Source organism: Pseudomonas sp. RA_15y_Pfl2_54 (assembly GCF_963971015.1).
Lineage (GTDB): Bacteria > Pseudomonadota > Gammaproteobacteria > Pseudomonadales > Pseudomonadaceae > Aquipseudomonas > Aquipseudomonas baetica_A.
The window spans coordinates 113632-171302 of sequence record NZ_CAXAPN010000008.1; the positions used below are offsets into that span (position 1 = coordinate 113632).

Annotated in this window: 50 protein-coding genes and 1 pseudogene (1 of these 51 running past the window's edge); 1 reads left to right on the plus strand and 50 read right to left on the minus strand. The window is 59.5% G+C overall.

Annotated features, from left to right (window positions below; genetic code table 11):
• Positions 1 to 21 precede the first annotated feature (21 nt).
• Both flhF and flhA read right to left on the minus strand, forming a co-directional pair.
• Positions 22 to 1362, minus strand: coding sequence for a flagellar biosynthesis protein FlhF (gene flhF / locus AACY50_RS08350; protein ID WP_339433590.1), 1341 nt, complete (start codon positions 1360 to 1362; stop codon positions 22 to 24).
• 11 nt (positions 1363 to 1373) lie between these two features.
• Positions 1374 to 3503 carry a flagellar biosynthesis protein FlhA gene (gene flhA, locus AACY50_RS08355; protein ID WP_339433589.1) on the minus strand — a complete coding sequence of 710 codons (2130 nt, stop codon included), beginning with the start codon at positions 3501 to 3503 and terminating at the stop codon, positions 1374 to 1376.
• A 380-nt stretch (positions 3504 to 3883) separates the two neighbouring features.
• On the opposite strand from flhA, the gene AACY50_RS08360 reads away from it, so the two are divergent.
• Entirely contained in the window at positions 3884 to 6193 is a 2310-nt protein-coding gene (locus tag AACY50_RS08360) for a hypothetical protein (RefSeq protein ID WP_339538437.1), read from the plus strand.
• A 197-nt stretch (positions 6194 to 6390) separates the two neighbouring features.
• Here AACY50_RS08360 and flhB read toward each other — a convergent pair whose 3' ends face one another.
• The 48 genes and pseudogenes from flhB to flgK form a co-directional block, all read right to left on the minus strand.
• Complete coding sequence (flhB, locus tag AACY50_RS08365) at positions 6391 to 7530, minus strand: flagellar biosynthesis protein FlhB (protein ID WP_339538438.1); 1140 nt, start codon at positions 7528 to 7530, stop codon at positions 6391 to 6393.
• Between the two features lie 3 nt (positions 7531 to 7533).
• On the minus strand, positions 7534 to 8319 hold the full coding sequence (fliR, locus tag AACY50_RS08370) for a flagellar biosynthetic protein FliR (protein WP_122593412.1): 786 nt from the start codon (positions 8317 to 8319) through the stop codon (positions 7534 to 7536).
• Between the two features lie 3 nt (positions 8320 to 8322).
• Positions 8323 to 8592, minus strand: a complete 270-nt coding sequence (gene fliQ, locus AACY50_RS08375) for a flagellar biosynthesis protein FliQ (protein WP_339432599.1) — start codon at positions 8590 to 8592, stop codon at positions 8323 to 8325.
• Positions 8589 to 9347 (minus strand): flagellar type III secretion system pore protein FliP, encoded by a 759-nt coding sequence (gene fliP, locus AACY50_RS08380; protein ID WP_339432600.1) that lies wholly within the window; start codon positions 9345 to 9347, stop codon positions 8589 to 8591. Before fliP ends, fliQ begins: the two co-directional genes overlap by 4 nt.
• Positions 9347 to 9799, minus strand: a complete 453-nt coding sequence (fliO, locus tag AACY50_RS08385; RefSeq protein WP_339538439.1) for a flagellar biosynthetic protein FliO — start codon at positions 9797 to 9799, stop codon at positions 9347 to 9349. The genes fliP and fliO overlap by 1 nt, the downstream gene beginning before the upstream one ends.
• Positions 9800 to 10255 (minus strand): flagellar motor switch protein FliN, encoded by a 456-nt coding sequence (gene fliN / locus AACY50_RS08390; protein WP_401138226.1) that lies wholly within the window; start codon positions 10253 to 10255, stop codon positions 9800 to 9802.
• A 56-nt stretch (positions 10256 to 10311) separates the two neighbouring features.
• Positions 10312 to 11280, minus strand: a complete 969-nt coding sequence (gene fliM / locus AACY50_RS08395) for a flagellar motor switch protein FliM (protein ID WP_003222890.1) — start codon at positions 11278 to 11280, stop codon at positions 10312 to 10314.
• A 9-nt stretch (positions 11281 to 11289) separates the two neighbouring features.
• Positions 11290 to 11793: a flagellar basal body-associated protein FliL gene (gene fliL, locus AACY50_RS08400; RefSeq protein ID WP_221731974.1), complete on the minus strand. Its 504-nt coding sequence runs from the start codon at positions 11791 to 11793 to the stop codon at positions 11290 to 11292.
• A 211-nt stretch (positions 11794 to 12004) separates the two neighbouring features.
• A complete protein-coding gene (locus tag AACY50_RS08405) occupies positions 12005 to 13363 on the minus strand; it encodes a flagellar hook-length control protein FliK (protein ID WP_339432602.1) in 1359 nt (452 codons plus the stop codon).
• Between the two features lie 106 nt (positions 13364 to 13469).
• Positions 13470 to 13817 (minus strand): Hpt domain-containing protein, encoded by a 348-nt coding sequence (locus tag AACY50_RS08410; protein WP_339432603.1) that lies wholly within the window; start codon positions 13815 to 13817, stop codon positions 13470 to 13472.
• Between the two features lie 31 nt (positions 13818 to 13848).
• Positions 13849 to 15552: an ATP-binding SpoIIE family protein phosphatase gene (locus tag AACY50_RS08415; protein WP_339432604.1), complete on the minus strand. Its 1704-nt coding sequence runs from the start codon at positions 15550 to 15552 to the stop codon at positions 13849 to 13851.
• Positions 15553 to 15557: 5 nt separating this feature from the next.
• Positions 15558 to 15863, minus strand: a complete 306-nt coding sequence (locus AACY50_RS08420) for an STAS domain-containing protein (protein WP_339432605.1) — start codon at positions 15861 to 15863, stop codon at positions 15558 to 15560.
• A gap of 110 nt (positions 15864 to 15973) precedes the next feature.
• On the minus strand, positions 15974 to 16423 hold the full coding sequence (fliJ, locus tag AACY50_RS08425; RefSeq protein ID WP_339432606.1) for a flagellar export protein FliJ: 450 nt from the start codon (positions 16421 to 16423) through the stop codon (positions 15974 to 15976).
• Between the two features lie 6 nt (positions 16424 to 16429).
• A complete protein-coding gene (gene fliI / locus AACY50_RS08430) occupies positions 16430 to 17788 on the minus strand; it encodes a flagellar protein export ATPase FliI (RefSeq protein ID WP_339432607.1) in 1359 nt (452 codons plus the stop codon).
• Complete coding sequence (gene fliH, locus AACY50_RS08435; protein WP_339432608.1) at positions 17778 to 18581, minus strand: flagellar assembly protein FliH; 804 nt, start codon at positions 18579 to 18581, stop codon at positions 17778 to 17780. Before fliH ends, fliI begins: the two co-directional genes overlap by 11 nt.
• Positions 18582 to 18585: 4 nt before the next feature.
• Positions 18586 to 19605, minus strand: coding sequence for a flagellar motor switch protein FliG (fliG, locus tag AACY50_RS08440; RefSeq protein WP_007920042.1), 1020 nt, complete (start codon positions 19603 to 19605; stop codon positions 18586 to 18588).
• A complete protein-coding gene (gene fliF, locus AACY50_RS08445; protein WP_339432609.1) occupies positions 19598 to 21385 on the minus strand; it encodes a flagellar basal-body MS-ring/collar protein FliF in 1788 nt (595 codons plus the stop codon). The genes fliG and fliF overlap by 8 nt, the downstream gene beginning before the upstream one ends.
• A 15-nt stretch (positions 21386 to 21400) precedes the next feature.
• The gene (gene fliE / locus AACY50_RS08450) at positions 21401 to 21730 is read right to left on the minus strand and encodes a flagellar hook-basal body complex protein FliE (protein ID WP_221731982.1); all 330 of its coding nucleotides are present in this window, start codon (positions 21728 to 21730) and stop codon (positions 21401 to 21403) included.
• Positions 21731 to 21858: 128 nt separating this feature from the next.
• Entirely contained in the window at positions 21859 to 23250 is a 1392-nt protein-coding gene (locus AACY50_RS08455) for a sigma-54-dependent transcriptional regulator (protein ID WP_339432670.1), read from the minus strand.
• Between the two features lie 5 nt (positions 23251 to 23255).
• Positions 23256 to 24467: a sensor histidine kinase gene (locus AACY50_RS08460; RefSeq protein WP_401136345.1), complete on the minus strand. Its 1212-nt coding sequence runs from the start codon at positions 24465 to 24467 to the stop codon at positions 23256 to 23258.
• 110 nt (positions 24468 to 24577) lie between these two features.
• A complete protein-coding gene (locus AACY50_RS08465; protein ID WP_221731983.1) occupies positions 24578 to 26053 on the minus strand; it encodes a sigma-54 dependent transcriptional regulator in 1476 nt (491 codons plus the stop codon).
• 172 nt (positions 26054 to 26225) lie between these two features.
• Entirely contained in the window at positions 26226 to 26522 is a 297-nt protein-coding gene (locus AACY50_RS08470; protein ID WP_339432610.1) for a flagellar protein FliT, read from the minus strand.
• A gap of 11 nt (positions 26523 to 26533) precedes the next feature.
• Positions 26534 to 26932, minus strand: a complete 399-nt coding sequence (gene fliS / locus AACY50_RS08475; protein WP_141128979.1) for a flagellar export chaperone FliS — start codon at positions 26930 to 26932, stop codon at positions 26534 to 26536.
• Positions 26933 to 27061: 129 nt separating this feature from the next.
• A complete protein-coding gene (gene fliD, locus AACY50_RS08480; protein ID WP_339432611.1) occupies positions 27062 to 28510 on the minus strand; it encodes a flagellar filament capping protein FliD in 1449 nt (482 codons plus the stop codon).
• An 82-nt stretch (positions 28511 to 28592) separates the two neighbouring features.
• On the minus strand, positions 28593 to 28949 hold the full coding sequence (locus AACY50_RS08485) for a flagellar protein FlaG (protein WP_339432612.1): 357 nt from the start codon (positions 28947 to 28949) through the stop codon (positions 28593 to 28595).
• 73 nt (positions 28950 to 29022) lie between these two features.
• Positions 29023 to 29883: a flagellin domain-containing protein gene (locus AACY50_RS08490; RefSeq protein ID WP_339432613.1), complete on the minus strand. Its 861-nt coding sequence runs from the start codon at positions 29881 to 29883 to the stop codon at positions 29023 to 29025.
• Between the two features lie 242 nt (positions 29884 to 30125).
• Entirely contained in the window at positions 30126 to 30392 is a 267-nt protein-coding gene (locus tag AACY50_RS08495) for a hypothetical protein (protein WP_339432614.1), read from the minus strand.
• Complete coding sequence (locus tag AACY50_RS08500; protein ID WP_339432615.1) at positions 30389 to 31678, minus strand: motility associated factor glycosyltransferase family protein; 1290 nt, start codon at positions 31676 to 31678, stop codon at positions 30389 to 30391. Before AACY50_RS08500 ends, AACY50_RS08495 begins: the two co-directional genes overlap by 4 nt.
• Positions 31679 to 31765: 87 nt before the next feature.
• Positions 31766 to 32692 carry a ketoacyl-ACP synthase III gene (locus tag AACY50_RS08505; protein ID WP_339432616.1) on the minus strand — a complete coding sequence of 309 codons (927 nt, stop codon included), beginning with the start codon at positions 32690 to 32692 and terminating at the stop codon, positions 31766 to 31768.
• 231 nt (positions 32693 to 32923) lie between these two features.
• Positions 32924 to 33976 (minus strand): pseudaminic acid synthase, encoded by a 1053-nt coding sequence (pseI, locus tag AACY50_RS08510; protein ID WP_339538440.1) that lies wholly within the window; start codon positions 33974 to 33976, stop codon positions 32924 to 32926.
• The gene (gene pseG, locus AACY50_RS08515) at positions 33969 to 35474 is read right to left on the minus strand and encodes a UDP-2,4-diacetamido-2,4,6-trideoxy-beta-L-altropyranose hydrolase (RefSeq protein ID WP_339538441.1); all 1506 of its coding nucleotides are present in this window, start codon (positions 35472 to 35474) and stop codon (positions 33969 to 33971) included. The genes pseI and pseG overlap by 8 nt, the downstream gene beginning before the upstream one ends.
• Complete coding sequence (gene pseF, locus AACY50_RS08520; protein WP_339432619.1) at positions 35471 to 36166, minus strand: pseudaminic acid cytidylyltransferase; 696 nt, start codon at positions 36164 to 36166, stop codon at positions 35471 to 35473. Before pseF ends, pseG begins: the two co-directional genes overlap by 4 nt.
• Entirely contained in the window at positions 36163 to 36783 is a 621-nt protein-coding gene (locus AACY50_RS08525; protein ID WP_339432620.1) for a pseudaminic acid biosynthesis-associated methylase, read from the minus strand. Before AACY50_RS08525 ends, pseF begins: the two co-directional genes overlap by 4 nt.
• 31 nt (positions 36784 to 36814) lie before the next feature.
• Positions 36815 to 37972 carry a UDP-4-amino-4,6-dideoxy-N-acetyl-beta-L-altrosamine transaminase gene (pseC, locus tag AACY50_RS08530; RefSeq protein ID WP_339432621.1) on the minus strand — a complete coding sequence of 386 codons (1158 nt, stop codon included), beginning with the start codon at positions 37970 to 37972 and terminating at the stop codon, positions 36815 to 36817.
• Positions 37969 to 38970 (minus strand): UDP-N-acetylglucosamine 4,6-dehydratase (inverting), encoded by a 1002-nt coding sequence (pseB, locus tag AACY50_RS08535; RefSeq protein ID WP_339432622.1) that lies wholly within the window; start codon positions 38968 to 38970, stop codon positions 37969 to 37971. The genes pseC and pseB overlap by 4 nt, the downstream gene beginning before the upstream one ends.
• A gap of 30 nt (positions 38971 to 39000) precedes the next feature.
• The gene (locus tag AACY50_RS08540; protein ID WP_339432623.1) at positions 39001 to 41916 is read right to left on the minus strand and encodes a TIGR00180 family glycosyltransferase; all 2916 of its coding nucleotides are present in this window, start codon (positions 41914 to 41916) and stop codon (positions 39001 to 39003) included.
• Positions 41917 to 41971: 55 nt separating this feature from the next.
• Complete coding sequence (locus AACY50_RS08545) at positions 41972 to 42709, minus strand: cephalosporin hydroxylase family protein (RefSeq protein ID WP_339432624.1); 738 nt, start codon at positions 42707 to 42709, stop codon at positions 41972 to 41974.
• Positions 42710 to 42726: 17 nt separating this feature from the next.
• Complete coding sequence (locus tag AACY50_RS08550) at positions 42727 to 43797, minus strand: class I SAM-dependent methyltransferase (RefSeq protein ID WP_339538442.1); 1071 nt, start codon at positions 43795 to 43797, stop codon at positions 42727 to 42729.
• Positions 43794 to 44645: an NAD-dependent epimerase/dehydratase family protein gene (locus tag AACY50_RS08555; RefSeq protein ID WP_339538443.1), complete on the minus strand. Its 852-nt coding sequence runs from the start codon at positions 44643 to 44645 to the stop codon at positions 43794 to 43796. Before AACY50_RS08555 ends, AACY50_RS08550 begins: the two co-directional genes overlap by 4 nt.
• Positions 44642 to 45868 (minus strand): class I SAM-dependent methyltransferase, encoded by a 1227-nt coding sequence (locus AACY50_RS08560; RefSeq protein ID WP_339538444.1) that lies wholly within the window; start codon positions 45866 to 45868, stop codon positions 44642 to 44644. Before AACY50_RS08560 ends, AACY50_RS08555 begins: the two co-directional genes overlap by 4 nt.
• Positions 45865 to 46425: a dTDP-4-dehydrorhamnose 3,5-epimerase gene (gene rfbC / locus AACY50_RS08565; RefSeq protein WP_339465193.1), complete on the minus strand. Its 561-nt coding sequence runs from the start codon at positions 46423 to 46425 to the stop codon at positions 45865 to 45867. The genes AACY50_RS08560 and rfbC overlap by 4 nt, the downstream gene beginning before the upstream one ends.
• Positions 46422 to 47504 carry a CDP-glucose 4,6-dehydratase gene (gene rfbG / locus AACY50_RS08570; RefSeq protein ID WP_339538445.1) on the minus strand — a complete coding sequence of 361 codons (1083 nt, stop codon included), beginning with the start codon at positions 47502 to 47504 and terminating at the stop codon, positions 46422 to 46424. The genes rfbC and rfbG overlap by 4 nt, the downstream gene beginning before the upstream one ends.
• On the minus strand, positions 47486 to 48259 hold the full coding sequence (rfbF, locus tag AACY50_RS08575; RefSeq protein ID WP_339432630.1) for a glucose-1-phosphate cytidylyltransferase: 774 nt from the start codon (positions 48257 to 48259) through the stop codon (positions 47486 to 47488). The genes rfbG and rfbF overlap by 19 nt, the downstream gene beginning before the upstream one ends.
• A 249-nt stretch (positions 48260 to 48508) precedes the next feature.
• Positions 48509 to 50497: a calcium-binding protein gene (locus tag AACY50_RS08580; RefSeq protein ID WP_339538446.1), complete on the minus strand. Its 1989-nt coding sequence runs from the start codon at positions 50495 to 50497 to the stop codon at positions 48509 to 48511.
• Between the two features lie 236 nt (positions 50498 to 50733).
• Complete coding sequence (locus AACY50_RS08585; RefSeq protein ID WP_445261475.1) at positions 50734 to 53301, minus strand: glycosyltransferase; 2568 nt, start codon at positions 53299 to 53301, stop codon at positions 50734 to 50736.
• A gap of 504 nt (positions 53302 to 53805) precedes the next feature.
• Positions 53806 to 54327 (minus strand): annotated as a pseudogene (locus AACY50_RS28720) (glycosyltransferase family 2 protein); the annotation flags it as partial.
• A 107-nt stretch (positions 54328 to 54434) separates the two neighbouring features.
• Positions 54435 to 56003, minus strand: a complete 1569-nt coding sequence (locus AACY50_RS08590) for a flagellar hook-associated protein 3 (protein WP_339432633.1) — start codon at positions 56001 to 56003, stop codon at positions 54435 to 54437.
• A 13-nt stretch (positions 56004 to 56016) separates the two neighbouring features.
• Positions 56017 to 57671, minus strand: the 3' portion of a protein-coding gene (flgK, locus tag AACY50_RS08595) for a flagellar hook-associated protein FlgK (protein ID WP_339432634.1). The gene runs 391 nt beyond the window's last position; only the last 1655 of its 2046 coding nucleotides appear in the window; the start codon falls outside the window, past its right edge; its stop codon occupies positions 56017 to 56019.

The following is a 57671-nucleotide window of genomic DNA, read 5'->3' on the forward strand; positions in this document are numbered from 1 at the left end:
CAAAAACTGTTCATGAATACCTCAGCCTACCTGCTTGGTCGGGCTGTGATAGATATCAGCGAACATGTCAGCCATGGCTTCTTCGCTGGGTTCTTCCTGCATTTGCACGCTGACGGCGCGGCTGACCAGTTGATGACGGCGCGGCAGATGCAGATCATCCGGAATCCGTGGGCCATCGGTCAGGTACGCGACCGGCAATTCATGACTGATCGCCAGGCTCAACACTTCGCCAAGGCTGGCCGTTTCATCCAGTTTAGTCAGGATGCACCCGGCAAGCCCGCAACGCTTGTAACTATGATAAGCGGCGGTTAGAACCTGTTTCTGGCTGGTGGTTGCCAAGACCAGATAATTTTTTGAACGGATGCCTCGCCCGGCCAGACTTTCGAGCTGCATGCGCAGTGCCGGATCGCTGGCTTGCAGGCCCGCGGTATCGATCAGCACCACGCGCTTGCGCAGCAATGGATCCAGCGCCTGCACCAGCGATTGGCCCGGGTCGACGTGCGTCACCGGCACATTGAGGATACGACCCAGGGTCTTCAATTGTTCCTGAGCGCCGATACGGAAACTGTCCATGCTCACCAGCGCAACGTTCTGCGCGCCGTACTTAAGCACATAACGGGCAGCGAGTTTAGCCAGCGTGGTGGTCTTGCCCATACCTGCCGGACCGACCATGGCGATCACCCCGCCTTCTTCCAGCGGCTCGACTTCCGGTACGGCGATCATCCGCGCCAGGTGCGCCAGCAGCATGCGCCAGGCCTGACGAGGTTCTTCGATATCGGTGATCATCGCCAGCAGATCGCGCGACAACGGACCGGAGAGACCGATACGTTGCAGACGACGATACAGGTTGGCTTGCGCCGGACGCTTGCCTTGCAACTGATTCCAGGCCAGCGTGCCAAGCTGCACTTCCATCAGTTCGCGCAGGCTGTTCAATTCAAAACGCATCGAATCCAGTGCACGCGGATCAACACCACCGGAAGACTGCGCAGGCGCCGGGGCCGGACGCGCTGGTGCGGCGTAAGTCGGCTCGCTCAGCGGTTCAGCAGCGGTCAGCGGCAGGCCAGCGGTCAACGGCAGGCCGGCGAAGATCTGGCGATTGCTATTGCCATCGGCTTCGCCACGCAGGCTCAACTCGGCCTGAGCGGTGACGATGCGCGACTGGGTCTTGCGCAGCTCATCTTCGAGTTCAATGTTCGGAACCCGCGGCGCCAGCGCCGACAATTTGTAATCCAGCGCCGCCGTCAGCTCGACGCCGCCGGCAATGCGGCGGTTGCCAATGATGGCGGCATCAGCGCCCAGCTCATCACGAACCAGCTTCATGGCCTGACGCATATCGGCGGCGAAAAAACGCTTAACTTGCATAAACCACTACCTCAGCCGTTGGGCCCTACTGTCGCAACGATCGTCACTTGCTTGTTGTCCGGAATTTCCTGGTAGGCCAGCACATGCAGCCCTGGGACGGCGAGGCGACCAAAACGCGAGAGCATCGCGCGGATCGGACCTGCTACCAACAGAATCACCGGTTGACCTTGCATTTCCTGACGCTGCGCCGCTTCGATGAGCGAACGCTGCAGCTTCTCGGCCATGCTTGGTTCCAGCAGAACGCCCTCTTCCGAGCCTTGTCCTGCCTTCTGCAGACTATTGAGCAATATTTGTTCCAACCTTGGTTCCAAGGTGATCACAGGCAGCTCGGACTCAGTGCCTACAATGCTTTGGACGATGGCGCGCGATACGCCGACCCGCACAGCAGCCACCAACGCGGCGGTATCTTGACTCTTCGCGGCGTTGTTGGCGATAGCTTCGGCAATGCTGCGGATGTCGCGCACCGGCACGTGTTCGGCCAACAGCGCCTGCAATACTTTGAGCAGTTGCGACAGCGAAAGCACACCCGGCACCAGCTCTTCAGCCAGTTTCGGCGAACTTTTGGCCAGCAACTGCATGAGTTGCTGCACTTCTTCGTGGCCGATCAACTCGCTGGAATGCTTGTACAGAATCTGGTTCAGGTGAGTGGCGACCACGGTGCTCGCATCGACCACCGTGTAACCCAGCGATTGCGCCTGCGCCCGCTGGCTGATTTCGATCCACACCGCTTCCAGTCCGAAAGCCGGATCTTTGGCGTTGATACCGTTGAGCGCGCCGTAGACCTGCCCCGGATTGATTGCCAACTCGCGATCCGGGTAGATCTCCGCCTCGGCGAGGATCACACCCATCAGGGTCAGGCGATAGGCGCTCGGCGCCAGATCGAGGTTGTCGCGGATATGCACGGTCGGCATCAGGAAGCCCAGATCCTGCGAGAGCTTTTTGCGCACGCCCTTGATTCGCGCCAGCAATTGTCCACCCTGATTGCGATCCACCAGCGGGATCAGGCGATAGCCCACTTCCAGGCCGATCATGTCGATCGGGGTCACGTCGTCCCAACCCAGCTCTTTGGTTTCCATGGCGCGGGCCGGCGATGGCAGCAACTCTTGCTGACGCTTGACCTCTTGCAGCGCTTGAACCTTGGCGACACTTTGTTTTTTCCAGAACAGATAGGCGCCACCGGCGGCCAGCGCGGCCATGCTCAGGAACGAGAAGTGCGGCATGCCCGGCACCAGGCCCATGACCGCCATCAGCCCCGCTGCAACCGCCAGCGCTTTGGGCGAGGCGAACATCTGACGGCTGATCTGTTTGCCCATGTCTTCCGAACCGGAAGCACGCGTCACCATGATCGCTGCCGCTGTCGATAACAACAGTGATGGCAATTGCGCCACCAAACCGTCACCGATGGTCAACAAGGCGTAAACCTTGCCCGCTTCGGCGAAACTCATGTGGTGCTGGAAGATACCGACGGCCACGCCGCCAATGAGGTTGATGAACAGAATCAGCAGACCGGCGATGGCGTCACCGCGCACGAACTTGCTCGCACCGTCCATCGAACCGTAGAACTCGGCCTCTTGGGCGACTTCCGAACGGCGAGCCTTGGCCTGGTTCTGATCGATCAGACCGGCGTTGAGGTCGGCGTCAATCGCCATTTGCTTGCCAGGCATCGCATCGAGGGTGAAGCGCGCGCTCACCTCGGAAATCCGCCCGGCGCCTTTGGTCACCACGACGAAGTTGATGATCATCAGGATCGCGAAGACCACGATACCCACCACGTAGTTACCGCCGATCACCACCTCACCGAAGGCCTGGATCACCTTACCGGCAGCCGCGTGACCATCCTGACCGTTGAGCATCACCACCCGCGTCGACGCCACGTTGAGCGCCAGCCGCAGCAGGGTCGCGACCAGCAGAATCGTCGGGAACACCGCGAAATCCAGCGGCCGCAGGGCGTAAACGCAAACCAGCAGGACGACGATTGACAGGGCTATGTTGAAGGTGAAAAACACGTCCAGCAGGAACGGCGGCACCGGCAACATCATCATGGCCAGCATGACCAGCAGCAACAGCGGCACGCCCAGATTGCCTCGACTGAGATCGGCAACGTTCGAGCGAGCACTGTTGAGTAACTGAGAGCGATCCACCGGTTTTCCTCGTTCCTTTAAAGCAAACTTTTGACGCCCAGAGCGGGCTCACGGCGGGTACTGCAAGAAGCTTTCCAACTTTTGCCGGGGAACGAAATAGCGAGGGAATAAACTCACTCCTACAGGGGACCGCATTCCAAATGTCAGATTGAAATGCATTCCAAACTGGGGAGCGAGCCTGCTCGCGAAAGCTGACTCCCAGGCAATATCTTCCCCCAAAAAAACCGCCGTTCCGAATCAACCGGGACGACGGTTTTTTTATCCATTCAATGACCACTCGTCTGAGACATGTCGACACCTGTCAGATCTGACAGGTGCGCAATCTCCAATTAAGCGCTCTGATAACCCCTGCCCGTTCCCACCGCGCAGGAGCCTCATCCATGACCACCTCAACCCCACCGGACAACACCGTCCTCGTCCTTCGCCCGCCAATAGTCACCGGCCACACCACCCCCGTGGTAGGTGCACATATCGGCGTGTCTTTGTTGAACTATGATCTGGTCGCCGACGGTGAAGGCGCCTTTGTCCTCGTCGATCCACCGGAGCAGGGCACCATGGATCCCGGCGATGTCATGGAGCTTTGGCTTGAGAATGAATCGGAAGCACTGGACAGCGAAACCATTGTCGATCCGGACGTGCGCACCACGTTGCGCATTCCCAGGGGTCGCCTGCATCCGGACAAGGTCAACAAGATGCACTACACCGTCAAGCGTGGCAGCGCCAATCGAGGCACTTCCACACCACCGCTGGAAATCCTCTACAACCTCATCCGCCCCGGCCTGAAGGATCGGTATGACAGCTCTGGTGGCCACTCCGAACTCAAGTTGCTGCTGCCCGATGTGATCAAGAACGGCGTCGGCCCGGACTTCGTCAGCGCCGAAGTGTGCGTGGCCTACCCGTATTGCCGGGCGTATGACCTCATCACCCTCAAGTGCAACGGCGAACTGCTGGAACCCAAGCCCAAGGTCAATCAGAATCAGGCGCCGCAACCGCCGAACCCCGGTGACGAAACCCCCATCACCATTTGCTTCACCGTCACCCGCGCCTTTCTGGACCAGGCGAAACGGCTGGATAAAAAACTGCATTTCTCCTACACCGTCACCGACCAGCTCGGCAACGGCCCGGACACGCCGTGGTCGCCGGTGCATAGCGTGGATGAGGATCTGGATGGCGTCCTGCTGCCGATGCCAATTCTGCTGGAGCGCAAAGAAGACTATCCCGGTGATGACGCGAGCATCATTGACCTGGAAAAACTGGCGGGCGGGCCATTGCTGCTGGTCGTGATGACCAAAGACAACCGCTTTGTGGTGGGAGACGAGATTGTGGCGACCTATACCACTACCGGGCAAACCGCCCCCGTGGTCGTCAGGGGTAAAGTCGAAGAGGATCCGTTCCTTGGGAAATTGCCCAGTTTTCTTGAAGTGTCCAATGACAAGGTCTTCGCTGGCAGCAAGGTGACTGCGATTTATGAATTGCACAGGCCCAATGTGGGGTTGGTGGGGAGTTCCAATACGGCCACCGCAACGGTGACGGGCACAATCCCGGTCGATCTGAAGCCGCCAACCTTGGTGGCACCGGCGACCAACCCGGTTGATGTGTTGGCCTACGAAGAAGGTGTCACTGTGCGCGTCGAACACCTCTTGGCCTTGCCGGGGGACCAGGCTCGGTTGCTGGAAGTTGACCCCAAGCCCGACGCAAAGCCCTTTCCGTTACTGACGCTCAACCAGAATAAACGCGCCAACTTCAAACTTGATCCCGCGTTTCTCGTCGAACGGCGCGGAACAACCATCAAATTGCGCTGGGAATTGATTCGCGGAGGAAAATCCGAAGGTGAGTCCCCGGATCTGGTGCTGACTATCCAACCTATCGCCGAGAATGACCGGCGGTTACCGACACCGAACATCGCAGGCAACACCAGTGATGTGCTGGAAGTTAAAGAACTCATGCCAGACGCGCGGATTCTTGCGCAGAAATGGTTGTTGTTCGAACCAGGTCAACCGCTCTGGGTGACTTGCTCAGGCTTTGACAAGAATGATAACCCTGTCAGCACGGACGTCCGGTCGGGAGAACCTAATGATTCGGCAGATCAATTGTCGGTGGAGGTGCCTGTTGAATTTATCAAAGAACTCAAGGACGGAAGTGTGCTTAAGATTGCATGCGCGATCAATCTGGACGGTTCCACCGATAAAGCTGGAGCAGTGATTTTTCCGCTACGCTCTTACATAATAAAAAGTGCCCTTTCAATATATGAAAATTTTGATAGCACTCCGGTCCAGACCTTTTTTACAAATACACCTGTAAGACTTACGAGTGGCTTGATTATAAATGCATTGAAAAATGTACAAGATACAATGATTACGGGCGTATATGATTACCCATACCAGGGTCGGATGATTGTTATTTCTAGCGGTTCGATAGTCAATTTTAGCTGGGAGGGTCCTGCGACGAGAATAAAATTCGAACTCCGATATATCCATAGACCAAACACCATTACATTTTTTGACACCAGTGTTAACTACATAGAAACAAGACAACTCCCTTATTTTTCCGACAGCACCCCAGTCCCACGGCCTTTTGAATATAAAGCACCTCCAGGACGATACATTTCTTCCTTTCAAATAGATGCAACGGCAGAACTTTCCAGCGACGGCGGCTTCTACCTGGATAATATTACGATAGTCCATGACTAAGGAGAGGGACCACGGGCCCAGACCACGTTTTCCGCTTTTCCGGCTCAAAGGATCGCGGCTGCAACAGATACGCCTCAGGGACAGACGCGCTCCCACAGGGGATGCGCGCCGCTCACAAATCGCTGATCCACCACCGAGAGCGAGCTTGCTCGCGAAGGGGGCCTCACTGCCTACACAAGTTTTTCATCACAGCAACATCAGGAATCGCGGCGTAGATCCGGCGGAATCGGCAAATCATCCTTGAGCGGATCCGGGCGTTTGCCCTTGCCGGCGCGGTATTGGCGAATCTGGTAGACGTAGGCCAACACCTGAGCAACCGCCAGGTAGAGGCCACCAGGAATTTCCTGCTCAAGTTCGGTGGAGTAGTAGATCGAGCGCGCCAGCCCCGGCGATTCGAGGAGCAAAACGTTGTTGGCCACGGCGATTTCGCGAATCTTCAAGGCGAGGAAGTCGCTGCCCTTGGCCAGCAGTATCGGCGCGCCGCCCTTCTCCGAATCGTACTTGAGGGCGACGGCGTAGTGGGTCGGGTTGGTGATGACCACGTCGGCGTCGGGAATCGCCGCCATCATCCGCCGCTGGGACATTTCGCGCTGGGTCTGGCGAATGCGCTGCTTGACCTCCGGCCGCCCTTCCTGGTCCTTGTGCTCGTCGCGCACTTCCTGCTTGGTCATCAGCAGTTTCTTGTGGGCTTCCCAGAGCTGCACCGGCACGTCGACGGCGGCGATGATGATCAGGCCACAGGCCAGCCACAACGCACTCCAGCCGACCAGCGTGACGCTGTGAATGATGGCCATTTCAAGCGGCTCGTGGGCGATCCGCAAAAAGTCGTCGACGTCCGCCGACAACACCGCCAACGCCACGCCCAAGGTAATCAGAAACTTGGCCAGCGCCTTGAGCAGTTCGACCACCGCCTTGAACGAAAACATCCGCTTCAGGCCCGACGCCGGGTTCATCCGACTGAACTTGGGCGCCATGGAGCCCGCCGCAAACAGCCAGCCCCCGAGGGAAATCGGCCCGATCAGCGCCGCCAGCAGCAGGGTGATCATGATCGGCTGGATCGCCAACAGCGCCATCTGGCCCGACTGCAACAGAAACGCGCCCATGGAGCCCTGATCCATGATTACCTCACGGGACAGCGTGAAGTTCAGGCGCATCAGCTCCATCAAGTCTTCAGCCAACATGCCGCCGAACACCAGCAGCGCGCCGGCACCGGCCATCATCACGGCAAGGGTGTTGAGTTCTTTGGAACGAGCGATCTCACCCTTCTCGCGGGAGTCCTTTTTACGTTTTTCCGTGGGGTCTTCTGTTTTGTCCTGACCACTTTCGCTCTCCGCCATGACTCAGCGCGCCCGTGCCAGTTCGCGTAACAACTGCAAGGCCTCGGTGGCCAGCGGTTGATACTGATTGAGAATATCCGCCAGACCAACCCAGACGATGAACAGCCCGAGCACCAGAGTCAGCGGGAAACCGATGGAGAAAATGTTCAATTGAGGCGCCGCACGGGTCATCACGCCAAACGCGATGTTGACCACCAGCAGCGCAGTGACCGCCGGCAATACCAGCAATAATGCAGCCCCCAGCACCCAGCCGAGTTTGCCGGCCAGCTCCCAGTACTGCGCGGTCATCAAACCGCCGCCGACGGGCAGCGTGGTGAAGCTTTCGGTGAGGACTTCGAACACTACCAAATGGCCGTTCATCGACAGGAACAACAGGGTCACGAGCATGGTAAAGAACTGCCCGATCACCGCCACCGAGACGCCGTTGGCCGGGTCGACCATCGAGGCGAAGCCCATACCCATCTGTATCGCGACGATCTGTCCGGCCACGGCAAACGCCTGAAAGAACAACTGCAGGGAAAACCCCAGAACGGCGCCGACCAGGATCTGCTCGGCAATCAGCAGCAAACCGCTGAGATCCAATGGGCTGACCGCCGGCATCGGCGGCAGGCTCGGCGCAATGCACACGGTGATGGCCACGGCGAAATACAAGCGTATCCGGCGCGACACCAGGGTCGTGCCGAACACTGGCATCACCATGAGCATTGAGGCGACGCGAAACAGCGGCAACATGAACGAGGCCACCCAGGTACTGATCTGGGTATCGGTCAGCTGAAGCAGCGATTGCATGGCTTAGCCGATGACCATCGGTATGTTTTTGTACAACTGGATGATGTATTCCATGAACGTCTGCACGATCCAGGGGCCTGCGACGATCAGGGTCACCAGCATCACCAGCAGACGCGGCAGGAAGCTCAGGGTCTGTTCGTTGATCTGGGTCGCGGCCTGGAACATCGCCACCATCAAACCGACCAACAGGCTCGGCACCACCAGAATCGCAACCATCAATGTAGTCAGCCACAGTGCTTCACGAAAGATATCGACGGCGACTTCTGGCGTCATGGCGAGACACCTCCGAAACTGCTGGCCAGGGTGCCGATGATCAGCGCCCAGCCATCGACCAGTACGAACAGCATGATCTTGAACGGCAGCGAAATGATCAGCGGCGAGAGCATCATCATACCCATCGCCATCAGCACACTGGCCACGACCAGGTCGATGATCAGGAACGGGATGAAGATCATGAAACCGATCTGGAACGCGGTTTTAAGCTCCGAAGTGACAAACGCCGGTACCAGAATCGTCAGCGGCGCCTGATCAGGCGTGGCGATGTCGGTACGTTTGGACAGACGCATGAACAGCTCAAGGTCGCTGGAACGAGTCTGCGCGAGCATGAAGTCCTTGATCGGCACCTGCGCCTTTTCCACCGCTTGCTGAGCGGTGAGTTTTTCCGCCAGATAGGGTTGCAAGGCATCGTTGTTCACCCGGTCGAACACTGGCGCCATGATGAACATCGTCAAAAACAGCGCCATACCTGTGAGGATCTGGTTCGACGGTGTCTGTTGCAGGCCAAGGGCCTGACGCAGAATCGAGAAGACGATGATGATCCGGGTGAAACTGGTCATCAGGATGACCGCCGCCGGGATAAAGCTCAGCGCGGTCATGATCAGCAGAATCTGCAGACTGACCGAATACTCCTGCGCGCCGTCGGCGTTGGTGCCCAGCGTGATTGCCGGGATCGACAACGGATCGGCGGCGAACGCCAGTGGCGCGGCCAGCAACAGGGCCAGCGTCAAGACGATGCGTAGCGCACCCATTACTTCGTATCCTTCTGATCCTTGCCGAGAATCTTCAGCAGATGCTGAGCAAATTCAGGGGTCGCTTTTTCACGGGTCGCAGGCACTTCGACCGGTTCCTTGAGCACATGCAGCGCGGTGATGGTGCCGGGGCTGAGCCCAAGCAAAATCTGCTCGTTGCCGACCTGCACCAGCAGCAAGCGGTCACGCGGACCGAGTGCGCGTGAACCGATCAGTTCGATCACTTGCCCCTTGCCGGCAGGTCCGGCCTGCTGGACCCGGCGCAACAGCCAGGCAAGGAAGAAGATCACCCCCAGCACCAGCAACAGGCCAAACACCAACTGCGTCAATTGCCCGGCCACACCGCTGCTCACCATTGGCGCGGTCGCAGCAGGCACACTGGTGGCGGTCGACGGTTCGGCGGCCAGCACGCTCAGCGGCAATGCCAGCAAAGCCCAGAGAAACCGTTTCACTCAGCGCAGCTTCTTGATGCGTTCGCTTGGGCTGATCACGTCGGTCAGGCGGATGCCGAACTTCTCGTTGACCACGACCACTTCACCGTGAGCGATCAGGGTGCCGTTGACCAGCACATCCAGCGGCTCACCCGCCAGACGATCGAGCTCGATCACTGACCCCTGGTTCAGTTGCAGCAGATTGCGAATGTTGATGTCGGTACTGCCCACTTCCATCGAGATGGACACCGGGATATCCAGGATCACGTCCAGGTTCGGACCGTCCAGTGTGACCGGGTCGTTATTCTTCGGCACGCTGCCAAACTCTTCCATCGTCAGACGGTCGGAGCTCGATGCGCCGGCATCAGCGGCCAGCAAGGCGTCGATGTCAGCCTGGCCGTCGCCAGTCTCTTCCAGGGCAGCAGCCCATTCATCGGCCAGTGCCTGATCGTCCTGGGCGTTCATATCGTCGTTCATCATTTGTCCTCGGCGGGCAAAAATTCAGCTAAATGTGTGGGGGTGAGAGCGCCGCTTCAGCGACGCTCGATGGGCTCGATTACCTGCAACGCGAGGTTGCCTTTGTGCGAACCCATCTTGACCTTGAAGGCTGGCACGCCGTTGGCGCGCATGATCATGTCTTCCGGCATTTCAACCGGGATCACATCGCCCGGCTGCATGTGCAGGATGTCGCGCAGCTTCAACTGACGGCGAGCAACGGTGGCGCCGATCGGTACGTCGACATCGAGCACGTCCTGGCGCAGGGCGTTGACCCAGCGTTCGTCCTGATCGTCGAGATCGGACTGGAAACCGGCGTCGAGCATTTCGCGCACCGGCTCGATCATCGAGTACGGCATGGTCACGTGCAGATCGCCGCCACCGCCATCGAGTTCGATGTGGAACGTGGAGACCACAATCGCTTCGCTCGGGCCGACGATGTTGGCCATGGCCGGGTTCACTTCCGAGTTGATGTACTCGAAATTGACTTCCATGATCGCCTGCCAGGCTTCTTTCAGATCGACGAACGCCTGCTCCAGCACCATGCGCACCACGCGCAGTTCGGTCGGGGTGAACTCACGCCCTTCGATCTTGGCGTGACGGCCGTCGCCGCCGAAGAAGTTGTCCACCAGTTTGAACACCAGTTTGGCGTCGAGGATGAACAGCGCGGTGCCGCGCAAAGGTTTGATCTTGACCAGGTTGAGACTGGTCGGCACGTACAGCGAGTGCACGTATTCGCCGAACTTCATCACCTGCACGCCACCGACGGCAACGTCCGCCGAGCGGCGCAGCATGTTGAACATGCTGATACGTGTGTAGCGGGCAAAACGCTCGTTGATCATTTCCAGGGTCGGCATACGCCCGCGGACGATGCGATCCTGACTGGTCAGGTCGTAGCTTTTGACACTGCCGGGTTCGGCAGCGTTATCGGTCTGTACCAGACCATCGTCGACGCCATGCAACAACGCGTCGATTTCATCCTGGGACAGCAGATCCTGCACGGCCATGTCGTGTTCCTACTGCAGTACGAAATTAGTGAAAAGCAACTGTTCGATCACCACTTTGCCCAGCTCTTTCTGCGCCACTTCCTGGACGCTGGCTGTGGCCTTCTGGCGCAACATCTCTTGCCCGACCGGGGTCGCCAGAGTGGCAAAATCCTGACCGGAGAAGAGCATCACCAGGTTATTGCGGATCACCGGCATGTGCACTTTGAGCGCTTCCAGATCGGCCTGATTACGCGCCAGCATGGTGATACTCACCTGCATGTAGCGCTGACGGCCGTTCTGGTTGTAGTTGGCGACGAATGCCGGCGCCATCGGCTCGAAAATCGCCGGTTGCTTACCAACCGGAACAGTCTCGGCCGCCTCGGCAGATTTGCTCTGGGCACTGTGCATGAAGAACCAGGTCGCCCCCACAGACGCGCCGATGGCCAGCAGCAATGCCAGCACGATCACAATGATCAGCTTGAGTTTGCCTTTGGTTGCAGGGTCTTTTACTGCTGCTGTTTCGCTCTTCGCCATGCCAATAATCCGTCACTATTCGGGTTTTCACAGTCGCACGGCAAGGCAAGAGCAAGTGTTATGCCAGAAGTGTCGGAGCAAATTGGGAGAACACACAAAACCAATGTGGGAGCGGGCTTGCTCGCGAATGCAGTGTGTCAGCCAACATTAATGTTGAATGTCATTGCGCATTCGCGAGCAAGCCCGCTCCCACAGGGGGTACTGGGTTGTGTCAGGCGTAGTAGTCGACGGCGCTGGAGCCAATCACGCTGGTGGTCTGCGCGACAGCTTCGGCCACGCTGACAGGCGCCAATTCTTCATCCGCCGAATCCAGTCGGCCACCGGCAGCACTGGTGCGACCGCTTTGGCCCTGCTGCGCCTGATCCTGACCTTGCTGCCCCTGCCAGCCACGGTTCTGGTCAGACACATTGACGTCGACCTGCCCCATACCCTGCTGGGCGAACATCTCGCGCAGACGATGCATCTGCCCGTCCAGCGCCTCACGCACACTCGGGTGTGCACTCATGAACGTCACCTGAGTCTGCTGGTCCGGAACCATATTGACCCGGATATCCAGACGCCCCAGTTCAGCCGGCTGCAACTGAATATCCGCCGCCTTCAGATTGGCGCTCGACAGATACATGACGCGGTTGACCACTTCTTCAGTCCAGCCGCTTTGATGCATGGCGATTGGCTGGCTTACCGGTACGACGTTGGCGGTCTTAGGCGTGGCTGCCTGGGTCAGTGCCGCCAGACGGTTGGCGAAGTCGTCGACCCGAGTGTCACTGGTGGCGGATTTGAGGTCTTTGAGCCCGTCATCGATCAGGCCGCTGAAAGCCTTCTCCCCACCCTGACTGGTACTGTCCTTGTCGGCCTGCACATCGAGCATGCTGGCCATGCCCGCGGCGAAGTTCTGCGCCGAGGTCAATTCACCGTCGGCCTGAGCCTGTGCGGGAGCAGCTTTGGGTTGCGCCTGACTGGCAGAGGAAATGTGTCCGCCCTGCTCCATCGCCATGCGCACCACCGGGAGCGAGTCGAGGGGATCGGCTGCCGGGTCGAAATCACTGTCGGCGGTGGCCGAAGGGTCCTTGACCGCACTGGGCTGCAAGGCTACTGCCGGGGTATCGGTTTTGGTGGAAGGTGTCGCTTCGACAACCGGGGCCGGCCCCACAGGAGCCGTGACGACCGGTTGCACGCTTTCTGCCAGTGCCGGATCGACCGGTGTAGCGTCCGCCACTGGGGCCTGAGCGGTGTCCGGGCTGTCGTCGCTGTTGTTTGTCTTGTCGTCGGCTGCCGGTGTTTTGTCGGCAGGCAAGTCATTGCCGCTATCGGCAACCGTCGGTTGTGCGGCGGCAGCCGAATCCTTGCCAACGTCCGTTTTACCGCTGTTGTCAGCAACCTTGTCACGCGCCGGTTTAATCGCCATGTCGGGGGTTGCGGCAGATTTTCTCGGGCCTTGATCGGCAAACACTTCAGCGAAGCTTGAGGCCTTGCCCCCGGCGTCCAGGGCCATTGCCGACGACTTGGCAGAGGCAGCTTGAGCCTTCGCCTGAGCGGCGCTCTGAAGAAGAATGTTGGGGGTCGCAGGCATAAAACGGTCTCCGCTGCACTGGGATCGTAGGTACAGTTGACCGAGATAGCTGCAAGTGCCGGGCCAGTTTTGTCCGGCGCCGAAGAAAAGCGCCGGACGGTGGGAGTCAGTGAGTCAGCGCTTGCTGTCGCTCTTTTTCGTAGACAGCGCTTATAAACTCAAACTCGCCAATGATATCGGCGATCAGTTGGGCAATTTGCGTCGCACTCTTGTCCTTGGCTTCGGCTTCCAGTTCACGACACAGTTCAGCCAATCGAATGGCTCCCATGTTACTGGCACTGCCCTTGAAACTATGGGCAACGTCCGACAGCGCTTTGGCGTCGACGGTGACTTGAAGATCGTCCAGACGCAGCCTGGAGTCGGCCAGAAAGGTATCCAGCAGTTCCGGGTAACCTTCCTCCATGACTTCGCGCAGGACGCTCAGCGTTTCGTGATCCACATGTTCGTCAGTCACTTGCTCACTCCTTGATCAAGAATTGCGCGGATTATGCACCAACCCCCCAGGAAAATTCCACGCGGGCACTACGGCCCTGGTCCGACCAGCTCGCGTTGCGCCCCAATTGGCGGATCAAGCTGACACCACGCCCCGACAGACGGACATCTTCGATTGGCCGATCCATCACCCGGGCAACATCAAAGCCCTTGCCACTGTCTTCAACCCGAATGACCAGACAGCCACCTGAACCTTGCGGCTGCACCTGTAGATGTACGCGGACATAACCGTCCTGCAATGCTTCCAGACGCGCATTGCGCTGTTCATAGTAGCGGGCGAATCCGGCAGCATCGCGTTTGAGACTGGAATCCAGCCCCAACACTCCGTGCTCCAGTGCATTGGAATACAACTCGGCGAGCACGCTGTACAACGCGCCGCTTTGCGCTCGCAACCCATGCACTTCGAGCAGCAACTGCAACAGGTATGGCAATGGATTGAAACGCTTGAGCGTAGCGCCGCGAAACTCGAAGCTCACCGACCAGTCCAGCGGGCACGACTGGCCGCTGTCCGAATACATCGGCTGCGAAGGATTGGCCTGCACTGGCTCCAGCAGGCTGATCTCGACCATGCTCACGTCATCACGCGCCTCACCACGAAAATCGCACAGCGCCCGCTCGATATCCTCGAACAACCGATCAGGCTCGCGATTGGCAGCAAACACCTGCTGCAAACGCTCGACACCGAACAGTTGATCATGGGCATTGCTGGTGTCGATCACCCCGTCGGACAACAGGAAAACCCGATCACCGACAGCCATCGGATAGACTTGCGTACTGTCATCGAACGCTTGCGGACTCAGAACGCCCAGCGGCAGATGCTGCGCGGCCAACGGAATACGCTCGCCGCTGGCAATCCGGTGCAGATAGCCGTCAGGCATGCCGCCGTTCCAGACCTCCACCGAACGCCTCTGGAAACTCAGGCACAGCAGCGTTGCGCAGCAAAACATGTCCACCGGCAAAATACGCTTGAGCTTGGCATTCATCTCTCGCAGGGTTTCGGCCAGGCCGTAGCCCTTGGCCGTCATGCCGTAAAACACTTCGGCCAACGGCATGGCACCCACCGCGGCCGGCAAACCGTGGCCGGTAAAATCGCCTAACAGCAAATACATGTCGCCCGCGGGGGTGTGCGCCGCCAGCAGCAGGTCACCATTGAACAGCGCATAGGGCGATTGCAAATAGCGGATATTCGGCGCACTCAGACAACCGGAATGCGCGACCTTATCAAACACCGCTTTGGCGACACGTTGCTCATTGAGCAAATAATGGTGATGTTTGGCAATCAGGTCGCGCTGTTGCAGCACAGTGGCCTGCAAACGGCGCAACCGATCCATCGCCTTGATTTTGGCGGCGAGGATGACCTGGTTGTAGGGCTTCGCCAGAAAGTCGTCACCTCCTGCCTCAAGGCAACGCGCCAGGGCTTCACTTTCGGTCAGCGACGTGAGGAAGATGATCGGCACCAGGGTTTCCCCTGCCAGCGCCTTGATCTGTCGCGCGGCCTCGAAACCGTCCATCACCGGCATCATCGCGTCCATCAGGACAAGACTGGGTTGCTGACGGCGGAAAATATCGACGGCTTCGGCACCGTTGGCCGCCGTGAGCACTTCATGGCCCTGACGACGAACGATGGTCGACAGCAGCAAACGGTCAGCGGCGCTGTCTTCGGCGATCAGGATCGTCAGCGGCTCTTGCGCCTGCATGGTCGTCAACTGATGTGGAAGAGCTTGTCGAAGTTGGAAATGGCGAGAATTTTGCGTACGTCGGAGCTGCTGTTGACCACCCGTACGTCCGATTCATCACCGCCAGCATGATCGCGCAGCAGGAGCAGCATGCCCAGCGCAGAGCTGTCGAGATAGGTCGCGTCTTTAAGGTCGACCACGATGGACTCAGGCTTACGGCTGAGCCCCTCATAAGACTCGCGAAACTCCTGATGGCGACCGAAATCGAAACGCCCCTTGACCGAGATCGTCAGTTTTTGACCATCCGGAGATACTTCTCTAACGACTGACATTGACTGGCTTCCTTGTCATTGCGAACGTGTACAAGGTTTAGCACTTGGCATGCGCAGGAGCAAGGCGCAATACACGATCAAATACATGTACGAGCTTGAGGTACTTATTTTTAGTAAGGATCATGTCGGGGTAGACGTTGGGACAACTCGTCGAGCAACTTCTGCTCGCGTTTGTCTTCAAGGCGCTGCGCCTCCTCGCGATAGCGCTGCACCAGTTTGCGCAGGCCTTCAACTTTGGCGAAGGCCTGCTGCCAAGCCTCACGCGCCTTGTCCAAATTATTCTGATGCCAGACCAGGCTCTGGCGCTGCTGATCAACGGCGGTGTCGAGTTGCGCCAGAAACCCCTGAAACCCTAGCAGCCATTGCCCGCTAACACCGGTGCTGCCGCGCACAATCCATTGCTGCGAGTAATCCAGGCGAAAGGCATGCAGGTCGGCGAGCTTGCTTTCGGCTACCTTCACTTGCCCCTGGAAATAGCCCAAACGCTGCACGGCGGTTTTCTCGGCTTGCTCGGCCATGTCCACTACCGGCGCCAGGCGCGCTGCTCGGCTGACAGCCATGGCCGGTTATCCGCCCGCCGCTGGCGCGAAGAGGGTTTCAAGATAGGCTTGGCTCTCCCCCATGTTGATGCTGTCGTTCAGCCCCTGACGCTGATACCTGACCAATTGTGGTTGCAGGGAAATCGCCAGATCGGTCTCGCGGTCACCACCTGCAACATAAGCGCCGACGCTGATCAGATCGCGACTCTGCTGATAACGCGACCATAGCTGTTTGAAATACTGCGCGCGCTGCATGTGTTCCGACGACACCACCGCTGGCATTACCCGACTGATCGACGCTTCGATATCGATGGCCGGGTAGTGCCCTTCCTCGGCCAGGCGCCGGGACAGCACGATGTGGCCGTCAAGTACGCCTCGGGCCGAGTCGGCAATCGGGTCCTGCTGGTCATCGCCTTCGGACAACACGGTATAGAACGCGGTAATCGATCCCCCGCCCTTCTCCGCATTACCGGCGCGCTCCACCAACTTGGGCAACTTGGCAAACACCGACGGCGGATACCCCTTGGTCGCGGGCGGCTCGCCGATGGCCAGGGCGATTTCCCGCTGGGCCTGGGCAAAACGGGTCAACGAATCCATCAGCAACAGAACGTTCTTGCCCTTGTCGCGAAAATACTCGGCGATCCGCGTGCAGTACATGGCTGCGCGCAGACGCATCAACGGCGCATCGTCCGCTGGCGAGGCCACCACCACCGAACGCTTGAGGCCTTCTTCACCGAGAATGTGCTCGATGAACTCCTTGACTTCACGACCCCGCTCACCGATCAGACCCACGACGATAATGTCGGCCTCAGTGAAGCGAGTCATCATGCCCAGCAATACGGATTTACCGACACCGGTACCGGCGAACAGGCCCAGTCGCTGCCCCCGGCCGACCGTCAACAAACCGTTGATGCAACGAATGCCCACATCCAGTGGAACACTGATCGGGTCACGGTTGAGCGGGTTGATCGTCGGGCCGTCCATCGGCACCCAGTCTTCGGCTTTCATGCCGCCCTTGCCGTCCAGCGCGCGACCGGCGCCGTCGAGCACACGACCGAGCATGCTCATGCCCATCGGCAAGCGACCGGTATCGGCCAGCGGCACCACACGGGCGCCCGGGGCGATACCGGCGACGCTGCCGACCGGCATCAAAAAGACTTTGCTACCGGAGAAGCCCATGACTTCCGCTTCAACCTGCGAAGGGTGATAGCTGTCGTCGTTGATCACCAGACAGCGCGTGCCCATGGCTGCGCGCAGGCCTTCGGCTTCCAGCGTGAGGCCGACCATCCGCAGCAGGCGACCTTCGAGAATGGGCGCACCGGCCATTTCAGTGGCCTCGGCATAAGTGCTCAGGCGCTTGGCGAAACTGGTGCGTTCAAGGCGCATCGGTGGCGTCCGCGAGCGGCTCGTCTGGGGCCGCCACCGGTTTGGCGTCCTCAGGGATATCCAGACTCAAGTCCGGCGCGGCCGGGTGCAGAGCCTGTTCGTGCAACTGATCGAACAGCTTGTCCATGATCTGAGTGACGCGGGTTTCAATGCTCGCGTCGATTCGGCTTTGCTCGGTTTCAACGCGGCACCCACCCGGCATCAAGGATTCGTCCTCGACGATGCGCCAGGTTTCCTCATGACGCTCGCGCAGGGCTTTGGCCTGTTCGAAGTCCTGAGGGTTGATGTACAAGCGCACATTATCGACGCCCAGCGGCAGCAGCTTGAGGGCGTCGCGCATGACGTGTTCGATCTGGCTCGAGTCGATGGCCAACTCGCGCTTGATCACCTGTTTGGTGATGTGCTGTACGAGGTCGACCAACGACTTTTCGATCTGCGTGTCTTGTTCGGCGATGGGCTCGAACAGATGCCCCATCAATTGCTCAAGGCTGACAAGTTTAGCCTCCAAGGCCACTTCGGCCTCTTGACGCACCTTGAGCGTGGCACTGTGAAAACCCTCTTTTTCGCCGATGGCGAAACCCTCGTTGTAGGCCTCCTGACGGATGCTTTCGAGTTCTTCCAGGGTCAGTGGCTGGACTTCTTCCAGCGGCACTTCTTCCATTTCCGGCGGTTCGGGCTCCGGCTCCGGCTCGGGTTCCGGTTTCGGCGGATCGAAACTGGGCAGTGCCCAGGACTCGAAACTGCGAACATCCCGGGCACGGATCAGATCCGTCACATCGTCATGCTTGTCCATGGGCTTAGATCATTTCCTCGCCGCCCTTGCCACCGAGCACAATCTCGCCGGCTTCGGCCATACGACGGGCAATGGTGAGGATTTCTTTCTGTGCCGTTTCCACGTCGCTGACACGCACCGGACCTTTGGCCTCGAGGTCGTCGCGCAACAGTTCGGCCGCACGTTTGGACATGTTCTTGAAGATCTTCTCTTTGACGCCTTCGTCCGAACCCTTGAGGGCCAGCACCAGCACGTCGGAAGACACTTCGCGCAGCAGCGCCTGAATGCCGCGGTCGTCGACATCGGCCAGGTTGTTGAACACGAACATGAGGTCTTCGATCTGACCGGACAGGTCTTCGTCGACTTCGCGGATCGAGTCCATGAGCTGCCCTTCGATCGAGCTGTCGAGGAAGTTCATGATGTCCGCCGCACGCTTGATGCCACCCAGGGTGGTGCGCGAGGCGTTCGAGTTGCCGGAGAACTGCTTCTCGAGAATCTGGTTCAGTTCTTTCAGTGCCGCTGGCTGCACGGTGTTCAACGACGAGACGCGCAGGATGATGTCCAGACGCACCTTGTGGTCGAAGTTGCCAAGCACCTCACCGGCCTGATCCGGATCGAGGTACGCGACCACGATGGCCTGGATCTGCGGGTGCTCGTAACGAATGACGTCGGCAACGGCACGCGGCTCCATCCATTTCAGGCTGTCCAGGCCGCTGGTGTTGCCACCGAGCAGGATGCGGTCGATCAGGCCGTTGGCCTTGTCTTCACCCAGGGCCTGGGTGAGCATTTTGCGCACATAGTCGTCGGAACCGACGCCCAGGCTGGTCTGGTCGCCGACGATGTCGACGAACTCGCTCATGACCTGCTCGACCTGCTCGCGATGGACGTTGCCCATCTGCGCCATGGCCACACCCACACGCTGAACCTCTTTGGGCCCCATGTGGCGCAGCACTTGCGCAGCATCGGTCGAACCCAGGGACAGCAGCAGAATCGCGGCTTTGTCGACCTTGTTCAGTTTGACGGTAGCGGCTCGGTTATCACTCATCTGCGTTAATCCACTCTTTCACGACCTGAGCCACGCGACCCGGGTCTTCAGCCACCAGACTCTTGATTGCATTTAGCTGCGCGTCATAACCCTCGCTCGGGCTCGGCAACAGAATGCTCTGCGGACCACCGAGGCTTACGCGGTCGTTGGAAAGTTCGCCGTCCAGGCCGCCCATGCCACCGAGTTCCACGTCGCTGCCCAAACCGGCCAGCTCCTTGCCTTTGCCGCCGCCGGTGATGTTGTTGAGCACCGGACGCAGCACACCAAACACCAGCACCAGGATGAACAACACACCCAGCACCTGTTTGACGATGTCCCAGAACCATGGCTGGGAGTAGAACGGAATATCGGCAATCACTTCGCCGCGCTCGGCGGAGAACGGCATGTTGATCACGCTGACGCTGTCGCCACGGCTGGCGTCGAAACCGACGGCGTCCTGCACCAGACGGGTGAAGCGCGCCAATTCATCGGCGCTCCACGGCGCGCGGGTGATTTCCCCGTTGGCCGCATTGACCTTGACCTGATCGTCGACCACCACCGACACCGACAGCCGATTCAGGCGACCCTGCTGCTGCTTGGTGTGGCTGATGGAGCGATCGAGTTCGAAGTTCTTGGTGGATTGTTGACGCTTGTCAGCCGGGTACGGCGCGAGCATCGGCTGGCCGGTGGCCGGGTCCATGATCTGCTGACCGTTGGCATCAACCAATGGTTGACCTGGCTGGATCATGCCAGCCGCAGTGGCAGCACCACCGGTGGTTTGCGGCGCCGAAGCTGGCGACGGCGGCTGGTTGCTCAGCGCCCCTGGCACACCTTGCGGGCCGTTGCTGGCGGTACGCTGCTCGTTGACCGACTGCTCGCTGCGCAACGCCGGTTGATCCGGGTTGAACTGTTCGGCAGTGGATTCGACGGCGTTGAAATCGATATCGGCCGAGACTTCGGCCTTGTAGCGGTCGTTGCCCAGTACCGGTTGCAGAATGTTGTGCACGCGCTGGGTGAGCATGCTTTCCATGCGGCGGCTGTAATCGAACTGCTTGCCGGCCATGGTCATTTCGGAGTTTTCCGCCTGATCAGAGAGCAGGTTGCCCTTCTGGTCAACGACAGTGATCTGCGATTTGCTCAGCTCGGGAACGGAAGTCGCCACCAGGTTGATGATCGCCACCACCTGACCTGGCTCCAGCGAACGACCGGAGTACAGTTCAACCAGAACCGAGGCACTCGGCTTGCGCTCATCACGCACGAATACCGAACTCTTCGGAATCGCCAGGTGCACACGAGCACCCTTGACGTTGTTCAGGCTGGAAATGGTGCGCGCCAGTTCACCTTCCAGGCCACGACGATAACGGGTCGCTTCCATGAACTGGCTGGTGCCCAGCCCCTGTTCCTTGTCGAGGATCTCGAAACCGATATTGCCGTCGCTGGGAGTGACACCAGCGGCAGCGAGTTTCATCCGCGCACGGGACAGGTCATCGGCCTTGACCAGCAAGGCGCCGGAATTCGGCTCGACGGTATAAGGGATGTCGGCGGAGGCCAGGGTGTCCATGACCTGTTTGGCGTCCATGCCGGCAAGGCTGCCGTACAACGGACGGTAATCCGGCTGCTGCGACCACAACACCACGGCAAAGCCAATCGCCACACTCGCAGCCAGGCCGACCAACAGGCCTACCTGACGCAGCATGGTCATCTCGGAGAGGTTTTCCAGGAAGGACAGACCGAACAGCGGCGGTTTGCCGTCTATCGGGGTGGCCTTGGCCGGAACATTATCGGCGACTGCTTCTGCCATGACTCAATCTCGTCCTTAAACCGGCATCTGCATGATGTCTTGATATGCCTGAACCAGTTTGTTGCGTACCTGGGTCAGAGCCTGGAACGACACGCTGGCTTTTTGCGAAGCGATCATCACGTCCGTCAGATCGACGCCGCTTTTACCGATTTCAAAAGCGTTAGCCAACTGATTCGACGCCTGCTGGGTATCGCTGACTTTGTTGATCGCCTGACCGAGCATGTCGGAAAAGCTGCTGCCAGCCAGTTCAGGGACAGCGGCTGTCGATTTCGGCGCAGACATGGCATCCATTTTCATGGCCTTCATGTCCATCATCAACCGATTAAATTCAATACCTTGGCTCATGGTCTACTCTCTTTGGCGGCCCGCAATTTTTTGACACTCACTCGGCGGGTACACAGGTGTTAGCAACAAGGGTGCCAGCTCAGGGGCAGCCTTTTGAGAAAAGCGTTTTCAAAGCGTTGCGGTTCAGATCAAGTGGCGAACAGATAGCCTTCGACATCCATCCCCGCATCGCGCATTTGCGCCAGCTTGTAACGCAAGGTGCGCGGACTGATGCCGAGTTTTTCCGCCGCTTCCTTGCGTCGCCCACGCTCAGTGCGCAGGGTATCGATGATCATCTGAAACTCCCGGCGACGCAGGTCATCGCCCAAGGCGCCGGCCGAATCCGCGTCGATTTCAACTTCACGAATCATTTGTGGCGCTGGCGCTGCCACCGGCAAAGCGGCGAACGTCACGGCACCGGCCAGGCAGAAATCCTGCGGTTGAATCAAACCGCCCTGCTGCAAAATAAGTGCACGCTGAATGGCGTTATCCAGTTCACGCACGTTGCCCGGCCATGGATATCCGGTCAGGCATGCTTGCGCCTCGGGCGAGAGTTTCGCCGCGGCATGCTTCATTTTATTGACGTGCTTGGCCAGCAACCGCTCAGCCAGCGGCAAGATATCGGCAGTGCGCTCGCGAAGTGGACGCCAGGCCAGGGGGAAAACCGACAGGCGGTAGAAAAGATCCTCACGGAATCGCCCCGCCGCCACCTCACCTGCCAGATCGCGGTTAGTGGTGGCCACCACCCGGATATCCAGGCTGATCGGCTTGCGCGCACCGACTCGCTCGACTTCGCGCTCTTGCAGCACACGCAACAGCTTGGCCTGCAGACCGAGGGGCATCTCGGAGATTTCGTCGAGCAGGATCGTGCCGCCGTCGGCCTGTTCGAATTTGCCAGCCTGCGCCGCAATTGCCCCCGTGAATGAGCCCTTCTCGTGACCGAACAACGTTGCTTCAAGCATGTTGTCGGGAATCGCGGCGCAATTGATCGCAATAAACGGTTGATTGGCGCGGTGGGATTGCTGATGAATGTAGCGTGCCAGCACCTCTTTGCCAGTGCCGGACTCGCCGGAGATCAACACGGTTGAATCGCTGCGCGCGACCCGCGCGGCCAGTTCGAGCAACTGCGCGCTGGCCGGTTCGACAGCAATCGGGCCTTCGACGTCGCCGGTAACGAGGCTGCCCAGCGCATGGCGCGACACCAGATCGAGTAACGCTTTAGGCTCAAACGGCTTGACCAGATAATCCGCGGCGCCTTGGCGCATCGCATCGACGGCACGCTCCACGGCGCCATGCGCCGTCATCAGCAACACCGGCAATTGCGGCTGGCGGGCGCGCAGCAGCGAAAGCAATTGATGACCGTCCATGCCTGGCATGTTGACGTCACTGACCACCAGACTGAACGCTTCGCGCGCCACCGCCGTCAACGCCTCTTCAGCACTGCCGACTGCGTGGTAATCATGACCGGCCAACAGCAGTGTATCGGCCAGCGCCTCACGCAACGAACGGTCATCCTCGACCAGCAGAACCTTGATACCCATGATGCTCACTCAGCTCCCTGTACAGCGGAAAACAGCGGCAGGATCACCTGCGCGCACGTGCCGCGCCCGACACGCGAACGCAGCTGCAATTCTCCCTGATGCGCCCGGGCCACAGCCTTGACCACGGTCAGACCGAGGCCTGTGCCGGTGACTTTGGTGGTAAAAAACGGTTCACCGAGGCGTTCCAGCACCGACGGTTCGATGCCGCTGCCGCTGTCGCTGATGCACAACCGCAGCGTGTTGTCGCGGGTGTAGCAATGCACTTTCAAGCGCACAACGGCGGCGCTGGCCTGAATCGCGTTTTCGATCAGATTCAAAAGGGCCCCGACCAGCGTGTCGCGATTGCACAGCAACTCGCCGACATGACTGTCGCACTGCCAGCGAATGGGCAAATCCTGCACATGGGTCAACGCGGCCGCTTGCAACGATTGCATCAAGGCATTGGGCGTAAGGCGATCAGTCAGCGGCAATTCACCACGAGCGAACACCAGCATGTCGCGCACCTGATGCTCCAGCTCATGCAGACGCTCTTTCAGGCGCCCGGCAAAACGCTGCTGGGTGGCGACCGGCAGCTCCTGCTCGGTCAAATGACTGGCATAGAGCAATGCAGCCGACAGCGGCGTGCGGATCTGGTGAGCCAGCGAGGCCACCATGCGCCCCAGCGAAGACAAGCGCTCATGGCGCGCCAGTTGATCCTGCAGGTGACGGGTTTCGGTCAGGTCGTTGAGCAGCACCAATTGCCCCGGCTCGGCATCCAGCGAGCGCGTGGCAATCGACAGGCGCCGACCGTTTTTCAGAGAGATTTCGTGACCGTCGTCTTCACGCGGGGCGAAGCAACGCGCGATGACATGGCGCCACAGTTCGCCCTCCAGTGGCAAACCGAGCAACTCGATGGCCGCCGGGTTGGCTTCGACCACAATGCCGTGGCCATCGATCACGATGACGCCGCCGGGCAACAGATCCAGGAGGTTTTGCAGACGATTGGCCAGACGCTCTTTTTCCGCCAGCTCCTGCATGCGCTGAGCGCTGACCACGGCCAGCTCACCCTTGAGCTCGGTAACCCGCGCTTCAAGCATGCTGTAGGAGTCAGTCAACTGACTGGACATCTGACTGAACAGCGCGAAGGCCTGCTCAAGACCCTGTCGGCTTGCCTGCTCTACGGAGGGCGGTTGCCCCTCGGGACTGGAGGCAGAAGACATCTGGGCGGCTTGGGGCATTGTGATCTCTCGCTTTGCTGACCGTCAGTGAAACGGAACGTTGCGAGGGATGTAGCAATACCCGTGCCTAAAAAAAACTGCTTATAAATGAAGAGGTTGAAAAACAGGCGTCAATCATCCGCCTGTTCGTCTCCATCGCGCCGGCTCATACCGTATTTGCGCATCTTTTCCACCAGCGTGGTACGCCGAATGCGCAGGCGCTCGGCAGCCCGCGCCACGATGCCGTTGGCGTCGTCGAGCGCCTGCTGGATCAGGCCCTGCTCGAGACCACCAAGGTAGTCCTTCAGGTCCAGGCCTTCTGGCGGCAGCATGGCGTTCGCGGTGAAGTCTGGCGTATGGCCGTTGATTGCCACGCGCTCTTCGAGATCGCTGCGCAAGCTGTCGACCATTTGCTCGTCTTCATCATCGACGTAGCGGAACTTCTTCGGCAATTCGACCACACCAATCACCCCGTACGGATGCATGATCGCCATGCGCTCCACCAGGTTGGCCAGCTCACGGACGTTGCCCGGCCAGGCGTGACGGCACAGCGACATGATCGCCGCCGAGTTGAAACGGATCGAACCGCGTTTTTCGTGCTCCATGCGCGAAATCAGTTCGTTCATCAGCAGCGGAATGTCTTCGACGCGCTCGCGCAACGGCGCCATCTCGATCGGGAACACGTTCAGGCGATAGTAGAGGTCTTCGCGGAAAGTACCGATCTCGATCATGCTTTCGAGGTTCTTGTGGGTCGCGGCGATGATGCGCACGTCAACGCTCTGGGTCTTGTTGCTGCCCACGCGCTCAAACGTACGCTCTTGCAACACGCGCAGCAGCTTGACCTGCATCGGCAGCGGCATGTCGCCGATTTCGTCGAGGAAGAGCGTGCCGCCATTGGCCAGTTCGAAACGGCCGGCTCGGCTGGTGATGGCACCTGTGAAGGCGCCCTTCTCGTGACCGAACAGTTCGCTTTCCAGCAACTCTGCCGGGATCGCCCCGCAGTTGACCGGTACGAACGGCGCGTCACGACGTTTGGAATGGTAATGCAGGTTACGCGCGACCACTTCCTTGCCGGTGCCGGACTCGCCGAGGATCAGCACGCTGGCGTCGGTGTCGGCCACTTGCTGCATCATCTGACGCACGTGCTGGATCGCACGGCTGGTGCCGACGAGACTGCGGAACAGATTGGGTTCTCGATGACGACCGCGCTCGCGGGCCTGGTCATACATTTCGCGATAGACCTGGGCGCGGTGCAGCGAGTCAAGCAACTTGCTGTAGCTCGGCGGCATTTCGAGGGTCGAAAGCACGCGGCGACGCTGGTCTTCAGGCAAGTCGACGGAAGAATTATCGCCCATCAGCAAAACCGGAAGGAACTCATCCCAGGTTGCGAGTGTCTTTAGCAAGCCAAAAAGCGCACCAGGAGCATTGACCGTCCCGATCAGTACGCAAATGACCTCACGACTAGACGACAAAGAGCCGACCGCCTGCTGCCAGTCATGGCTGCCGCAGGGTAAATTTTCTTCGCCGAGAAAATTCAAGATCACCGCCAGGTCGCGGCGGCGGACGCTATCGTCATCGATCAGCAGAATTTTGGTTTCACGCCACATGCAATAGCAACTTCCCTAGTCAACTCAATGCCCAAAATAAGGGGCAAGCGAGACGCTTGCAGGACACCATGTGCCTGTAGACGCCTGAAATCTGAAAACAGCCACTAGTTAAGTCAAAAAACCGTGCACAGTCAAATTTATGGCGCACATGCCTGGATTAACTGGGGGTCAATTAACCAAACAGATGGTAAACCTTTGCCGCCTTTTGCGCTTGGGTGATCTGCGACATTTCGCTGGCTATCGCCTGCCGCTCACCCATCGCCGCCTCAAGAAGCGCCTTGTAGACATGGAGCAACTCCTCAAGATTGTTGCGCAACGCGTCTTCATCCAGAGCAGCTTCAGCCATGACGTCTTCCATGCAGGAACGGCACGCCAGATCCAGCTCGCCAATGGCTTCCCAGTTGCGTTCGGCCAGCGCAGTGACCAACGCTTCACGGGTATCGGCGATTCGCTGCAATACTAGACTCATGACGATCTCCTTCAGAACTGCGGTGCCGGCACAGGAGCAATGGCATCCCAGCCTTCTTTCACCGTACCCAGCAAGCCTGCAACCTCATCGAGAATGCGCGGATCGCTGCTGATGTTCGCCTCGGCGAGGCGCTTCATCATGTAGATATACAGCCCATCCAGATCAGCCAGGGTGTCTGCGCTATTCTCCAGATCGAGGCCTTCGCGCAGGCCGCTGACAATGCCAATCGCCTTGCTGATCGAAGTGCACTTGCCAGGAATGTCCTTGCGCTCGATGGCGCCTTTGGCCTGAGCGATACGGGCCAGTCCACCTTCCATCAACATTTGCACCAGACGGTGCGGGCTCGCTTCGGATGTCTGAGCGTGTGCGCCGACTTTCTGGTACTGCCGAAGGGCTAACATCGGATTCATGTTCTACCTCATTGCCACAATGACTCGTATAACCAGTTTATCGCCAACGAATCACAGAACTTTAGATCAAAAGACAAAAACCCGGCGCACGCCGATAAAGCGTAGCCGGGTTTTTGTCGTTACCGCCTGTTACTTCGCGGACTGCTGAGCGTTCAGGGAGCTGAAGAACGACGTGATATTACTTGCCGTTGCTTTCATCTGCCCGACCAGCAGGTCCATTGCGTTGTACTTGGCCGTCAACGTCTTCGTCAGGTTATCGACGCGCAAGTCCAGGGCCGTCTGCTGCTTTTGCAGGGCAGTGGTGAGGTTCGTCAGGTTGGAACTGCGCTGATCGAGCAGGCCACCGGTCTTGACGTACGGATCAACCGCCGCGTTCATGCGTGCCAACAGACCGTTTTTGGCGTCGGTACCACTGAACAGCTGTTGAACCTGACCGGCCATGCCCGGGAGTTCCATACGCTTGTTGAACACCGCCGTGTCGAGCGCCAGCAAACCGGTTTTGCTGTCAGTCAGAACACCCATCTGCGACAGTACGGACAATTGCCCCTGACCACCAGCCCCCGGATCAGTCAGTTGAGCACGCACATCTGCCATCAACGAGCGCGGCAACGCGTCACCGGTGAAAGCCGATGAAACGGTCAGCTTGCCATCGGCGTCCGGCGTCGCCTTGGACAGCGTGTCGACGGTTTTCCTCAGGGTGTTATAGGCATCGATGAACGTCTGCAGCGACGCCTGGATACCGGCGGTATTGGTCGCAACCGAAACCGTCGCCGGGGTTGCCGTGCCGTTGACGACAGGGCTCGCAGCAACCAGATTCAGCGTCATACCGCTGATTGCGCCCGTCACCGTGTTGGTCTTGCTGCTGACCGCCAGCCCGTCAATGGTGAGGTTGGCATCTTTGGCCACCTTACCAACCGCCCCGGAAGCGCCTGCCGCCGGATTGTCACCCATTTCCTGGGTGCCATCGATCTCAAGACCAGCGATACCGCTGACCTGCAGGTCCATGCCGGCGCCAGTCTTGTTCGAGCTCAGCACCAGGCGCGAAGAACCGCTACTGTCGGTCACTATGTTGGCGGAAATACCGTTGCTGGCCTGCGCCGTGTTGATCGCGTCCCGCGTGGACTGCAAGGTGGCATTGGCCGGAACCGCAACATTGTAATCAATGCCATTCTGACTGATTTTCAGAGTACCACTCGGAATGGCACTGGCGGCACCGCCGGCAAATGCGGCACTGGCCACTTTCGAGCCGGTGGCCAGGTTCTTCACAACAACGCTGTAAGTACCCGGTACAGCCGTTTTGTCCGATGTCGCACCAACAATCGTTGGTGTGTCCGACGTTGCGGTAAAACCGGCAAATGCCGGGCTCGACGCTTTATTAAGGTCGGTCATCGCCTTTTGATACGCCGCCAGTGCGCTTTTCAGCGAACCGACACCGGAAATCTTCAGCGAGTTAGTTTTCGTCTGAGTGTCGATCTGCGTCTGCTTGGCAGACTTGTCGGCGTTGACCAGCGCGGTCACGATCGCGCCGATGTCCAGGCCGGAACCCAGTCCGGAACCCGGTAGAATTGGACTTGCCATGTGCATCTCCCTTCAGATTGTTGCCATTCTTTTGACCGTTACACGCGTCCTGAGAACGTACAAACATTATTCATGCCAGCTATCAGACTTTGGCATCGAACAGAACGTGGCTCGCATTGGCAAGACTGTCTGCCAGCTTGAGGGCTTCTGCGGAGGGAATCTGTCGAACGACCTCACCCGTCTCGCTTGCGATCACCTTGACGATGACCTTTCCGGAGTGTTCATCGATGGAAAACTCCAGATTGCGCTTGATCGACTGTACAAACTTTTCGATCTCCTGCACCGCCAGTTTCAACTTGGCGTCGTCCGAACCCTGACTCTTCGCAACGACCGGCGCTTCAGTCTTGGCAACTTCAGGCGTCTCTGACGGTTTGTCAGCGACCGGCGTTACTGGCTTGGGAACCGGATAAGACACGTTAAGCTTTAAGCTCATGTCCATACCCATCACCTCTTGACGTAAAAAGGCGAGAGAGCACGACCAGCGCACCCCCCCGCCCAAACTCTATCCGAAATTACTGAAGCAGCTTCAGTACAGCGGAAGGCAGTTGGTTGGCTTGAGCCAGAACAGAGGTCGAAGCCTGTTGCAGGGTTTGCTGCTTGGTCAGGTTAGCAGTCTCTGCGGCGAAGTCGGTATCTTGTACGCGACCTTGTGCAGCAGTGGTGTTCTCGGTGATGTTCTGCAAGTTCTGGATGGTGCTGGTCAGACGGTTTTGCGAAGCACCCAGGCTGGCACGAGTTGCACCGATTGCAGCGATAGCGGCGTCGATTGCAGTGATCGCGTTATCGATGTTGTCCGAAGCAGAACCAGCACCAGTACCCGAAGTACCGGTCAGAACTACAGTACCGCTACCTACGGACAGGCTGACGGCGTCGAACTTGGAGCTCAGTACCAGGTCGATGTGGTTAGCCGAACCGGTGTTTGCACCCACTTGCAGGGTCACAGTACCAGCCGAACCGTCCAGCAGGTTTTTGCCGTTCAGGTTGGTAGCAGCGGAGATACGGGTGATTTCGTCAGACATCTGAGCGAATTCAGCGTTGGTAGCGGTCTGGTCAGCAGTGCCGTTGGTACCGTTACGTGCTTTAACAGCCAGTTCACGCATACGCTGCAGAATGTCGGTCGAAGCTTGCAGAGCGCCTTCAGCGGTCTGAGCAACGGAGATACCGTCGTTGGCGTTCTGGATAGCTTGGGTGTTACCACGGATCTGCGAAGACATACGGTTCGAGATCTGCAGGCCAGCAGCGTCGTCTTTAGCGCTGTTGATTTTCAGGCCGGAAGACAGGCGCTGCATCGAAGTCGACAGAGCGTCGGAAGCGCGGTTCAGGTTTTTCTGAACGTTCAACGATGTGGTGTTGGTGTTTACTGTTAAAGCCATGACGAATTCCTCGTTGGTTGGGTACTGCGGCTTCCGGCCCTGGCAACCGCCGGGTATGGCCTAGAGAACCTTCGTAATAGTTATCGTCGGGATTGCAGGTTGCTTGAGGGCTTTTTGAAAAAAATTTGCCATCACCCTGCCACCCCCGAGAAAACAAAGACTTAGCAGTAATTGAGCCGCGAAAAAATGACGTCATAAAACCGACTTCGGCGCAAACCTGCGGGCCAGCGCAGTCGCCGGGCTCAGACCAAGACACTTTCCAGCAAGTCGAGCAGTTCGTACTCCATATAGTCGGCCAGTCCCAACCAGTCCTGGCGCTCCTGACAATCGAGCATTTGCGTGAGCACCTGCGCCCACATTTGCTGGACATCGGCAGGCGCCGAGAGCAGCAACTGCTGCGCACCTTCGAAGACATCGACCATGCTCAACCCCGCCTCGACATCCCGCCCCAGCCGAAACAGACCAGCACACTGACGGCATTCGCCGATACACTTTTGCATCGCCGTCATTGCACGAACTCCTGATTGAATTGCGTTCCGGCGATCAGCGCACCCGCCCTGCTGCTATTGAAAAACTCAACGTGCGGATGCGCAGCGATGTAACGCTCCAGCACGCACAGGTAACCGCGGAAGTTGAGCTGGGTGCTGACTCGCTGGCCATACCCGTCGCGCACCCAGTGCCGCGCCTGACTGACCCCAGGCCCCAGATCGCCATCGCTCCAGCCAGCGTGGGTCTTGTTCATCGGAAAGGCGAAATCGGCGCCAAATAGCGTGAGACGAGACGCGCCCATTTTCACCGCCAGATCAACGGCCGGGTGAATCACGCTTCCACCGACATGCAGCAATGCCCGCGGATGCTGCTCCCGCAACCCGGCATACACCGGGCTGGCCGAGTAACTGCCATAGCGCTTACCCTTCCAGGCCCGCAAAACCTCGGGGTCGCTCATGGGCAAATACACCAGCGCGATACCGTCGGACGCCTCGAACGGCAAATGACGCAAGCTGATCCGCTGATCAATGGTCACCACCAGATCCGGCACGATCCCGCGCTCAATCAACGGCCGATAAGCCGTGTCGACACAAATGAACAGCGGGCGCTGAGCCTGAGCCCGCAGCGCAGCCAATCGTTCAAAGTGCCCTTCCAGGGTCGGTCCGGTGCCGATCACGTAGATCTCGCGATCGGTGCAGGTACCGAATAACTGCGCCACATCGTCATCACCCAGCAGCACTGGCAGGCAATCCTGCAGACGCTGTTGAATGAACGGCGACTGCGCGTCGAACTCGCGATTGTTGAACCTCAGATGGACTTCGTTCACCAACCGATCGCGGATCTTGGCGTTGTAATCATCGGCCAGCAGCATCTCGGCAGGCAGCGCGAAGAACGGCGTGAAAAAGTCCAGATGATCAGCGGCGTAAAATAACTCGACGCGTGGATCTTCCAGCCATCCGCGCTGATCGAGCAATTGCACCACCAGTGCGAACAACGCTCCATTGAGGATATGCACGTACAAACGTTGCAATCGGTCACGCTCAAGCAGCACAGCAGGTAAATCACCGAGACCGGTGCCGTAGACGTGTAATTGCGCCTTGTCCGGCAGACTGGCCGCCTGAGTATGCGCCTCCTGGAGGCGATCGTGACGGCTAGTGAGTTGAACGCCATTAATGCTGAGCGTCGAGCCCAGCCCCTCAATCAACTGAGCTGCAAGGGCCGCACTGTCTTCAGCCAGCAGTCGCTCGAACAGCGCCGGCCAGCGCCGCTGCAACACCTCGGCATTGGCTTGAAAAAACTCCTTCATGGCGCCTCGCGCTCCCTTTCAGGCAAAAAAATAGCGTTCAAGGGTAACCTTGAACGCTATTTTTGTATCCGCCGTTTTTTGCTTGGCTCATGGACGATAGATGATCGCCGACCCCCACGACAGACCGACCCCGAAACCGCTCAGCGCAACGCGCTGCCACTGCGAGTCGAGGGCATGTTTTTCCAGCAGCAACGGAATGCTCGACGACACGGTGTTGCCGGTCTCGACCATGTCCTTGATGAACTTCTCAGGCTCACCTTCGAAACGCCGGGCCACCGCATCGACAATCGCCGCACTGCCCTGGTGAATGCAGAAGGCGTCGATGTCGTCCGCCTTGAGGCCGGAATCGTCGAGCAGTTCATGCAAGTGCGCCGGGACTTTGAGCAGCGCGAAGTTGAACACCTGACGCCCGTTCATGAAGAACACGCCATCGGTCACTTTCAGGTGCGGCGCACCGGAACCGTCGGTGCCGAACTTCGCCTTGCCCAGCGCCCAGGCAGGGTCTTCGCCCATCCAGGTAGCGGTGGCGGCATCGCCGAACAGCATGGTGGTGTTGCGGTCTTCCGGGTCGACGATTTTCGAATACGGGTCAGCGGTGATCAGCAGGCCGTTCTTCAGGCCGGCGGCTTCCATGAAGCCCTTGATCGCATAGATGCCGTAGACGTAACCGGAGCAGCCCAGGGAAATATCGAACGCCGCGACATTAGTCGGCAGACCGAGTTTGTCCTGGACGATTGCAGCAGTATGCGGCAGGCCTTCTTCGTCACCGTTCTGAGTGACGACGATCAGTGCGTCGATCGATTCACGCTTCAGTTCAGGGTTGCTGGCAAACAGCGCATTGGCCGCTTCCACACACAGATCGGAGGTTTCCTGTTCAGCATCTTTGCGCGGCAGGAAGGCCGAACCGATTTTACCGAGGATGAATTCTTCATCCTTCTCGAATTTTGCACCTTGTGCGTAATTGTCCACGCCGGCTACAGGAACGTAGCTCGCAATGCTTTTTATGCCAATCATTACGGCTTCCCAATATAAAACAGCCCAAAACCACCGCTCGCAAGGATTCGAGGGGCGCCGACAAACAGAAAATGGCTGCCACAACGGGCAGCCACGGGGAGCGCATAGGGCTGTCACTGAAACCGATACACGGCCAGGCGCCATCTCCCCGCTCAATACAATACAGTACAGTGAAGATGCGCGTTATGACTCGCAGGTCACGCTATTTTGCCGAATCGGATGCAGATTGGGTTATTCGACCAACGACCAATCCAGCGGCGTACCACGCTTGATCGGTGCGCGAGCACGACGCCCGAGGACAGCATCGGCGTGCTTGGGCGCCAGGCCAAGGCCGGGCCGAATGGCGCGCAGATTGTCACCGGAAAAGGCTTCGCCGGCAGCCATGTCGGCAGTCACATATAGAGAGCGCCGATAGACCAGTGACTTGCGTTCGACTTCGGTGACGCCGTAATGCACCTGCCCCATGGCCTGCCAGGCACGCTCGGTTTCGATGACCAGACTGGCCAGCTCTGTGGGCTCCAGCGAGAAACTGGCATCCACACCACCTGCCGAACGGTCGAGGGTGAAGTGCTTTTCCACCACTGTCGCCCCGAGTGCCACGGCGGCCACCGATACGCCCAACCCCATGGAGTGATCGGAAAGCCCCACTTCACAATCAAACAATTCCCGCAGATGCGGGATCGTACGCACATTGCTGTTGAGCGGGGTCGCCGGGTAAGTGCTGGTGCATTTGAGCAGCACCAGATCCTTGCACCCGGCCTCGCGGGCGGCGCGCACGGTTTCATCCAGCTCAGCGATGCTGGCCATGCCGGTGGAGATGATCAGCGGTTTGCCGGTCGCAGCCACACGGCGGATCAACGGCAGATCGGTGTTTTCGAAACTGGCGATCTTGTACGCCGGCACATCGAGGCTTTCGAGAAAGTCCACCGCCGTGGCATCGAACGGCGTCGAGAACGCGAGCATGCCCAACTCTTTGGCCCGGGCAAAAATCGGCGCGTGCCACTCCCACGGGGTGTGGGCCTTCTCGTACAGATCGTACAGCGAAGTACCGGCCCACAAGCTGTTTGGTTCCTTGATGAAAAACTCACCCTCGGCCAGATCCAGAGTCATGGTCTGCGCCGTGTAGGTCTGTAACTTCAAGGCATGGGCGCCTGCCTTGGCGGCGGCCTCGACAATCTGCAGAGCCACCGCCAGCGACTGGTTATGGTTGCCGCTCATTTCGGCAATGATGAATGGCGGCGCATCGGCACTGATCAGACGCTCGCCAATTTTGAAACTACTCATCGCGGTGATCCTTCAAAACCTTGGTGAACGCGCAGGCACTTTGGGTGAATCCGGCGTCACTAAACACATTCAAAGAGGGACGATTGTCCGGCAGGACCTGCGCCGTAATGGATCTCAACTGCGGCCAGTGTGCAAGGACGAACACCTCACCTCGCGCCAGCAGCGCCCTGCCCCAGCCAAGACCGAACCGTCCCTCCAGCAGGTAGAGCGAAACTTCGGCCTCAAAGCCACGCAGGTCATAACGCAAGACGCCGACCGGACCGTCATCGGCCTCGGCGATCAATAGCAAGCGATGCGGATTGCGCAGGCTCCCATTCAGCCAGTGCAAATGCTGCGGCCACGCGATCGCGCCGCTGTCCAGCGACCAGCACTGCACAGTCTCGGCATTGCGCCCGTCGAACAGCAAGTGCGCATCATCGAGCGTCGCCGTGCGCAGCTTGAGCACCGCACCGGCCAACGCCGCCGCCACCCGCAACGCACCGCGCCCATCCACCAGTTGCCGCGAACGTTCCGACAAGCTCTGGCGCAGATAAAAATTGTCGACGACAAAACCGATGGCGTCGCGCAGTTGTTCGACGCTGACCTGCTCACGGGCGCCCATGAACACATGCGCCCCCGCCGCCGCCATCACTTCGCCGTTGGCCTGCTGATTGTTCGACACTGCGATGCACAGGGTTGGCAGGCCCAGGGCCGCGCGCTCCCAACTGGTGCCGCCACCGGCGCCGATGAACAGATCGGCGCCGATCATGCGCTGCTGGAAATCGCTGACGAAACTGTGCAGGCGCCAGTGCGGCCGTGTTTCGGCCAGTGCCTGCATTTGCTCCCAGGCCGGATTGTCTGCACCGGCGACGAAATCCACTTCCAGATCAGTGAAATCCTGCAGCGCGAGCATCGCGTGATGAGTCTGCATCGCCACATCGAAACCACCAAAATTCACCAGCACCCGACGGGCCTTGGGTTTGATCTCGATGGCCGGACACACGAACTCTTCACGCAACATGGCGTAGCGTGGACCGAGCAAAATGCGGCAATCGGCGGGCAGCCGCGGCGCGTAGTTCTCGGTGACTCCGGACAGATTCTGATTGAGCAGCAGATCGACGCTGTAATGACGGGTGGCGAGATCGTCCACCGCCGCGATCCGTGGCGCCCAGCGACGGGCCGCAGTTTGCCAGTGATGATCGAGGCCGTAATGGTCGGCGATGATCCAGTCGAACCCGGTATGCCCCTCCAGCAACGATGCCAATGCATCGATATCGGCCTGCCACGGCAGCATCGATTCGATGGCCTGCTGGGGGTCTTCGTCGGGGTAAAAGTCCGGTAACGCGAAGGTTTCAAAACCCTCATCGCTCAGCGAATTGAGCCGATGCCCCGACAACCGCCGGCAGGCAAACGCGACATGACTACCCTGCTTGCGCAGCACCCGCGCCAGCGTCAGACAACGGGCAATATGGCCACTGCCGATGGTCGGCGAGGCGTCAGCGCGGATCAGCACTCTCATTGAAGCTCTCCGCCGGCCTTGAGCGCGGCGTAGAGGTATTCGGCGCGTTTCCAGTCTTCCAGCGTATCGATGTCCTGCACCAGATGCCGCGGCACAATTACCGGCAGGCTCGCGGGGGAATACAGCACCTCACCGCGCAGCCAAGCCTCGCTAAGGCCCCAGTAGAACTGGCCGGCGTCCTGAAACGCTTCGGGCAGATCCTGCGAGCGGGTATCGCGAAATTCCGGGTACAACGCAGTGAGCGCACCCTGCCCGTCCACCGTCAGCGCCCGCTGCACGGGGAAACCAAAGCTGCACACGGAAAACGCAAACGACTTCTGCGGATGCTGCTGCAGCAACCCTAAGCCCTGACGCAGAAAGCGCGCCTGCAACAAGGGCGCGGTGGCGTACACGCAGCAGGCGTAATCGAAGGCCGGGAGCTGCTGCAAGGCATGCGTGATCACCGCAGCGGTGCCGGTGAAATCATTCGCCAGTTCAGCCGGACGCAAGAACGGCACTTGCGCGCCATGGGCCAGCGCCAGTTCGGCAATTTCGGCGTCGTCGGTACTGACCACGACCTGTTCGAACAGGCCACTGTCGAGCGCCGTACGGATCGAACGGACAATCATCGGCACGCCGTCGAACGGCAACAGGTTCTTGCGCGGGATGCGTTTGCTGCCCCCGCGCGCCGGGATGATTGCGACGTTGCTCAAGGGCGTTTTTCCAGCAGGAACCAGGTGACATCGTCCGCCGGGAACTGCGGATCGCGGTGGTAGACGAAACCGTAATCGAGCAGTTGCAGATCCGGATAGCGATCAAGTATTTCCCCGGCGAAATCGCGCTTGAACAGTTTGCCGCTGTTGCCGCGATAAGACACTTCCACCGGCGCCGGGTTGTAGTACTCGGCGATCAGAATGTAGCGCTGACTCAACGCGTACAGCTGCGCATAGGCAGTCGGCAGCAACTCCGGCGCCAGATGGATCAACACGCCTTTGCTCAGGGTCAGGTCGTAACTGCGCTCGCGGGGAAAGTCGAACAGCGAGCCGTGCCAGATCTGCGCGATACCCAGTGCCCGCGCCTGAGCGCAGGCGCTTTCGTTGATCTCGACCCCGAACAGTTCACTTTGCGGCAGCAGTTGATGCAGCGCCTGCAGGTTGTTGCCGGCATTGGTGCCCAGTTCCACCACGCTGTCGATGCGCCCTGCGCGGCTCAGGGCCTTGGCGAACAACGCCAGGTTGGCCGCGACCAGCGGCTGACCGACGTTGCGATCGACGTACTGATTGCCGAAATCGCCCTGCCAGAATTTTTCCTGCTCACTCAGATCACGCATTACACAGTCTCACTCGCCGCCGTAGCGGGATTTATTCGGTCAGCCGGCGCAATTGCTCGACCACATGATCCTGCTGCTCATCACTGAGCAACGGATACAGCGGCAGGCTGATCGCCTCGGCGTAATAACGCTCGGCTTCGGGGAAGTCACCTTCGGCAAAACCCAGGTCGCGATAGTACGGCTGCAAATGCACAGGAATATAGTGCAGGTTCACGCCGATGCCGGCGGCACGCAAGCCTTCGAACACCTGACGGTGGGGCAGACCGATGCGCTCGGTCTGCAAGCGCACCACGTACAGGTGCCACGCCGACTCCGCCTCCGGCTGCGCGCTAGGCAAGGTCAGCGGCAGATACGCCAGCAAACGGTCGTAGCGCGCCGCCAGTTCGCGGCGACGGGCGATGAACCCATTCAGCCTGTTCAGTTGCGACAGGCCCAGCGCCGCCTGCAAATCGGTGATCCGGTAATTGAAGCCCAGCTCGATCTGCTGGTAATACCACGGGCCGTGACTGGGTTCGCTCATCTGTTGCGGGTCACGGGTCATGCCGTGGCTGCGCAGGCGTTGCAAGCGCTCGGCCAGTTGCGGACGATTGGTCAGCACCATGCCGCCTTCGCCACTGGTGATGATCTTCACCGGGTGGAAACTGAATACGGTCATCGCCGCAAACTCCCCGCAACCCACCGGACGCCCGGCATAGCGGGCGCCCACGGCGTGCGAGGCATCTTCGATCACGGTGAAGTTATAGCGCTCGGCCAGTTCTGCAATCTTGCGCATATCGCAGCTCTGCCCGGAAAACGCTACCGCCACCAGCACTTTGGGCAACGTGCCGTCCTGCTCGGCCTGATCGAGCTTCGCTTCGAGGGCGAAGGCATCGAGGTTCCACGTCAGCGGATCGATATCGACGAAATCCACGTCGGCGCCGCAATAGCGCCCGCAGTTGGCCGAGGCCAGAAAGGTGTTCGGCGTGGTCCACAAGCGATCGCCCGGACCAAGGCCGGCAGCGAGGCAGGCGATGTGCAGCGCCGCCGTGGCGTTACTCACCGCTACCGCGAAGTCGGCTTGGCAACGTTCGGCCATCGCCTGCTCGAAGCGCTCGATGCTCGGACCCTGGGTCAGCCAGTCCGATTGCAGCACCTCGACCACCGCATCGATGTCCGCCTGATCAACGCTCTGGCGACCGTAGGGAATCATGCCGACAACTTCGCGTGCAGCTCGGCGATTTGCCCGACCGAGAGGTAGTGCGGATTGGTGTCGGAGCGGTATTCGAAATCTTCACTCACTGGCCGGCCACGTTCGCCGAGCTTGTCGATGGAGAAATCGACATCGACGCTGGTAAAGCGGATCGACGGCTGGATGGTGTAGTGGTCTTCGAACTCCAGGGTCATCCGCGCATCGTCCAGCGGCACCATCAACTCATGGAGCTTTTCGCCGGGGCGAATACCGACGTTCTTGTGCGGCAAGTGTTCAGCCATGCCCCGCGCCAGATCGACGATGCGAATCGACGGGATCTTTGGCACGAACACCTCACCGCCGTGCATGCGCGCAAAGCTATCGAGGACAAACTGCACGCCGTGGTCGAGAGTAATCCAGAACCGCGTCATGCGTTCGTCGGTAATCGGCAACTGCTGCGCACCGTCGGCAATCAGCTTGCTGAAGAACGGCACCACCGACCCCCGCGAGCCCGCCACGTTGCCGTAGCGCACCACGGCAAAACGGGTTTGTTGTTCGCCGGCAATGTTGTTGGCGGCGACGAACAGCTTGTCCGAGAGCAACTTGGTCGCACCGTACAGGTTGATCGGGCTGGCGGCCTTGTCGGTGGACAGCGCCACAACCCTTTTCACGCCGTTGTCGATGGCGGCGGCGATGATGTTCTCCGCGCCATTGACGTTAGTGCGGATGCATTCGGTCGGATTGTACTCCGCCGCCGGCACCTGCTTGAGCGCCGCCGCGTGCACCACGTAGTCGATGCCGCGCATGGCCTGACGCAGGCGGTCGGCGTCGCGCACGTCACCGAGAAAGTAACGCATGCATGGTGCGTTGAACGTCTGCTGCATTTCGTATTGCTTCAACTCGTCACGGGAGAACACCACCACGCGCTTGGGCTGGTATTGCTCAAGCAGACGGGCGATGAATTTGCGCCCGAACGAGCCGGTGCCGCCGGAGATGAAGATCGATTTTCCGTTGAACATGTATTGATTCCTCTTCCCTGTCCGGCAGGCTTAAGCGAGCAACTGTGCCCAATCCAGCGCAGGGCTGTCAGTGAGCACGTAACCTTTGCCGTGCAGGCTCAGGTTGGCGTTGTAGGCCTGATCCTGGGCGAAAGCGGCTGCCCATTTTTCCATCAGAGCCGCGAGCGCTTTCGGTGCCTGCGGCAACTCGCCCTGATGGATGACCTGCACCGCGGGTGTCCAGACGGTCAGATAACCGGCCTGCCCCGCGCTCAGGCACAGATCGACATCGCTGAAACCATCAACAAAGGCGCTGTCGTCCAGCCCCCCCAAAGCGTCGAACAGTTCTTTGCGGACCATCAGGCACACGCTCGATACCGCCGAATAGTTCTGTTCCACCGTCAGGCGATGCAGGTACCCGTCAGCGTCGTGTTTCTCACCGACGAAAGCCGAACCGACGCCACCGTTCATGCCGAGGATCAGGCCGGCCTGACTGATCTTGCGATCACGGTCGATCAGTTTCGGACCGACCACGCCGACCTCCGGACGCAGGGCGTGGTTGAGCAGTGAGTCGAGCCAGTTCGGGTTGACCACTTCTGCATCAGCAGCCAGCAACACCAGATACTCGCCCCGCGCCTGACGACTGGCCGCGTTGAACAACGCCGTTTCGCTGAACGCCCGATCGGTGCGCAGCACCTGGACTTTGGAGTGCTGATAGGTGCCGAGCCAGTCATTGAGCTCTGCCGTTTGATCCGCCGCGGCGGCGATCAGCACTTCATATTGGTGATAACGGGTGCGCAACAACACGCCTTCGAGGCAACGTTGCAGCACCGCCAGATTGTTACCGGCCGGAATAATGATCGACACCAGCGGGCGATCACTGTGGTGGTAGTCGATCTGGTAAACCCCGGGTACCGCAGAAGTGACCTTGGCCTTGTAGCCGCGATTGCCCAAATGACGCAGCAACGCCAGACGCTCGTCAGGATTCTCTGCCAGTTCTGGGGCTTGGGTAATCAGCAGCGGCTCATCAAGGTGCGCCAGGCTGTTGAGGCCATGCTCTTCGATCAGGCGCAACAGCACATCAAGCTCCAGCGCCTTGCTGAAGTCGGCGCGGTAACCTCCGATTTCCACCAGCGCATCGCGGCGGACCAACCAGTGCCGCGCCATCAGGGTTGGCAGGCTCAGCAACAGGTCGAGGTTGAAACCTGGTCGGAACACGTCCACCAGTACACCGTTTTCCTGGCGCTGGATTTCGTCCGTGGACACTGCACGGCAATCGCCGGCGTTCATCAGTTCCAGACTGGCACGCAGCAGGCCACTGGCGGTGAACTCATCACCAGCCTCTGCCAGCAGCAACCAGTCGCACGGCGACTGACGCGCACTCTGATTGAGCTTGTCGACCAGATTGCCCGGTGTCACCCGGACAAAGTGCAGGGTGTTCTGTGAGGTGGTTGCGGCCGGTGCTTCGCCGGTGGTGAACACGACAATCCGGAAGGCCTTGCACTGCCCTTCCAGCAAGCTGTCGAGAGAGACCTGAATCTTGTCAATGTCGCCATCCAGATCCAGCAGAAAAATGCCGAACTGCGGGCCACCGCCATTCTCCGCCAGATGTTGGCTGATTGCCGCGACCTGCTGCTCGTCTGGTGCGCGTGCGGCCAGCCATTTGAGCAGGCGACCGGACTGCATCTTTTCCATGACTGCATGATGATCTTCGATGGTCAAAGCTTCGAGGCGCTCGATCCATGCCTGCATATCCCGGGCTTCTTCTGCTTCGCCCATCGACACCAGTTGCGTCGCCAGACGCTTGACCACGGTACGGTTGAACGCATTCAGGTCATGGGCCTGCCAGAGACGGTCGAGCACACTCTCCGGCGTGTCGTTGTTGCGTGCTTGCAGCAAGTGCGCCTGACGGGTCCAGACGCCCTCAAGCCCTTCCAGTTGGATGCGCCCCGCCGGCATGGCGTGCAGCATGAATTCGAACTGCGCCAGGCGGTCGAAGAACGCCTCGTTGTAGAACGGCATTTCGACGTACTGCAATGGCCCGAACCGGCGATCCGGCTGCTTGAGTTCCTGATTCCAGGTGGACTGGATGATCAGTTCCGCCGTCAGTGCCCGGCCCGATTGCAGGCTGTCGACCATCGCTTCGAAACTTCGCAGGGCGAACGCCTTGCCCTGCTCGGCGTCGAGATTCTTGACGTCGGTCGGCAGCGCGGCGAGGAACTCGGCAAACGCTTCACGCTCGGCTACTGACTTGGCATCGACGTAGGTCAGCGAGTGATACACCTCGGTACTGTGTTCGGACGCACCATAGTTGATCTCCCGTACCACATAAGGCATTGGCAGAATCCGCGCCTTGGCACTGGCCAGCAGGTAGTAGACATGGCCGATTTCCTGCCATTGAAAACTGGTGCCCGGCGGTAGCGCCGAGTGCCATTTCTTCATCAGGTCAGTACGGGTCACCGCGTAAAACGGCGGGATGTACTGACGCATGTAATCGATGACCCGATCCTCAGCCTTTTCAGCGCAGTAGTCTTCCTGGACCTTCTTGTCGCGGCGGTAGTAGCTGACGCCACCGGCCAACGTCAGGTACATCAGGCAATAGCCGTGGCACATGCCGTAATCCGGATTGGCATGCAGGAAGCCAACGGACTCAGCCAGGGAGTCGTGCAGGATGAAGTCATCGTCAGCCGCCAGCACCATGTAAGGCGTGGTCAGTTGCTCCACACCATAAGCCAGTTTGGCCTGCATGCCCCAGTAGGCAAATTGCGGCACATGATGGTAATCGACAGCGGAAAAATCCCCTTCCGGCCGCTCGGGTGTGGAGTCCAGCACCATGATCCGGCAGGGCAAGCTGCTGTAATACTTCACCGCCCGGCGCAGAAACGCCGGCCGATTGTGAGTAATCAGCACCACGGTCAACAGCTCGTTGAGCGGTAGCGCCAGTTCAGAACTGTACTTGCCTTGCATAACTTCTCTCCACAACCGGCGACTCGCCGAGATAACGCTTTGGTGATGTTGCGAATTAACGAACGCGACGCAGATAGCCGTCCGGCGCCACGGTGATCAACAGTTTGTTTTGCAACTGCTGGTCGATCTCGAAATCCTTGTTCTCTTCCAGGTATTTCCATACCGCGGTTTTCGGATTGTCGCCCGGACCCCATGGACGATCCGGGAAGAAATCGGCGGGCATGTCTTCGACCACGGTGTCCATGACCACACAGTAGCTGTCGACCGACACCAGCGGTGCGTACAGGCGCAGCTCTTCGAGGACGTGATCGTGGGTGTGGTTGGAGTCCAGTACCAGAATGACCTTCTTGCCTTTGGCGGCGGCTTGCACCTGGGCAGCGATGGCCGCGTCGATGCTCGAGCCTTCGATCATTTTGATGCGCTTGGCCATCGGGTGGCTTTCAATCGCTTCACGGTTGTGTGGGCGAATGTCGAGATCGATGCCCAGTACTTCGCCGTGACCCTGCAGCTCCAGCAATGAGGCGTAGTAGATGATCGAACCGCCGTGGGCGATGCCGCATTCGATGACCAGATCCGGCTTGACCTGCCAAATGATCTCCTGCATTGCCATCATGTCCTGAGGCAACTGGATGATCGGGCGGCCCATCCACGAGAAGTGGTAGCTGTACTTGTGTTTGGCCGATTCGTTGAAGAAATCACGGGCCAGGCCAGTGAGTTTCTGGTCGTCACCCTGCTGGGCGATCTGCTCACGGCATTCGGCTTCGAAGGCTTGATTGATGCTGTTGTCGGTCATATTCAAAGTCTCAATGGTCACTGGAACGAAGCGCTGTCAACGGCGTGATAGACGTAGCGTCCACCGGTCATCCGCTTGATCTCTTCGAGGTAATTGGAGTTCATCACAAACAGGTTGGCGCCTTCGGGCAAGGCGTCCATGGCTTCTTGCGGCGAGGACACACGTGCGCCGCTAAGCGGCAGATAACGCCCCTGCTTGGCCGGGTTGATATCCACCACACGATCCACCGCCACACCGGCGCGCTGCAGGAAAAGCGAATAGATCACGCCTTTGGACGAGGCGCCCCAGATTGCCGAGCCCTGCTCGGGGGCGGACTGGATGATCTGCACCGCGCGTTCAAGGCTCGCGGTGAAATCGTCCGGCAACATCAGGCGTGGCACCGGTTGCTGCGGAGTCAGGCGCAACGTCGAAAGGTCGGCGACGATGTACAGGTATTGGCCGCCAAACAGGTGGCCGGCCTCGTGCACCGTGTCGAACATCCGGCGCAGGTCATCGAGGCGGAAATAATTGACGTGTTCGTAGAACAGGTCGAACCAGGCCTTGTGCTCGAGGATCCAGTCGAAGCACGGCACCTCGATGTAGATCTGCCCGCCCTGATTGGCTTCGGCGATCACCGACAGAAAGCTCACCGGGTCTTCGATGTGTTCAAGCACATGGCGCAGCACGATGGCGTCCGCCGCCAGACCGAGGCCACGGGTGAACGGCGCCTTGATCACGTCGGCATTCTCGCCTTCGTAGGCCGGATCGATCCCGGTGATCGAATAACCGAGGCCCTTGAGCAGCTCAAGGAAGTAGCCCTTGCCGCAGCCGACTTCGATCAGTTCCTGGCCCTTGAAGTGCCTGGCGATGATGCCTTCGACGTCGCTCAGGTGCTTCTGAAACTGGCCGGAATGCGCCTGCTCGTTCTGGTAGTCGGCGTCATAGCTGAGCTTGTCGGCATCGAACGCCGCGTTGAAGATCAGACCGCTGCGCTCATCCTGTACCAACAGCATGTCGGCACTGGCCGAGGCTTTCGCCGACTCCGGGTCAGCGAAGGTGCGGTTCTGCAGCACCGGCAAATCGGTGACCCGATACAACTCGTGCCTCATTGCGACTCTCCCAGTAGCTGTTGCAAACGCTCGGTCACGGCCCAGAACGCCATCGGCTCATGGCTCGGATAAGGGTAATGGCCCAGGTTCAGATTCAGTCGCGCACCGCGCTCGCGCAGACGTTGCTCAACCAGTGCACGCACCGATACCGGTTGGCCGCTGGCGCAATTGATCACGCCGTTGAAATCGCGCTGATGCACGATCGTGGCGAGGTAATAGGCGGCGCTGGCGATCGGCAAAAAGTCACGCAGTTGCTCGCCACCAGACATGTTGAACGACGCGTCCCCGGCATCGATCGCCCGGTCCAGCGCCGCCAGCAGACTGTTGGCGTTCTGCCCTTCGCCATGCAGGTAAAACAGCCGCGCCCACTGCAAGGTCAATGGCTGTTCCTGCTGCAGGTTTTGCAAAAACAGGTGCAACGTGTGCTTGGCCAGCCCGTAGGGATTGCTCGGCCGTGGCTCGGTGGTTTCGCTGAGCGGGCCGCTTTGCATGCCGTATTCGAAGCAGGTGCCGGTGACCAGCACTTGTTTCACGCCCGCCTCGACCGCACCTTTGATAAAGCGGTAGTCGGCCATCAGGTTGTGCTCGAAATGGAACAGTGCGCGATAGTTCGGCAAGCCCGGCCAGGCCAGATGCGCCAGCGCATCGACACCTTCGGTCAACGCGATTACGTCGAGATCGGCGGCGTGAATATCCGCTGCGACGAATTCAACGTCATTGATCCACGGCATGCCCTGCGCGGTTTCTGCGTTGCGTGCCACTGCACGAACGGTGCAACCACGCGCCAGCAATGCCGAGACCAAATGTCGGCCAACGAAACCGGTAGCGCCTGTGACGAGGACTTTCACAGCACTTTCAACTCAGGCACGGCAATCACGAAGTGGCCATCCCACTGGCGCACTTGCGCCAGTTGCTGGCTGACTTCGTGCAGCAGGTTCCATGGCAGCACCAGCACGTAGTCCGGTTTCTCGATGTCGATCTGCGCCGGCGCGACAATCGGGATGCGGCTGCCCGGCAGAAACTTGCCCTGCTTGTGCGGATTGGCATCGGCCACCCACGCCAGCAAGTCAGGTTTGACTCCGGCGTAGTTGAGCAGTGTGTTGCCCTTCGCTGCGGCGCCATAGCCGACCACGCGTTTACCGTCAGCCTTGGCCTGCAACAAAAAGCGCAGCAGTTCATGCTTGATGCGTTCGGCGGCAGGCGCCAGGGTCGCGTAGTACTCGGCGGTTTTCACGCCCGCATCCAGTTCAGCCTGCAGTTGTTGCTGCACCGCCGGTTGTACTGCGCGACGCTCGCCGTCCTTGCGCTGGACGAAGACGCGCAGCGATCCGCCGTGGGTGGTCAATTGGCTGACGTCGAAGACTTCCAGACCGTTGCGCTCGCACAGAGTCTGCACGGCAGTCAGCGACAGATAGGAATAGTGCTCGTGATACAGCGTGTCGAACTGCGCGCCGGCCATCAGCGTCAGCAGTTGCGGGAATTCGAACGTGGCCACGCCAGTCGGTTTGAGCAGCGTGGCGAAACCACCGAGGAAATCGTTGATGTCCGGCACATGCGCAAGCACGTTGTTGGCGGCCATCAGGTCGGCGCCCCAGCCTTCGCTTTTCAACTGCGCGGCAGTGTCGCGACCAAAGAACAGCTCACGAATTTCCAGGCCCTTTTCCCGCGCCGCTTGCGCTGTGCTGCGGGTCGGCTCGACGCCCAGACACGGAATGCCGCGACCAGCGACGTATTGCAGCAGATAACCGTCATTGGCGGCGACTTCAACCACGCGGCTGTCAGCCGTCAGGCCAAAGCGCTCGACCATCTCGGCGACATAGCGCTCGGCATGCGCTAGCCAGGTGCTGGAAAACGAACTGAAGTAGGCGTATTCAGCGTCGAAAAGGCTGTCGGCACTGGTGTAATCCTCGGTCTGCACCAGCCAGCATTGCTGGCACACGGCGACCTTCAATGGCACCCATTGCTCGGCCTGCTCCAGGCGATCGGCGTGCACGTATGCATTGGACGGTGGCGAGGTGCCGAGGTCAATCAGCGGCAGGCTCAGCGGTGCGGCGCACCCACGGCAGTTCATAGACGCACTCCAGCAAAGTGTTGATCGAGCGCGGGATGGCTGGAATCACGCGCTGACAAATTATTGACAGGCAACGGCCAGGCAATCGCTAGCCGTGGATCGTTCACCGACAAGCCGCCCTCATGCTCCGGCGCGTAATCGGCGCTGTGCAGGTAAAGCAGCTCGGCGTCCTCGGTCAGGGTCTGAAAGCCGTGAGCGAAGCCGGCCGGAATCAGCAGGCTGCGACCGTCGCCAGCCTTCAGATGCTCGGCATGCCAGTGCAGAAAAGTCTCGGAGTCCGGGCGCAGATCCACCGCCACGTCCCACACCTCACCGCGCAGGCAGGTGATCAGCTTGGCTTCCGGGGCGTTGGCATTCTGGTAATGCAGACCGCGCACACTGCCCTTCTCGCGGGTGCAGGAATGGTTGATCTGACGGATATGAAACTCGCTGCCAAACGCACTCAGGCTGCCCTCGCAGAACAGTCGGGCGAAGTGTCCGCGCTGATCTTCGAAACGCTTGTGCTCGACGCTGAACAATCCGGCCAGCGGCAACGCCTTCAAGGAAAACTCGCTCACAGCGCGCCTCGGTACAGGTTCAGTTGGCCGAGGGTCACTGCGCGCATGTCATCACCGCTCTGCCATGCCAGGTGCCAGTCGAGGGTCTGAGCCAAACATTGCTGCAAGGTCCAACGCGGTTGCCAGCCGAGCAGTTGGCGCGCGCGGCTGCTGTCCAGGCGCAGCAGGCCAGCCTCGTGCAGTTCGCTCGGTTCAATGCGCAGACCACGGGCCTGCGGCCAGCGGCTGGCGAGCAGTTCGACCACTTCGCCGACGCTGCACATGTCCGCTTCGCTCGGGCCGAAGTTCCACGCTCCGGCATACTCCGGGCCTTGTTCGTAAAGGCCGGCGGCCAGTTGCAGGTAACCGGCCAGCGGCTCCAGCGCGTGCTGCCAGGGGCGTACGGCTTGCGGGTAACGCAGGGTCACCGGCTCGTCTGCCGTCCAGGCTTTGAGCACATCGGGAATCAGTCGCTCTGGGGCGAAATCACCGCCGCCCAACACATTGCCGGCACGCGCCGTGGCCAGGGCCAAACCGTGCTCGGCGTACTTGTCAGCCGCAAAGAAAGAGGCGGCGTAAGACTGTGCCAACAATTCGCAGCAAGCCTTGCTGCTGCTGTAAGGATCATGTCCGCCGAGGGCTTCGTCTTCGCGGTACGGCCACAGCCATTCCTTGTTGGCGTAGACCTTGTCGGTGGTCACCAGTACGCAGGCGCGCACGCAACCGACCTGACGAATCGCTTCGAGCAGATTGAGCGTGCCCATCACGTTGCTGGAATAAGTGCCCAGCGGATCGCGATAGCCTTCGCGCACCAGCGGTTGAGCCGCCAGATGCAAGACGATTTCCGGCTCGGTGTCGGCGATGATTTCGAGCAAGGCGCCGAGATCACGCAGATCGCCGCGCTGATCGTTGATGCCTTCGTGGACTCGCGCCAGTTCGAACAGGCTCGGCTCAGTCGAAGGATCGAGGGAAAAACCGCTGACTTGCGCGCCGAGGCTTTGTAGCCACAGGGTCAGCCAACTGCCCTTGAAACCGGTATGCCCGGTAACCAGCACACGCTTGCCACGCCAGAAGTCTGCACTCAGGCCCATTGCTTCCATGGGGCCTCCCCGCTCTGCCACAGCGCTTCGAGGTGGTTCTTGTCGCGCAGGGTGTCCATCGGATGCCAGAAGCCTTCGTGTTCGAAGGCGTTCAGTTGTTCATCCTCTGCCAGACGCGCCAGCGGTTCGGCTTCCCAGGTGGTTTCATCGCCAGCGATATAGGACAGGACTTTGGGCGACAGCACGAAAAAGCCGCCGTTGATCCAGCCACCGTCGCCACGAGGTTTTTCGGTGAAACCGAGCACCTGATCGCCTTGACGCTCAAGGGCACCGTAGCGGCCGGGTGGCTGCACGGCGGTGACGGTCGCCAGACGACCGTGGGCTTTGTGGTAATCGACGAGCTGAGCAATGTTGATGTCGGAAACGCCGTCGCCGTAAGTGAAGCAGAACGCCTCTTCATCTTGCAGATAACGCGCGGCACGCAGCAGACGACCACCGGTCATGGTTTCCTCGCCGGTGTCGATCAGGGTGACGCTCCACGGCTCGCTGTAGTTCTGGTGCACGTCCATGCGGTTCTCGCGCATGTTGAAGGTGACGTCGGAGGTGTGCAGGAAGTAGTTGGCGAAGAAGTCCTTGATCGCATAGCCCTTGTAGCCCAGGCAGATCACGAAGTCGTGAATTCCGTGGGCGGAATACTGCTTCATGATGTGCCAGAGAATTGGCTTGCCGCCGATCTCGATCATGGGCTTGGGCTTGAGGTGCGACTCTTCACTGATGCGCGTGCCGAGGCCACCCGCCAAAATAACTGCCTTCATCGTCTCCCCTCTTGTTCTTCACCGGGCTGCGCATGGCTTCGTTGAGCGATGCGGGCCATCTGGCTAACCCTTTTGCCGCCTGCGGCGCCGCTGCGATGACCGCGAGCGCTCGTTTTATGGCGATTTGAGGAGGACTTGCAGGAAACGCGCCAGCTCCGCTGCGTCAGGTGCGCCGCGAGGCATGAAAAAAGGGATGAATCCAGCAGCGGATTCATCCCTTTCATTGCGCTGCATCAACAGATTGAGCGATCAGCCAAACAGGGCGAAGCCATCGACAGTCGCCGGCAGGTCGTAGACTTGGCCGTCGGCAGTCTGCAGGTGCTCGATGTTGTTGAACCCGGCATACCACCCCGCCAGTTTCACGCCGTTGTCCGGCACACTGGTGCTGCCGTCGTTGCCGCTGTGCAGGTAGGCGTCGTCACCGATACGGGTGACGTTCAACTGGCTGGCGTTGGTGATGGTGTTGAGGATGAGCGTGTCGTTGATGTCCAGCCCGTAATCCTGAATCGTCACCAGGCCGCTGGTGTTGACCACGTAGGTGTCATCACCCTGGCCACCGTAGGCGCTGCCGCCGGAATTCGACTGGCCGGCCAGGTTGAGAATCAGCAGATCATTCCCGCCGTCGCCATTGAGCACATAGTTGCTGCCCGTAGCCGTCAGCACATCGTTGCCTTCACCGCCAAAGGCCATGCCCCGACCCAGCGTGATGGTGTCGTTGCCGTCATCGCCACTGGCCCAAGTGAACAGACCATTGCGGGCACCGACGATGACATCATCCCCCGCGCCACCCGACAGAGCGTCGGACTGCCCGGCCTTGTCCAGACCGGACGCCAGGCCGCCATAGATATGGTCATTGCCATCGCCACCGGTAATCTGGTCGTCGCCGGCCCCGCCCTCGAGGATGTTGTCGTCCGAATTGCCTTGCAGCGAATCGTTGTACTGGCTGCCGCGCAGGCCTTCGATATCGATGTAGATATCGTAGAGCGCAATTCCGCTCTGCGGCCCCCAGTTCAGAGAGGCGCTCAGGCCTTCAGCGCTGTCGTCGTAACTGACGATGTCGATACCGGCGCCGCCTTCAAAACGGTCGCCACCTGCACCGCCCAGCAACACGTCATTGCCGGCACCGGAGATGATGGTGTTGGCTTCGTCGTTACCGTAGCCGGTGAAGTCTGCAGTGCCGGTGTACGTCAGGTTTTCAATGAAGGGGTCCATGTGCATCGATGACAGGCTGGTGTACAGCTGATCGGTACCGCCCATGTAGCCCTCGACTTCCTTGATGGACACACCGACGCTGTTGATGGTGTACACATCGTCACCCGAACCACCTTCCAGCGTCACGCCGCCGACATTGGCGGTGAAATGATCAGCGAACGAAGAGCCGATAACGTGCTCCACATTCAGCAGCGTGACACCCGGCGCCCCGACACGCGGGCCGATGTCGATACTGACGCCATCCAAGGAGTGGCGATAGCTCACAGTGTCGTAGCCGTCGGCGCCATCAACGGTCATCGCGTTATCGAGCAGATACACCACGTCATCGAAGTTCGAACCCTGGATCGCTTCGATGCCGGTAAAGGTGTCTCCATCTGCAATGGTCAAGCCATCATAGTTGGTGAAGTCCTGGACGCGCACACCTTCAAGGCTGTCGGTGTAGCTGACGGTATCGTAACCATCGCCACCGACAAAGTGGTCGGCACCGGCGCCGCCCCACAGCCAGTCATTGCCCGCACCGCCGATGATCTCGTTGTCACTGGCGTTGCCGTAACCCTTGAAATCGCCGTTGCCGGTAAAGGTCAGTTTCTCGATGAACGGGTCCATCTTGATCGTGTTGAGGCTGGTGCGCAGCTCGTCGTAGCCACCGTTGTTTTCTTCAATGAGGGTCACGCCTTCGGCGTCGACGGTGTACAGATCATCACCGCCACTGCCGTCAAGCGTCACGCCACCCACGGAAGCGGTAAAGGTGTCGTTGTAGAAACTGCCAACCACCTTCTCCACCGAAACCAGCGTGTCGACCTTGCCATCAGCCCCTATGACCGTAACAACGCCAGCGCCAACCTCGACACCGACTCCCGTACTCATTCCATAATAGGTCGCCGCATCAAACCCTTCACCGCCGTCCAGCACGTCCGATCCTGCGCTGGCCAACAGTTGATCATCCGACTCCATTCCATAGAGCTCGTCATTGCCGTGGGTGCCAATCAGGACATCCGCTTCACTCGTTCCATTTACTACTGTCATTTGCTTCTTCCTTGCGTTGTTGTCGAATACGGAAATCTGTCACCTCAGATACCGGCCGGACAGGTCTTCACTGGCCGTGCCAATTGAGCACATGGAAAGGTATCGACAGAAAAATCCCGATGCTTGAGCCCGCTGCCAAAAAAGTATCCGACTTGATACAAAAACCTTTTTGCCACGCAAAAAAAAACAGGCGACTCGAAAGTCGCCTGTTTCTCATAGGGCCGTACGCGATTCGATCAATCCGCCAGCCAGCCACTCTCCCAGTAACGCAAGTTGTCGCCACGCAACACGTAGTCTCGCAGCACCACCTCACGCAACTCGTCCCCCATGCGGTAGCTGGCATCCGGGTCGGCCAGGTGCATGCGGATAGCCTGCAACCATTCATCGGTGCTGTTGGTCTTGACCCGGGTGCATGGCAGGTAACCGCGATAGGCCTCGGTGTCGGTGCAGATCACCGGGTAGCCGCAGGCGCCGTACTCCAGCAGACGCAGGTTGCTCTTGCAGTCGTTGAAGATGTGGAATTCCAGTGGCGCCAACGCCAGATCGAGATTCAGGCTTGCCAGTTTGGCCGGGTACACTTCCAACGGGATTACCCCGTGGAATTCATGCATGTACGGACGCAGATCATCCGGGCACATGCCGAAAAACACCCAGTCGACTTCGTTGGCCAGCTCACGCACGACATCGGCGATCACCGCCAGGTCGCCGTGGTGACTGGTGCCACCGCCCCAGCCGACCCGCGGTTTTTTCGAAGTGCGGCGCTGGCTGCGCAGGCCGGTCCAGAGATTCTGGGCAAGCATGTTGGGAACAACGCGAATGTCGTGGTGCATGTCCGACAGCGCATTGGCCAATGGCTGGGTCGATACCACCACGCGATCGCACAAGCCGATTGCCTGGCGCACCATGCGTTCCATCTCCTGCTTGTTGGGCATGTTGCGGATATGGGCATTGCGATGGGGAACGTCGATCACATAGTCATCGAGTTCAAAAATCCGCCGGGCATGGCAGAACTTCTTCAACGGCGGGATTTCATCGATCGCACCTTGCGAGTAGCGCCCTTGCAGAACGATGACGTCCGGTGACTGACGCTCGATTTCAATGATCGACGGCAAGCCGTAGCGAATGCAGCCTTCAGCGCGGTTGGCCGCTTCCAGCTCGATCAGCGGCTGACTCATGCGGTAGTGACCAATGGCAGATGCATTGATCGGCACGGCGAGTACGTTGGGCAATTGCGGTCGCGAAAAAGCCGTCCAGCCGGTGCGCAAACCCGGCTCAAGACTGAAACTCGTCGCACCGACACCCTGCAATGACAGGTTGACGTTGAAGGCTGGATCACGGGCAATACGCGACAACCAGCGCGTGTAGAAGGTCTCCTTCTCATGCATGTGCTGCTGGCCTTCTTCGGCTGTCGCATCGACAGTTGGCCGCACCCCCTGGGCCAGTAAGGCATATGGCGTCCACACCACCAGATAACCTTCCTGGCCAATGCGCAGACACAGGTCGACGACATTGAGCGCCTGCTTAAAATCCTGCTCATCGAGCCCTGCGACAGACTCGAAAACGGCCTTGCGCACCATCACGCAATCACCGCCGACGGCACTCAGGTCATGGGTCGCCTGCAGCCGGAACATGTAGCCGTCGGACTGCAGCGACTGCCCATAAAATGGCAACCCGACGGCTCCTTGCAGGCCGAGGATCATGCCGGCATGCAATACGTAACCGTCCGGGTTGAACAACTTGGCGCCGACCACGCCGACTTCCGGGCGTTGCGCCTGATTGAGCAGTTCGTCCAGCCAGTCAGTGTGGGTGATCACCGAGAAGGTATTGAGCAGCAGCACGTACTCGCCACGGGCCTGCGTCACCGCACAGTTATGCAGGGCCGCCATGTTGTCATGCTGCGGGTAGCTCAGGACGCGAATCCGCTCGCCCCCCAGCTGCGCCATGCCGTCCAGCCATGCCAGCGCCTCGGCGCTTTCACTGCCGTTGTCGACCAGCAACAACTCGTACTCGGAGTAAGCGGTTTTCTCCAGCACGGTCTCGACACAGCGCTGCAAGGCAGCGGTCTGATCGCGCGTGATGATGATGATCGACACACGCGGACGCCGGGCGTGCTGATAGTCGACTCGATTGAGCAACTCGCAACTGCCACGACGAATGCCGTGAGCAATCCCCATACGCTGCAGATGCGCTTCGAGCACCCGTGGATTCTGTTCGATCACCGCCGGCTCAGCCAGCCACCCAGACAGATCGAAAGGCGATTCAAGCAGGACTTCGGCAACGTGCCCGACCACCTGCGGACCTTCGCTCTCGACCATTCGCCACAGCATGTCGTGAGGCGCCAGCTCGGCGAACGTCGTATCGAATCCACCGAGCGCCAGGAAACGTTCGCGCTTGAACACCAAGGCACGCCCGACATACGGATAACTGCGCATGAGGTCGAGGTTGAAATCCGGTTTGAACGCGGGCTCTGCCGATTCGCCATCGCGCAGGCTGCCTTCATCGCTGTACATGCAGCTCAGCCATGGCGAATGCGCAATGCGGTCAGCCATGACCAGCAAGGCCGGCATTACCAGACGGTCCCCAGCCTGTAACAGGTAAAACCAGTCGGCACCTTCGAGTTGCGGCAACAGTGCGTTGATCTGCCCCAACCCGTCATCCTGCAACGGCATACGGAACACTCGCCCATCCAGCATGGGAACGGAGCAGGAGGCGGACAACAGCAGAATCAGCTCCGGCGGATAGTCCTGGGCTGCGAGTGCTTCCAGCGTCCGTTCGACGCCATCGCGACTGCCCTGGGCATCCATGATGATCGGCACAATTCGCGGCTGCTGCGGCCAGGCGGCCAGAGTTTCCGGGAGCAACTTGCGCTGCCCTTCGGTCAGGCTGCGGCATTGCAGCCAGTGCGCATAAAGTTCGGCGAAGCTCCAGCTATCGATACCGACACACCACTCCTGGCGACTCTGTTTGGTGCCTAGCGTTCGGCTCAGCGGCAGCTCTTCCCAGACACGCGGTGATTCGTCAGCCTTGGTCAGCTGGATATAACGAACCCAGCCCGGGGCAGGTGCAGATTCACCGCTGCGAGCCTTGAGCATTTGCAGAATCCACTCGCGCTCGACCTCAACCGCGTCTTTCATCGGTTGCTGCGCACTCAGACGTTCCGGGTAGAGCCGTTCGGCGCTGAGCACATTATTGGACACCGCCAGATTGCCGCGCCGCAGCAGGCAAACGTACAGGGCGAAATCCAGGGTCGCGACAAAGCAGTGGCCCTCTTGAGTCAGCACCGGCAACAGCTCGACGAGATCCGCACGTCGAAACAAGGCATTGGTGAAACCGCCCAGCACATTGACCGGGAATTTTTCAAAAATGCCCAGCAGGTCGTCACCCTTGAACAGACCGCTGTGGGGTGACAAAGAAGTGTTTTCCAAGCGCGCCGGCAGGATGATGTCGTTGGCGTCCCAGAACAGACGCTGAGCCAGCACCAGGCTGACTTCCTCGCGCAACATCTCGTGCGCCTGCTGCTCGATGCAGGCAGCATAGAGATGGTCATCGTCACAGAGGAACTTGACGAATTCGCCCTGCGCCTGATCGAGGCACGCCTTGAGGTTGCCGACCATGCCCAGGGTGCGCGGGTTGCGCACATAACGCACGGCAACACCGGACTGCTCAGCCACGACGGTGACAATCCCTTCGATCTGCTGGCCCCGACTGTCGTCGCAGACAATGATCTCAAGGTGCGCGTATGTCTGACTGACAGCACTGTTCAATGCCCGCTCGAAGAAACGCGGATTGAAGGCGGGAATAACGAGGCTGACAAGAGGAAGTGAATTCACGGCGGGCTCACAGGCGGTACGAGCCCGCTCGGAAAAGCGAGCCCTTGATACCGCTAAAAAACAAAACTGAGGGACAAGGCAACCGGGCGCTTACGCGCCCGTTGGCGTCAGATCTTGTTGAACAGACCCAACTGACTGATCTTGCTGAACGCCAGTTGTGCAGCCTGCAGCATGGTTTGTTGCAAGGTCAGGCGCGTCATCACTTCAGCCGGATCCGAATCGCGGATCGAACCTTGAGTGGTGGTGTTCGCGGTACTCAAGCTGTCGTTCGTGGAGGCTTGCATATCCAGCGCCTGGCCGCGAGCACCAATTTCGGTGACCGCGGTGCCGATTTGATTGCTGGCCGCATCGATGTTGCCGATACCTGCCTCCATCGCGCCCTGGAATTGTTGCTTGGCCACCGGATCACCATCGATCGGTGTGTTCAGTGCTGTGATCATCTGACCCAGGGAATCAAGCACGTTCTGGGTCTGGTGATCGTTCGATCTGATCGAAAACTGATCGCCGGCGGCCGGCGCAGCGCCCAGCGCGAAAGTGACGCCCGCAGCAGTAGCATTGCTACCCACGACAGTCCCCGAGGACACGGGTTTGCTGTCGGCAGTGACCGGCGCTGCGTACAGATCGAAAGCGGTGGCGCTGGTGAACTTGAGGACTGCGCCACCCTGCGGGAAGGCTGCCGTGTACGCTGCCTCGTCGGTGATGCTGGACCCCGTGATCACCGCAGTCGACGAGTTGCCAGGGCTGCGCGTGGTGGAAAACGAATCCGGCGCAGTCGACAGCTGGAAGCTGTGGCCGGCAATGACCGCGTCCGGGTTGGTGTCACCGGTCTTCAGGTTGATGTTCAGCTTCATGTCGACGCCACGGAAGCTGACCGTCTGGTTGGCACCGCTACTGTTACTGACCAAGCCGTTCTGGCTTGCTTCAGCAGTCACATCGTTGCCCAAGGCATCAGTGATTTTCAGTTGGGTGCTGCTGAGGAAGCTGACGGTGTAAGGCTGGCCAGCGGTGAACTTGGAGTCATAGGTGGCGGCTGTGCCGACTGTACCGTTGGACAGCACGACGCGCCCGTCATCCACGGCTGGCGCGGTCATGGTGACGTTGGTACGCGCGGTATTGATGGTCTGCTGGAAAGCAGCCCAACCAGTGGTGTTGGTGCCGACCGTCATGCCATCACCGATGCCCAGGTTGATCGTGGTCTGATCACCGTTGTAGGAATAGGTGCCGTCAGCATTCTGCGAGTACGGCGCAGTATCAGTTTTCGAACCGGAGAACAGGTAGTTGCCGCCAGCATCCTTGGCGTTCATCAGGCCCAGCACTTGTTGCTGGATCTGGCCCAGTTCCGAAGCGTAAGCCTGGCGATCCTTGTCGGTGGCCGTGCCGTTGTTGGCGGCGAGAGCGAGTTCCTTGGCGCGCGCCAACGCGGTGGTGATTGAATCCAGCGTGGACTCTTGCACGTTCAATGCACTTTTGGTGGTGTCGACGTTGGTCTTGTACTGATCCAGCATTGCGGCCTGTTGACCCAGCTGCAGCAAGCGCCCGGCACCGACCGGATCATCGGCCGCGGTGTTGATGCGCTGCAGGCTGCTCGCCTCGCTGGCGGTGGCAACGGCCTTGTTGAAATTACGCTGATAGTCCGACGCTTGCGTGCCGTAATACTGGGCGGTGGAAATGCGCATGAATTACGACTCCTTAAAGGCTGTTAATCAGTGTGGCGAAAGTTTCCTGCGCAGCTTTGATGATCTGCGAAGACGCTGTGTAGTACTGCTGGTATTTGACCAGGTTGCCGGTTTCTTCGTCCAGGTTGACCCCGGACAACGAGTCGCGAGCACCTTTGGCGTTATCCAGAATCGCCGTGGTGGCCGCGCTGTCGGACTTGCCTTGGGCGGTCTTGGTACCGACGTTGGTGACCAGCTTGTTGTAGGCGTCTGTCAGGCTGATGCCCTTGCTCGCCGAACCGGTGTCGACGGTCTGTTGCGTTTGCAGGCCAACCAGGGCCTGCGCATTGCGATTGTCCGAGGACGCCGCACCGGTCAGGTTCATGGTGAAGGTTTCGCCGGACTTCGGCGTGCCGCCGACGGTAGTCTGCACCGTGAAGGTCTTCTGTACGTTCGGCGTGACGGTTGTGTCCATCACCGGGTTGCCGCTGGCATCGACGACGCCGACTTGCAGGTTCAGCGTGTTCGATTGGCCAGGAACGATCGTGCCGGTGCCAATGGTTGCCCCCTTGGCATCCACCAGGTTGTACGACTGGCTGCCACCGCTCGCCGCGCCGAACACCAGCTTGACCGGCGTCGAGTTCTTCAAAGCCGCCTGCATATCAGCCTGGGCAGTCGGGTTGTAGATATCAATCTTGTCGCTGAGCGTCGGCTGAGTGTAAGTCCCCAGGCCGGCAGCGCTGGCCACGCCGGTCAACGGACCTGCCGCAGCAATTTTCTTCGGATCGGTGAGCACCGTCTGGATGCTTGTGGCCGCATTACGGGTCGGAGTCACTTTAAAGGTGTCACCGGCGCTCAACGCACCACCATTGAGTGCGAGGGTGAAACCGTCGATCACTGGCGGCGGATTGGTCGTAGTGCTGAAGGCGCCCAGGTCGGTACCGTCAGAACGCTTGACGGTGTAGTCAGTGGCGCTGGTGAACGTTACCTGATAATCGCTGGTGGTCAGCTTGCCGGTGTCCTTGATGGTGACATCGAGGTTGCCCGAACCTGCACTGTTACCCGACTGCGCGATGCTGCGCTGACTGATCAGTGCGGCACTGTTGATGTTGTTGAAAATCGCCGCGCCGAAGTCACCGTTCTTGTCGATGCCTTGGGCTTGCTGGCTGTTGACTTGATCAGCGATCACCAGCGCCACTCGGCCCAACTCGTTGAGTGACGGGTCAAGGACTTCTTTGCGGTAAGTGAGCAGGCCGCCAATTTCGCCACCGCTCATCGCCGAAGTGATGTCGATGGTGCTCGAACCGCGATCCATCTGGATGGCCATGCGCGACGGATCGGTTTTGCTCGCGACCATGCTCAGCGTGTTGGTGGTGTTGCCGATCACCAGCGGCTGACCGCTGCCAATGTAGACGTCGAAACTGGTGCCACGCTCAACAACCTGTGCGCCCGTCAGTTCGGAGAGCTGGCGAACGGCTTCGTTACGACTGTCCAGCAGATCGTTCGGCGCGCCCCCGCTGGTGGAGATCTCACCGATCTTCTGGTTCAGATTGGCAATCGAAGTGGCCAGTTTGTTCACCTGGCCCGTCATGTCGCCAAGGCTGCCGTTGATGGTGGTGTTCTGATCGTTGAGCTGTTTGGCGATGGTATTGAAACGACTGGTCAGCGCCTGAGCCCCCGTCAGCACCG

What these genes read in the sequence shown, in the direction of transcription:
- flhF (WP_339433590.1), bottom strand. Translation starts at nt 1,362, where the DNA reads ATGCAAGTTAAGCGTTTTTTCGCCGCCGATATGCGTCAGGCCATGAAG.
- AACY50_RS08360 (WP_339538437.1), top strand. Translation starts at nt 3,884, where the DNA reads ATGACCACCTCAACCCCACCGGACAACACCGTCCTCGTCCTTCGCCCG.
- flhB (WP_339538438.1), bottom strand. Translation starts at nt 7,530, where the DNA reads ATGGCGGAGAGCGAAAGTGGTCAGGACAAAACAGAAGACCCCACGGAA.
- fliR (WP_122593412.1), bottom strand. Translation starts at nt 8,319, where the DNA reads ATGCAATCGCTGCTTCAGCTGACCGATACCCAGATCAGTACCTGGGTG.
- fliQ (WP_339432599.1), bottom strand. Translation starts at nt 8,592, where the DNA reads ATGACGCCAGAAGTCGCCGTCGATATCTTTCGTGAAGCACTGTGGCTG.
- fliP (WP_339432600.1), bottom strand. Translation starts at nt 9,347, where the DNA reads ATGGGTGCGCTACGCATCGTCTTGACGCTGGCCCTGTTGCTGGCCGCG.
- fliN (WP_401138226.1), bottom strand. Translation starts at nt 10,255, where the DNA reads ATGAACGACGATATGAACGCCCAGGACGATCAGGCACTGGCCGATGAA.
- fliM (WP_003222890.1), bottom strand. Translation starts at nt 11,280, where the DNA reads ATGGCCGTGCAGGATCTGCTGTCCCAGGATGAAATCGACGCGTTGTTG.
- fliL (WP_221731974.1), bottom strand. Translation starts at nt 11,793, where the DNA reads ATGGCGAAGAGCGAAACAGCAGCAGTAAAAGACCCTGCAACCAAAGGC.
- AACY50_RS08405 (WP_339432602.1), bottom strand. Translation starts at nt 13,363, where the DNA reads ATGCCTGCGACCCCCAACATTCTTCTTCAGAGCGCCGCTCAGGCGAAG.
- AACY50_RS08415 (WP_339432604.1), bottom strand. Translation starts at nt 15,552, where the DNA reads ATGCAGGCGCAAGAGCCGCTGACGATCCTGATCGCCGAAGACAGCGCC.
- AACY50_RS08420 (WP_339432605.1), bottom strand. Translation starts at nt 15,863, where the DNA reads ATGTCAGTCGTTAGAGAAGTATCTCCGGATGGTCAAAAACTGACGATC.
- fliJ (WP_339432606.1), bottom strand. Translation starts at nt 16,423, where the DNA reads ATGGCTGTCAGCCGAGCAGCGCGCCTGGCGCCGGTAGTGGACATGGCC.
- fliI (WP_339432607.1), bottom strand. Translation starts at nt 17,788, where the DNA reads ATGCGCCTTGAACGCACCAGTTTCGCCAAGCGCCTGAGCACTTATGCC.
- fliH (WP_339432608.1), bottom strand. Translation starts at nt 18,581, where the DNA reads ATGGACAAGCATGACGATGTGACGGATCTGATCCGTGCCCGGGATGTT.
- fliG (WP_007920042.1), bottom strand. Translation starts at nt 19,605, where the DNA reads ATGAGTGATAACCGAGCCGCTACCGTCAAACTGAACAAGGTCGACAAA.
- fliF (WP_339432609.1), bottom strand. Translation starts at nt 21,385, where the DNA reads ATGGCAGAAGCAGTCGCCGATAATGTTCCGGCCAAGGCCACCCCGATA.
- fliE (WP_221731982.1), bottom strand. Translation starts at nt 21,730, where the DNA reads ATGAGCCAAGGTATTGAATTTAATCGGTTGATGATGGACATGAAGGCC.
- AACY50_RS08455 (WP_339432670.1), bottom strand. Translation starts at nt 23,250, where the DNA reads ATGGGTATCAAGGTTCTGCTGGTCGAGGATGACCGTTCGTTGCGTGAG.
- AACY50_RS08460 (WP_401136345.1), bottom strand. Translation starts at nt 24,467, where the DNA reads ATGCCCCAAGCCGCCCAGATGTCTTCTGCCTCCAGTCCCGAGGGGCAA.
- AACY50_RS08465 (WP_221731983.1), bottom strand. Translation starts at nt 26,053, where the DNA reads ATGTGGCGTGAAACCAAAATTCTGCTGATCGATGACGATAGCGTCCGC.
- AACY50_RS08470 (WP_339432610.1), bottom strand. Translation starts at nt 26,522, where the DNA reads ATGAGTCTAGTATTGCAGCGAATCGCCGATACCCGTGAAGCGTTGGTC.
- fliS (WP_141128979.1), bottom strand. Translation starts at nt 26,932, where the DNA reads ATGAATCCGATGTTAGCCCTTCGGCAGTACCAGAAAGTCGGCGCACAC.
- fliD (WP_339432611.1), bottom strand. Translation starts at nt 28,510, where the DNA reads ATGGCAAGTCCAATTCTACCGGGTTCCGGACTGGGTTCCGGCCTGGAC.
- AACY50_RS08485 (WP_339432612.1), bottom strand. Translation starts at nt 28,949, where the DNA reads ATGGACATGAGCTTAAAGCTTAACGTGTCTTATCCGGTTCCCAAGCCA.
- AACY50_RS08490 (WP_339432613.1), bottom strand. Translation starts at nt 29,883, where the DNA reads ATGGCTTTAACAGTAAACACCAACACCACATCGTTGAACGTTCAGAAA.
- AACY50_RS08495 (WP_339432614.1), bottom strand. Translation starts at nt 30,392, where the DNA reads ATGACGGCGATGCAAAAGTGTATCGGCGAATGCCGTCAGTGTGCTGGT.
- AACY50_RS08500 (WP_339432615.1), bottom strand. Translation starts at nt 31,678, where the DNA reads ATGAAGGAGTTTTTTCAAGCCAATGCCGAGGTGTTGCAGCGGCGCTGG.
- AACY50_RS08505 (WP_339432616.1), bottom strand. Translation starts at nt 32,692, where the DNA reads ATGATTGGCATAAAAAGCATTGCGAGCTACGTTCCTGTAGCCGGCGTG.
- pseI (WP_339538440.1), bottom strand. Translation starts at nt 33,976, where the DNA reads ATGAGTAGTTTCAAAATTGGCGAGCGTCTGATCAGTGCCGATGCGCCG.
- pseG (WP_339538441.1), bottom strand. Translation starts at nt 35,474, where the DNA reads ATGAGAGTGCTGATCCGCGCTGACGCCTCGCCGACCATCGGCAGTGGC.
- AACY50_RS08525 (WP_339432620.1), bottom strand. Translation starts at nt 36,783, where the DNA reads ATGCGTGATCTGAGTGAGCAGGAAAAATTCTGGCAGGGCGATTTCGGC.
- pseC (WP_339432621.1), bottom strand. Translation starts at nt 37,972, where the DNA reads ATGATTCCCTACGGTCGCCAGAGCGTTGATCAGGCGGACATCGATGCG.
- pseB (WP_339432622.1), bottom strand. Translation starts at nt 38,970, where the DNA reads ATGTTCAACGGAAAATCGATCTTCATCTCCGGCGGCACCGGCTCGTTC.
- AACY50_RS08540 (WP_339432623.1), bottom strand. Translation starts at nt 41,916, where the DNA reads ATGCAAGGCAAGTACAGTTCTGAACTGGCGCTACCGCTCAACGAGCTG.
- AACY50_RS08545 (WP_339432624.1), bottom strand. Translation starts at nt 42,709, where the DNA reads ATGACCGACAACAGCATCAATCAAGCCTTCGAAGCCGAATGCCGTGAG.
- AACY50_RS08550 (WP_339538442.1), bottom strand. Translation starts at nt 43,797, where the DNA reads ATGAGGCACGAGTTGTATCGGGTCACCGATTTGCCGGTGCTGCAGAAC.
- AACY50_RS08560 (WP_339538444.1), bottom strand. Translation starts at nt 45,868, where the DNA reads ATGAACTGCCGTGGGTGCGCCGCACCGCTGAGCCTGCCGCTGATTGAC.
- rfbG (WP_339538445.1), bottom strand. Translation starts at nt 47,504, where the DNA reads ATGGAAGCAATGGGCCTGAGTGCAGACTTCTGGCGTGGCAAGCGTGTG.
- rfbF (WP_339432630.1), bottom strand. Translation starts at nt 48,259, where the DNA reads ATGAAGGCAGTTATTTTGGCGGGTGGCCTCGGCACGCGCATCAGTGAA.
- AACY50_RS08580 (WP_339538446.1), bottom strand. Translation starts at nt 50,497, where the DNA reads ATGACAGTAGTAAATGGAACGAGTGAAGCGGATGTCCTGATTGGCACC.
- AACY50_RS08585 (WP_445261475.1), bottom strand. Translation starts at nt 53,301, where the DNA reads ATGGATGCCCAGGGCAGTCGCGATGGCGTCGAACGGACGCTGGAAGCA.
- AACY50_RS08590 (WP_339432633.1), bottom strand. Translation starts at nt 56,003, where the DNA reads ATGCGCATTTCCACCGCCCAGTATTACGGCACGCAAGCGTCGGACTAT.